The organism is Actinomadura sp. NPDC048394 (assembly GCF_040651755.1).
Lineage (GTDB): Bacteria > Actinomycetota > Actinomycetes > Streptosporangiales > Streptosporangiaceae > Spirillospora > Spirillospora montaniterrae.
Window position 1 is genome coordinate 1 of the sequence record NZ_JBEZJL010000063.1, and the last position, 56,734, is coordinate 56,734.

49 protein-coding genes (1 of these 49 cut by a window edge) are annotated in these 56,734 nt (G+C 74.1%); 30 read left to right on the top strand and 19 right to left on the bottom strand.

Going from position 1 to position 56,734, the window contains the following annotated elements:
• The first annotated feature begins 538 nt into the window (after positions 1-538).
• On the top strand, positions 539-3,097 hold the full coding sequence (locus AB0C78_RS35930) for a glycosyl hydrolase family 18 protein (protein WP_360756929.1): 2,559 nt from the start codon (positions 539-541) through the stop codon (positions 3,095-3,097).
• A gap of 56 nt (positions 3,098-3,153) precedes the next feature.
• Here the strand turns inward: AB0C78_RS35930 and AB0C78_RS35935 are convergent, their stop codons facing one another.
• Positions 3,154-3,783: a TetR/AcrR family transcriptional regulator gene (locus AB0C78_RS35935; RefSeq protein ID WP_360756932.1), complete on the bottom strand. Its 630-nt coding sequence runs from the start codon at positions 3,781-3,783 to the stop codon at positions 3,154-3,156.
• Positions 3,784-3,898: 115 nt separating this feature from the next.
• On the opposite strand from AB0C78_RS35935, the gene AB0C78_RS35940 reads away from it, so the two are divergent.
• From AB0C78_RS35940 to AB0C78_RS35950, 3 genes are all read left to right on the top strand, one after another.
• Positions 3,899-5,302, top strand: a complete 1,404-nt coding sequence (locus AB0C78_RS35940) for an MFS transporter (protein WP_360756934.1) — start codon at positions 3,899-3,901, stop codon at positions 5,300-5,302.
• A 239-nt stretch (positions 5,303-5,541) separates the two neighbouring features.
• A complete protein-coding gene (locus AB0C78_RS35945) occupies positions 5,542-6,606 on the top strand; it encodes a trypsin-like peptidase domain-containing protein (protein WP_360756937.1) in 1,065 nt (354 codons plus the stop codon).
• Between the two features lie 160 nt (positions 6,607-6,766).
• Entirely contained in the window at positions 6,767-7,579 is an 813-nt protein-coding gene (locus AB0C78_RS35950) for a SigB/SigF/SigG family RNA polymerase sigma factor (protein ID WP_360756940.1), read from the top strand.
• Positions 7,580-7,835: 256 nt separating this feature from the next.
• On the opposite strand, the gene hpnH is transcribed toward AB0C78_RS35950, so the two are convergent.
• From hpnH to hpnC, 7 genes are all read right to left on the bottom strand, one after another.
• Positions 7,836-8,834 (bottom strand): adenosyl-hopene transferase HpnH, encoded by a 999-nt coding sequence (hpnH, locus tag AB0C78_RS35955; RefSeq protein WP_360756942.1) that lies wholly within the window; start codon positions 8,832-8,834, stop codon positions 7,836-7,838.
• 5 nt (positions 8,835-8,839) lie between these two features.
• Entirely contained in the window at positions 8,840-10,321 is a 1,482-nt protein-coding gene (gene ispH / locus AB0C78_RS35960) for a 4-hydroxy-3-methylbut-2-enyl diphosphate reductase (protein WP_360756944.1), read from the bottom strand.
• Positions 10,318-12,183 carry a squalene--hopene cyclase gene (gene shc / locus AB0C78_RS35965; protein WP_360756947.1) on the bottom strand — a complete coding sequence of 622 codons (1,866 nt, stop codon included), beginning with the start codon at positions 12,181-12,183 and terminating at the stop codon, positions 10,318-10,320. The genes ispH and shc overlap by 4 nt, the downstream gene beginning before the upstream one ends.
• A gap of 84 nt (positions 12,184-12,267) precedes the next feature.
• Complete coding sequence (locus AB0C78_RS35970) at positions 12,268-13,278, bottom strand: polyprenyl synthetase family protein (protein WP_360756950.1); 1,011 nt, start codon at positions 13,276-13,278, stop codon at positions 12,268-12,270.
• Entirely contained in the window at positions 13,275-14,606 is a 1,332-nt protein-coding gene (hpnE, locus tag AB0C78_RS35975; protein WP_360756953.1) for a hydroxysqualene dehydroxylase HpnE, read from the bottom strand. The genes AB0C78_RS35970 and hpnE overlap by 4 nt, the downstream gene beginning before the upstream one ends.
• A complete protein-coding gene (gene hpnD / locus AB0C78_RS35980) occupies positions 14,603-15,463 on the bottom strand; it encodes a presqualene diphosphate synthase HpnD (RefSeq protein WP_360756955.1) in 861 nt (286 codons plus the stop codon). The genes hpnE and hpnD overlap by 4 nt, the downstream gene beginning before the upstream one ends.
• 1 nt (position 15,464) lies before the next feature.
• On the bottom strand, positions 15,465-16,322 hold the full coding sequence (gene hpnC, locus AB0C78_RS35985) for a squalene synthase HpnC (protein WP_360756957.1): 858 nt from the start codon (positions 16,320-16,322) through the stop codon (positions 15,465-15,467).
• A 141-nt stretch (positions 16,323-16,463) separates the two neighbouring features.
• Between hpnC and AB0C78_RS35990 the strand changes: the two genes are divergently transcribed.
• The 4 genes from AB0C78_RS35990 (at position 16,464) to AB0C78_RS36005 (ending at position 21,351) form a co-directional block, all read left to right on the top strand.
• Positions 16,464-18,512 (top strand): phosphatase PAP2 family protein, encoded by a 2,049-nt coding sequence (locus tag AB0C78_RS35990; protein WP_360756960.1) that lies wholly within the window; start codon positions 16,464-16,466, stop codon positions 18,510-18,512.
• 69 nt (positions 18,513-18,581) lie between these two features.
• Entirely contained in the window at positions 18,582-19,775 is a 1,194-nt protein-coding gene (locus AB0C78_RS35995; protein WP_360756963.1) for a PAS domain-containing sensor histidine kinase, read from the top strand.
• Between the two features lie 146 nt (positions 19,776-19,921).
• Entirely contained in the window at positions 19,922-20,950 is a 1,029-nt protein-coding gene (locus AB0C78_RS36000; protein WP_360756965.1) for an SDR family oxidoreductase, read from the top strand.
• Positions 20,951-20,991: 41 nt separating this feature from the next.
• The gene (locus tag AB0C78_RS36005) at positions 20,992-21,351 is read left to right on the top strand and encodes an STAS domain-containing protein (RefSeq protein WP_151541227.1); all 360 of its coding nucleotides are present in this window, start codon (positions 20,992-20,994) and stop codon (positions 21,349-21,351) included.
• 116 nt (positions 21,352-21,467) lie between these two features.
• Here the strand turns inward: AB0C78_RS36005 and AB0C78_RS36010 are convergent, their stop codons facing one another.
• From AB0C78_RS36010 to AB0C78_RS36020, 3 genes are read right to left on the bottom strand one after another with little or no spacing between them, the layout of a single operon-like run.
• On the bottom strand, positions 21,468-22,787 hold the full coding sequence (locus tag AB0C78_RS36010) for a cytochrome P450 (protein ID WP_360756968.1): 1,320 nt from the start codon (positions 22,785-22,787) through the stop codon (positions 21,468-21,470).
• Positions 22,784-22,990: a ferredoxin gene (locus tag AB0C78_RS36015; protein WP_208252354.1), complete on the bottom strand. Its 207-nt coding sequence runs from the start codon at positions 22,988-22,990 to the stop codon at positions 22,784-22,786. Before AB0C78_RS36015 ends, AB0C78_RS36010 begins: the two co-directional genes overlap by 4 nt.
• Positions 22,987-23,628: a TetR/AcrR family transcriptional regulator gene (locus AB0C78_RS36020; RefSeq protein WP_360756971.1), complete on the bottom strand. Its 642-nt coding sequence runs from the start codon at positions 23,626-23,628 to the stop codon at positions 22,987-22,989. The genes AB0C78_RS36015 and AB0C78_RS36020 overlap by 4 nt, the downstream gene beginning before the upstream one ends.
• A gap of 136 nt (positions 23,629-23,764) precedes the next feature.
• On the opposite strand from AB0C78_RS36020, the gene AB0C78_RS36025 reads away from it, so the two are divergent.
• Positions 23,765-25,234, top strand: coding sequence for an MFS transporter (locus AB0C78_RS36025; RefSeq protein WP_360756974.1), 1,470 nt, complete (start codon positions 23,765-23,767; stop codon positions 25,232-25,234).
• Positions 25,235-25,263: 29 nt separating this feature from the next.
• Here AB0C78_RS36025 and AB0C78_RS36030 read toward each other — a convergent pair whose 3' ends face one another.
• Positions 25,264-26,268: an oxygenase MpaB family protein gene (locus AB0C78_RS36030; RefSeq protein WP_360756976.1), complete on the bottom strand. Its 1,005-nt coding sequence runs from the start codon at positions 26,266-26,268 to the stop codon at positions 25,264-25,266.
• 94 nt (positions 26,269-26,362) lie between these two features.
• On the opposite strand from AB0C78_RS36030, the gene AB0C78_RS36035 reads away from it, so the two are divergent.
• Complete coding sequence (locus tag AB0C78_RS36035) at positions 26,363-26,980, top strand: TetR/AcrR family transcriptional regulator (protein WP_360756979.1); 618 nt, start codon at positions 26,363-26,365, stop codon at positions 26,978-26,980.
• Between the two features lie 74 nt (positions 26,981-27,054).
• Here the strand turns inward: AB0C78_RS36035 and AB0C78_RS36040 are convergent, their stop codons facing one another.
• Both AB0C78_RS36040 and AB0C78_RS36045 read right to left on the bottom strand, forming a co-directional pair.
• Positions 27,055-28,131, bottom strand: coding sequence for a membrane dipeptidase (locus AB0C78_RS36040; RefSeq protein ID WP_360756981.1), 1,077 nt, complete (start codon positions 28,129-28,131; stop codon positions 27,055-27,057).
• On the bottom strand, positions 28,121-29,479 hold the full coding sequence (locus tag AB0C78_RS36045) for an amidohydrolase family protein (protein WP_360756983.1): 1,359 nt from the start codon (positions 29,477-29,479) through the stop codon (positions 28,121-28,123). Before AB0C78_RS36045 ends, AB0C78_RS36040 begins: the two co-directional genes overlap by 11 nt.
• A gap of 154 nt (positions 29,480-29,633) precedes the next feature.
• Here AB0C78_RS36045 and AB0C78_RS36050 point away from each other — a divergent pair, with 154 nt between their 5' ends.
• The 7 genes from AB0C78_RS36050 (at position 29,634) to AB0C78_RS36080 (ending at position 37,025) form a co-directional block, all read left to right on the top strand.
• A complete protein-coding gene (locus tag AB0C78_RS36050) occupies positions 29,634-30,398 on the top strand; it encodes an IclR family transcriptional regulator (RefSeq protein ID WP_360756985.1) in 765 nt (254 codons plus the stop codon).
• Positions 30,391-31,344 carry a hypothetical protein gene (locus tag AB0C78_RS36055; RefSeq protein ID WP_360756987.1) on the top strand — a complete coding sequence of 318 codons (954 nt, stop codon included), beginning with the start codon at positions 30,391-30,393 and terminating at the stop codon, positions 31,342-31,344. Before AB0C78_RS36050 ends, AB0C78_RS36055 begins: the two co-directional genes overlap by 8 nt.
• Positions 31,345-31,606: 262 nt before the next feature.
• Complete coding sequence (locus AB0C78_RS36060) at positions 31,607-33,472, top strand: ABC transporter ATP-binding protein (protein WP_360756990.1); 1,866 nt, start codon at positions 31,607-31,609, stop codon at positions 33,470-33,472.
• A 133-nt stretch (positions 33,473-33,605) separates the two neighbouring features.
• The gene (locus tag AB0C78_RS36065) at positions 33,606-34,343 is read left to right on the top strand and encodes a PIG-L deacetylase family protein (protein WP_360756993.1); all 738 of its coding nucleotides are present in this window, start codon (positions 33,606-33,608) and stop codon (positions 34,341-34,343) included.
• Complete coding sequence (locus AB0C78_RS36070) at positions 34,340-35,038, top strand: 4-carboxy-4-hydroxy-2-oxoadipate aldolase/oxaloacetate decarboxylase (RefSeq protein ID WP_360756995.1); 699 nt, start codon at positions 34,340-34,342, stop codon at positions 35,036-35,038. Before AB0C78_RS36065 ends, AB0C78_RS36070 begins: the two co-directional genes overlap by 4 nt.
• A complete protein-coding gene (locus AB0C78_RS36075; RefSeq protein WP_360756997.1) occupies positions 35,035-36,087 on the top strand; it encodes a 4-oxalomesaconate tautomerase in 1,053 nt (350 codons plus the stop codon). Before AB0C78_RS36070 ends, AB0C78_RS36075 begins: the two co-directional genes overlap by 4 nt.
• Positions 36,084-37,025: a catechol 2,3-dioxygenase gene (locus tag AB0C78_RS36080; RefSeq protein ID WP_360756999.1), complete on the top strand. Its 942-nt coding sequence runs from the start codon at positions 36,084-36,086 to the stop codon at positions 37,023-37,025. Before AB0C78_RS36075 ends, AB0C78_RS36080 begins: the two co-directional genes overlap by 4 nt.
• A gap of 11 nt (positions 37,026-37,036) precedes the next feature.
• Here the strand turns inward: AB0C78_RS36080 and AB0C78_RS36085 are convergent, their stop codons facing one another.
• The gene (locus tag AB0C78_RS36085; protein ID WP_360757002.1) at positions 37,037-37,816 is read right to left on the bottom strand and encodes a DUF1932 domain-containing protein; all 780 of its coding nucleotides are present in this window, start codon (positions 37,814-37,816) and stop codon (positions 37,037-37,039) included.
• A 98-nt stretch (positions 37,817-37,914) separates the two neighbouring features.
• On the opposite strand from AB0C78_RS36085, the gene AB0C78_RS36090 reads away from it, so the two are divergent.
• Both AB0C78_RS36090 and AB0C78_RS36095 read left to right on the top strand, forming a co-directional pair.
• Positions 37,915-38,592 carry a GntR family transcriptional regulator gene (locus AB0C78_RS36090; protein WP_360757004.1) on the top strand — a complete coding sequence of 226 codons (678 nt, stop codon included), beginning with the start codon at positions 37,915-37,917 and terminating at the stop codon, positions 38,590-38,592.
• A gap of 176 nt (positions 38,593-38,768) precedes the next feature.
• Positions 38,769-39,890 carry a 5-methyltetrahydropteroyltriglutamate--homocysteine S-methyltransferase gene (locus AB0C78_RS36095; RefSeq protein ID WP_360757007.1) on the top strand — a complete coding sequence of 374 codons (1,122 nt, stop codon included), beginning with the start codon at positions 38,769-38,771 and terminating at the stop codon, positions 39,888-39,890.
• 39 nt (positions 39,891-39,929) lie between these two features.
• Here the strand turns inward: AB0C78_RS36095 and AB0C78_RS36100 are convergent, their stop codons facing one another.
• Entirely contained in the window at positions 39,930-40,592 is a 663-nt protein-coding gene (locus tag AB0C78_RS36100) for a GntR family transcriptional regulator (protein WP_360757010.1), read from the bottom strand.
• Positions 40,593-40,658: 66 nt separating this feature from the next.
• Between AB0C78_RS36100 and AB0C78_RS36105 the strand changes: the two genes are divergently transcribed.
• The gene (locus tag AB0C78_RS36105) at positions 40,659-41,846 is read left to right on the top strand and encodes an acyl-CoA dehydrogenase family protein (protein ID WP_360757013.1); all 1,188 of its coding nucleotides are present in this window, start codon (positions 40,659-40,661) and stop codon (positions 41,844-41,846) included.
• 22 nt (positions 41,847-41,868) lie between these two features.
• On the opposite strand, the gene polA is transcribed toward AB0C78_RS36105, so the two are convergent.
• Entirely contained in the window at positions 41,869-44,499 is a 2,631-nt protein-coding gene (polA, locus tag AB0C78_RS36110; RefSeq protein WP_360757015.1) for a DNA polymerase I, read from the bottom strand.
• Between the two features lie 176 nt (positions 44,500-44,675).
• Here polA and AB0C78_RS36115 point away from each other — a divergent pair, with 176 nt between their 5' ends.
• The gene (locus AB0C78_RS36115; protein WP_360757017.1) at positions 44,676-45,962 is read left to right on the top strand and encodes a PP2C family protein-serine/threonine phosphatase; all 1,287 of its coding nucleotides are present in this window, start codon (positions 44,676-44,678) and stop codon (positions 45,960-45,962) included.
• Between the two features lie 40 nt (positions 45,963-46,002).
• The gene (locus tag AB0C78_RS36120) at positions 46,003-46,809 is read left to right on the top strand and encodes an SAM-dependent methyltransferase (RefSeq protein WP_360757020.1); all 807 of its coding nucleotides are present in this window, start codon (positions 46,003-46,005) and stop codon (positions 46,807-46,809) included.
• 81 nt (positions 46,810-46,890) lie between these two features.
• Here AB0C78_RS36120 and AB0C78_RS36125 read toward each other — a convergent pair whose 3' ends face one another.
• Positions 46,891-48,402, bottom strand: coding sequence for a M20/M25/M40 family metallo-hydrolase (locus AB0C78_RS36125; protein WP_360757023.1), 1,512 nt, complete (start codon positions 48,400-48,402; stop codon positions 46,891-46,893).
• Positions 48,403-48,684: 282 nt separating this feature from the next.
• Between AB0C78_RS36125 and AB0C78_RS36130 the strand changes: the two genes are divergently transcribed.
• Genes AB0C78_RS36130 through AB0C78_RS36145 form a run of 4 tightly spaced genes read left to right on the top strand, consistent with a single transcriptional unit; the run spans position 48,685 to position 52,588 of the window.
• Complete coding sequence (locus AB0C78_RS36130; protein WP_360757026.1) at positions 48,685-51,189, top strand: nitrate- and nitrite sensing domain-containing protein; 2,505 nt, start codon at positions 48,685-48,687, stop codon at positions 51,187-51,189.
• Complete coding sequence (locus tag AB0C78_RS36135; protein WP_360757028.1) at positions 51,186-51,623, top strand: roadblock/LC7 domain-containing protein; 438 nt, start codon at positions 51,186-51,188, stop codon at positions 51,621-51,623. Before AB0C78_RS36130 ends, AB0C78_RS36135 begins: the two co-directional genes overlap by 4 nt.
• A gap of 7 nt (positions 51,624-51,630) precedes the next feature.
• Positions 51,631-52,017, top strand: a complete 387-nt coding sequence (locus AB0C78_RS36140; RefSeq protein WP_151547213.1) for a DUF742 domain-containing protein — start codon at positions 51,631-51,633, stop codon at positions 52,015-52,017.
• Positions 51,998-52,588, top strand: coding sequence for an ATP/GTP-binding protein (locus AB0C78_RS36145; protein WP_151547214.1), 591 nt, complete (start codon positions 51,998-52,000; stop codon positions 52,586-52,588). The genes AB0C78_RS36140 and AB0C78_RS36145 overlap by 20 nt, the downstream gene beginning before the upstream one ends.
• Before the next feature lie 33 nt (positions 52,589-52,621).
• Here AB0C78_RS36145 and AB0C78_RS36150 read toward each other — a convergent pair whose 3' ends face one another.
• Positions 52,622-53,179, bottom strand: coding sequence for a TetR family transcriptional regulator (locus AB0C78_RS36150; RefSeq protein ID WP_360757032.1), 558 nt, complete (start codon positions 53,177-53,179; stop codon positions 52,622-52,624).
• A gap of 71 nt (positions 53,180-53,250) precedes the next feature.
• On the opposite strand from AB0C78_RS36150, the gene AB0C78_RS36155 reads away from it, so the two are divergent.
• The 4 genes from AB0C78_RS36155 to AB0C78_RS36170 all read left to right on the top strand — a co-directional run.
• The gene (locus AB0C78_RS36155) at positions 53,251-54,393 is read left to right on the top strand and encodes an acyl-CoA dehydrogenase family protein (RefSeq protein WP_360757035.1); all 1,143 of its coding nucleotides are present in this window, start codon (positions 53,251-53,253) and stop codon (positions 54,391-54,393) included.
• Between the two features lie 98 nt (positions 54,394-54,491).
• Entirely contained in the window at positions 54,492-54,875 is a 384-nt protein-coding gene (locus AB0C78_RS36160) for a hypothetical protein (protein WP_151547217.1), read from the top strand.
• Positions 54,862-56,553 carry a cyclic nucleotide-binding domain-containing protein gene (locus AB0C78_RS36165; protein WP_360757038.1) on the top strand — a complete coding sequence of 564 codons (1,692 nt, stop codon included), beginning with the start codon at positions 54,862-54,864 and terminating at the stop codon, positions 56,551-56,553. Before AB0C78_RS36160 ends, AB0C78_RS36165 begins: the two co-directional genes overlap by 14 nt.
• A gap of 74 nt (positions 56,554-56,627) precedes the next feature.
• On the top strand, positions 56,628-56,734 hold the start of the coding sequence (locus tag AB0C78_RS36170) for a hypothetical protein (RefSeq protein WP_360757040.1). Its footprint extends 2,065 nt past the window's final position; only the first 107 of its 2,172 coding nucleotides appear in the window; it begins with the start codon at positions 56,628-56,630; the stop codon falls past the right edge of the window.

Below are 56,734 nucleotides of genomic sequence, written 5' to 3' on the forward strand. Positions count from 1 at the left end.
CCTTGCGCAGCAGGGCGGCCTTCTCGGCGATGCCGGTCTCGATCGGGGTGGTCATCCAGCCGTCGGCGTGGCGGGCGATCCACTTCATGGTCTGGTTGCCCCCCTGTGGTCGGGGTTGGTGATCACGGTTCGGTCCGCGGGGCGTCGGGGGCTTCGCCCCTTGCCCCCTTGTGGTCGGGGTTCGTGATCAGGTTTCGGTCGGTGGGGCGTCGCTTGTTTGGGGCTTCGCCCCTTGCCCCCTTTGGGGCTTCGCGCCTTGGGCCCTGACGATCGGGGTGGCTCTGCTGCGACTTCTCGTTGGCGGGAGTTGACGGGGGTGGGGGCGTTGTTGGGCGGTTTGTGCTGAGATTCTTCGGGTGTTCGGGTGGTTCGGTGCGCTAGCTGGGGTGGTTGGCCGGCGGCCGGGGCGGCGGGGGTTGTCGGCGGGGTGCGGGGCGGTTACCTTGCTCGGTAATTGATAGGAAACCTTCCTATCAATTACCGGTTTCGGGGGGCGGCCGGTCGTTGTGGCACCACCACCCCGAAAGCAGGTGTCGGCATGCGAAGACTTCTCGCGCTCCTGGTGTCGTTCGTGGTCGTCGCGGCGTTGGCGGCGGCTCCCGCGCGGGCGGCGTCGCGGCTCACGGCGACGTTCAGCCTGTCCGGGACGACCGGGAAGTACGTGGTCGCCAATCCCGGGACGTCCGACGTGAGCGGCTGGAAGCTGACGTTCGAGCTGCCGGCGGGCGTCACGGTGAGCAACCCGCAGAACGCCACGGTGTCCCAGAATGGGACGAAGGTGACGCTCACGCCCGCGTTCTACATCACCACCGTGAAGGCGGGCGGGAGCACCGAGCCCTACAGCCCGACGTTCACGCTGAGCTCCGCCGCGCAGCCGGCGAACTGCCTGCTCAACGGGGCGAACTGCGACGGGTCGGGCGAGCCGCCGCCCGTGGTCGCGGCGGTCACCGCCGAGTACTCGGTGAGCGGGACGCAGGCGAAGTTCGTCGTCGCGAACGGCACCGCCACGGCCCTGGACGGCTGGACGATCGTGTTCGACCTGCCGGACGGCGTGACCGCGAGCGGCGCGCAGAACGGGACGATCAGCCAGAACGGCACGACCGTCACCCTGTCCTCGGTCTACTACAACTCCTCGGTCGGGGCCGGGAAGACGACGGAGCCGTACAGCCCGACGTTCACCGTCAGCAGGTCCAGCGCGGAGCCGGTGAGCTGCCGGATCAACGACGCCAACTGCGACGGGTCCGCGGACGTCCCGCCGAGCGCGCCGGGCGGGCTGAAGACGACGGTGAAGACGACGAAGACCGTGTCGTTGAGCTGGGACGCGGCTAAGGCGGGAAGCCTGCCGGTCGCAGGGTATGAGGTGTACAGCGGGTCGGCGGTCGTGGCGACGGTGCCCGGCACCAGTGCGACCGTCACCGGGCTGGTGCCGAACACCGACTACACGTTTACGGTGAAGGCACGTGACCGGAAGGGGAACCTCTCCGCGGCGAGCGCGCCCGTCACCGTGAAGACCAACGATCCGGGCGACGACACGCAGGCGCCGTCCGTTCCGGCGGGGCTGCACAGCACGGGTAAGGACGCGGCGAGCGTTGGGCTTGCGTGGAACGCCGCGTCGGACAACACCGGGATCGCGAACTACGACGTGCTGGTGGACGGGAAGGTCGCGACGACGGTGACCGGGACGTCCGCGACGGTCGCGGGGCTGTCGCCGTCCACCGAGTACTCGTTCACCGTCCGGGCGCGCGACCTGTACGACAACGTGTCGGCGGAGAGCGCGGCGGTGAAGGTCACGACGGACGATGTGGTCAGCGGTTACGCGCGAGTCGGCTACTTCGTCCAGTGGGGCATCTATGGGCGGCAGTACTTCGTGAAGAACCTGGACACGACGGGCAACGCGGCGCGGCTGACGCACCTCAACTACGCGTTCGCCAACATCGACCCGAAGAACCTGACGTGCCTGCAGGGCGTCACGAAGGGCACCACGTCCGACCCCGAGGACCCGAGCCAGGGCGACGGCGCGGGCGACGCCGAGGCGGACTACGGCCGGCCGTTCAGCGCGGCGCAGTCGGTGGACGGCGTCGCCGACACCGGCTGGGAGAAGCTGCGCGGCAACTTCAACCAGCTGAGGAAGCTGAAGGCGAAGTACCCGAAGCTGAAGATCCTCATCTCGATCGGCGGCTGGACGTACTCCAAGTACTTCTCCGACGTCGCCGCGACGGACGCGTCGCGGAAGAAGTTCGTCAGCTCGTGCATCGACACCTACATCAAGGGCGATCTGCCCGAGTACGAGAGCGCGGGCGGGCCCGGCGCGGCCGCCGGGATCTTCGACGGCATCGACCTCGACTGGGAGTGGCCGGGCTCGGACGGGCACCCCGGCAACCACGTCAGCGCGGCCGACAAGCAGAACAACGCGCTGCTGATCGCCGAGTTCCGCCGCCAGCTGGACGCGCTGACAGCGCAGACCGGCGAGCGCTACGAGCTGACCGCGTTCACCCCGGCGGATCCGGCGAAGATCGCTGCCGGGTGGGACCTTCCCCAGGTCGCCAAGTCGCTGGACATCTTCAACGTCCAGGGCTATGACTTCCACGGCTCCGGCAGCGACAACTCGTGGGAGCCGAACCGGACCGGCCACCAGGCCAACCTGTACACCGACACCGACGACCCGTACCCGTTCCACTTCAGCGTCGAGAACGCGGTGAACGCCTACCTCGACGCCGGCGTGAACCCGCGCAAGCTGACGATCGGGCTCGCCTACTACGGCCGCGGCTGGCAGGGCGTCGCCGACGGCGGCAAGGGCGGCCAGTGGCAGGCCGCGAACGGCGCGGCGCCCGGCCAGTTCCAGGAGGAGGCGGGGACGCGCGGCTACGCCAACCTGGTCTCCAGCCTGCCGAACTGCACGGTCGCGCATGACGAGCAGGCCGTCGCGACGTCCTGCTTCACCGGCGACGGCGGCCAGTGGTGGTCGTTCGACGACGCCTGGTCGATCGGGAAGAAGGCCGCCTGGCTGAAGAGCAGGCATCTGCTGGGCGTCATGATCTGGGAGATGTCCGGCGACCCGGGCGTGCTGACCAAGGCGCTCGACGACGGGCTGGGCTGACCGCCCGACTCAGGGCCGGCGCCGTCTCCCCCGCGCGGTGCCGGCCCTGTCCCCCGTCACGGCAGCCGCGGGGCCTCGCCCGGCAGGTCGCCGGAGGCCGGGGCGCGCAGGCCGTCCAGGATGACGTGCAGGTTGCGGTCCCACTGCTCCTCGCCGGCCCGCAGGCCGAGCGTGTGCGGGCCGGTCGCCGCCGACACCAGCAGGAACGCCACGTCGGTCCACCTGACGTCGGCGCGCACGGCGCCCGCGTCCTGCGCCCGCTCGACCAGCCGCCGGATGCGGTCGCGCAGGTCGGCGCGGGAGTGGCCGAGGACGTCGCCGAGCGCCTCGTTGATGTCGCACAGCTCGTTGCGGCGGCGGATGTAGGACGCGGCGAACGTCCGGAAGCCCTCCCACGGGTCGTCGGCGGCCAGGCAGGCGTCGGCGGACGCGATGATCTCGCCGATCAGCTCGTCCACGACGGCCTTCAGCAGCTCCTCCAGCGAGCCGACGCGGCGGTAGAAGGTGCCGATCCCGACGCCGGCGCGGCGCGCGATGTCATGCGCGGTGATCTCCGATCCGGCCTCGCGGGCGGCCTCGTGGGCCGCCGCCACCAGGCGTTCCACGTTGCGGCGGGCATCGGCGCGGGGCCGGTGCCCGGTCCCGTCGTCCAGCAGCCGGTCCACCGCGGGCCAGGTCACGTCCATGGCCCCAATCTACCAGCAAGCGGACGAGCACCCTCCAGTTAAATGGACGAGTGTCGTCCGCTTGTGTTAGCGTCGGCAAGCGGACGGTGCGAGTCCGGTTGACGGAGGGGTGCTCATGGACACGAAGACGCTGGTGAAGCCGCGGCGCGTCGCGGAACGGGAGGCGGGGAGAGGCGACCGGGCCGCGCTGGCGGCGGGCGCGGCGGCGGCGTTCATGGTGTTCATCGGCACCACGATCGTGACGCTCGCGCTGCCGACGATGCTGCGGGCGCTGCACGGCGGGGCGGCGGCCGGGGAATGGATCGTCAACGCCTACACGCTGACGCTGGCGGCCGGCCTGATCAGCGCGGGGGCGCTGGCGGACGTCCTCGGCGCCCGCCGGGTCTTCCTCGCCGGGCTGGCCGTGGTGGCGCCCGCGTCCGCCGTAGCGGCCGCCGCCGGCGCCGTCCCGGTGCTGATCGCCGCGCAGCTCGCGATGGGCGCGGGCGCGGCGCTGCTGCTGCCGAGCTCGCTGGCGCTGGCGACGTCCGGCGCGCGGGACGCCGCCGGGCGGGCCCGGGCGGTGGCGGTGTGGGGCGCGACCGGCGGTGTCGGCCTGGCGGCCGGGCCGCTGGTCGGCGGGGTGCTGATCGCCGCTGCGGGGTGGCGGGCGGTGTTCCTCGTGAACGTGGTGCTCGGGGCGGCGGCGGCCGCGGTGACGCTGGCCCGGGTCGGTGCTGTCCCGGCCCGCCCGCGCCGGTTGGACCTCGGCGGGCAGCTCACCGCGGGCGCGGCGATCGCGGGCCTGGTCTTCGGCATGATCGAGGGCCCGCACCTGGGCTGGGCGCACCCGGCGGTGCTCGCCGCGGGCGGGGTGTTCGCGGCGGGGCTCGCCGCGTTCGCCCTCGTCGAGCGCCGCGCCGCCGACCCGCTGCTGCCGCTCGGGCTCTTCCGGCGGGCGGGCTTCTCCGGCATGTCCGCGCTCGGCGTGCTGTTCAACTTCACCTTCTACGGCGTGATGTTCGCGCTGAGCCTGCTCCTCCAGGAGGTCAAGGGGGAGCCGCCGCTGGTCGCCGGGCTCTCGTTCCTGCCGTTCACCGGGCTGATAGCGCTCGGCAACCTGGTGACGCCGTCGCTGCTCGCGCGCTTCGGCTCCACCGTCGCGCTCCTGGCCGGAGAGCTGCTGTTCGGCGGCGCCATCGCCGCGATCCTGGTCACGGGGCCGCTGCCCCAGGAGTGGCCACTGCTGCTGGCCATGACCCCGGCGGGCCTCGGCGGGGGCATGGTCGTCGCCGCGATGACGACGCGGCTGGTCGAGTCGGTGCCGGCCGCGCTCACCGGCGCCGCGACGGCCGCGTACAACACCGGCCGCCAGGTCGGCTCGTCGGCGGGCGTCGCGGTGTTCGGCCCGCTCCTGGCGGGCGCCGCGTTCACGACGGGCTTCCGGATCGCCCTGGGCCTCGCCGTCGCCGCGGTCGCCGCCACCGTGCCCGTCACGATCGCCCTCCGGCACGACACCGCCTCCGCCCGTCCGCGATGACCCCGAGCCGACCCCCTCGGACGGCCCCCTCGGACGGCCCCCTCGGACGGCCCCCTCGGGCGGCCACCTCGGGCGGCCACCTCGGGCGGCTCGGCAGTCCGCCGCGGCGGTAGAGGTGCGGGTGACTCTGGCCACATGCGGGGAGTGTCTCCGCATGTCAGCCGACCGGCCCCGGCGAGGGCGCCATGGGCTGCGGCTATTTGCCGTCCATTGGGAAGAACCTGCCCGGAGGTGAACCTGTGGATAGGAAGACAGGCGCGAGAGCCGGGGCACTGGCCCTGGCCGGGATGGTGGTGCTCGCGGGATGCAGCGGCACGGGTGACGGCGCGAAGGCGCACGCCGACGCGACGGCGCCGGCCGGCGGGAGCGCGCAGCAGTTGCAGCAGCAGTACGAGAGGGTGGTGGAGAGCGTCCTGCCGTCGGTGGTGAAGATCGCGACGGACCAGGGCGAGGGCTCCGGTGTCGTCTACGACGGCAAGGGCGACATCGTGACGAACGCGCACGTGGTCGCCGGGGCGCACCGGATCGAGGTCACGACGTCCGGCGGCGGCAGCCCGCTGAAGGCGAGCCTGGTCGGCTCGTTCGCGGCCGACGACCTCGCGGTCGTGAAGGCGGACGGCGGCGGCGCGCTGCGCCCGGCGTCCTTCGGCGACTCCGGCAAGGCCCGGGTCGGGCAGATCGTGCTGGCGATGGGCAACCCGCTCGGGCTGGCGGGCAGCGTGACGAACGGGATCGTGTCCGCGCTGAACCGGACCGTGTCCACCAAGCGGGAGGGCGCGTTCCCCGGCGCGACGATCGCCGACGCGATCCAGACCAGCGCGCCCATCAACCCCGGCAACAGCGGCGGCGCCCTGGTCACGCTGGACGGCCGGGTCATCGGGATCCCGACGGCGGCGGCGTCCGACCCGCAGATGGGCGGCGCGGCGGTCGGCATCGGGTTCGCGACGCCGAGCGCCACCGTGCAGAAGATCGTCCCGCAGCTGATCCGGAGCGGGAAGGTGACGCGGTCCGGGCGGGCCGCGCTGGGAGTGACCGTCCGCGCGATCGTCGACCCGGCCACCGGGCGGCCCAGCGGCGTCGCCGTCGTGGGCGTGACGAAGGGCGGCGGCGCCGACAAGGCCGGGATCAAGCCGGGCGACCTGATCCTCGCGGTGAACGGCACGCCCACTCCCGACCCCACCGCACTGGAGAGCCTGCTCGCCGGCCTCAAGCCCGGCGGCGGCGTCAAGGTGCAGGTCCAGCAGCCCGACGGGACGAAGGAGCAGGTCGACGTGACGCTCGGCCAGCTGCCCGGCTCCGGCTGACAGCGCGTCCCCCGCGCCCTCCATGGCGGTGAGATCCCGTCACAGCATGTGACGTCTGAAGGACCATGACCGGCCGGTATCGGAGGCCCGAATGCGGGCATTTATATCGTGAGGCGATGTATTCGGGTCTCCGATGCGCCGGCTCCGGATTCGACAGGAGGTGATCGGCCTGAGCTCCCCAGCCACATCGGCCGCGGCCCCGCCCCGCGCGGGCGCCGATCCGGCGGGCCAGCCCGCCGAGGCGCTGCTGATGGAGATGAACCTGCCCGGGGTGAGCGGCGCGCGCAGGGAGGAACTGCGCGCGGCGCTCGTCCGGATGCACGCGCCGATGGTGCGGCGGATCGCGCACCGCTACGCCCACCGGGGCGAACCGGTGGAGGACCTGGCACAGGTCGCCTACCTCGGCCTCGTCAACGCGATCAACCGGTTCGATCCCGAACGCGGCGACCAGTTCTTCGTCTACGCCTATCCCATGGTCCTCGGGGAGGTCCGCCGCTACTTCCGGGACCGGACCTGGGGGATCCGCGTGTCCCGCCGCATCCAGGAACTGCGCCCGCGGTTGCAGCGCGCCACCCAGCGGTTCCTCCAGGCGCACGGCCGCTCCCCCACGCCCGGTGAGCTGGCCGCGATCCTCGGCGTCAGCCTGGAGGAGGTCACCGACGCCCTCCTGGCGTGGGAGTCCTACCGGCCGCTGTCCCTGGACGGCGCCGGCGACGGCGACCCCGAGGGCGCCCCGCTCGCCGAGCGGCTCGGGGCCGAGGACGCCGCGCTGCAGCACGTCGTCGACGGCGAGACGCTGCACGGCCTGCTGGCCCGGTTGCCGGAGCGGGAGCGCACGATCGTGCTGCTGCGCTTCTTCGGCAACAAGACCCAGTCGCAGATCGCAGAGGAGCTCGGCATCTCCCAGATGCACGTCTCGCGCCTGCTGAGCAAGACGCTGACGCACCTGCGCGAGCAGATGTACGGCCCCTGACAACGCGGTCCCGTCTCGCCCGAACAGCCCCCACGACCCGCGCCGCCCGCACGGCCCGCACGTCCCGCTCGCGGAGTTCTCTCTGGGCAGGAACCGGCTGAGCGCCGACACCATGCAGGCGGAGCACGGGCTTGGGACGCGGAGCGGGCCGTCTCGACAACGGCCAGGCTGTTTCGCCGTACAGCGCAAGCAGAGCGGCGGAACAACCTGCCCGTCGTGACGGGGGCTCCGGGGGTCGCCCCCCGGAACCCGCGGTTCAGTTCTCGCGCAGGGCGCGCAACGACTGCTTGAGGGATCCGAGGGTCTTGAAGACCGCGGTCGGCTCGTAGCCGCAGTGCGCCATGCAGTTCGCGCAGCGCGGGTCGCGGCCCCGGCCGTAGGACTCCCAGTCGGTCTCGTCCAGCAGCTCCCGGTAGGTCTGCGCGTAGCCGTCCGACATCAGGTAGCAGGGGCGCTGCCAGCCGAACAGGGAGTAGGACGGGATCGCCCAGGCGGTGCAGCCGAAGTCGGCCTTGCCTTCGAGGAAGTCCAGGAACAGCGGCGAATGGTTCAGCCGCCACCGCTTGCGGTTGCCGTCCCCGAACGCCTTGCGGAACAGCTCGCGGGTCTCCTGGACGCCGAGGAAGTGCTCCTGGTCGGGCGCCTTGTCGTAGGCGTACCCGGGCGAGAGCATCATCTCGTCCACCTGCAGGTCGTCGTTGAGGTAGTTCAGGACGTCGATGACGGTCTGCGGGGTGTCGGTGTTGAAGAACGTGGTGTTGGTGGTGACCCGGAAACCGCGCTCCTTGATGAGCTTGACCGCGGCGACGGCCTCCTCGAACACGCCCTCCTTGCAGACCGACTCGTCGTGCCGCTCCTGCAGGCCGTCGATGTGCACGGTGAAGGCGAAGTACGGCGACGGCGTGAACTTGTCGAGCTTCTTGGGGACCAGCAGCGCGTTCGTGCACAGGAACACGAACTTCTTCATCTTCACCAGCTCGTCGACCATCTCGCCGATCTGCGGGTGCATGAGGGGCTCGCCGCCGGCGATCGACACCATCGGGGCGCCGCACTCCTTCACGGCGGCGATGGCCTGCTCCACCGGCATGCGCCGCTTGAGCACGTCGGCGGGGTGCTGGATCTTGCCGCAGCCCGCGCATTTGAGGTTGCAGGCGAACAGCGGTTCGAGCTCCATGATGAGCGGGAACTTGTCGTTGCCGCGCACCTTGTTGGTCATGATGTGCGATGCGACGCGGACGCTCTGGCGCAAGGGCATCGGCATTATGGTCGGACCTCCTTCGGCAAGGTGAACTCGGTGGTCTCCACCGTGACCTCGCGTTCCACGAGGTCGGCGGGGCCGAGGCCGCGCAGCGCGGCGACGACCGCGGCGAGCACGGCGGGCGGCGCGGACGCGCCGGCGGTGACGCCGACGGCGCGGGCGCCGCGGAGCCGGTCGAGCGGGACGTCGGCCGGGCCGTCGATCAGCACGGCGGGCGCGCCCGCCTGCTCGGCGACCTCGACGAGCCGGCGCGAGTTGGACGAGTTGGCCGACCCGACGACGAGCACGAGGTCGGCGTCGCGGGCGACGCGGGTCACGGCGCGCTGCCGGTTCGTGGTGGCGTAGCAGATGTCGTCGGTGTGCGGGCCCCGCGCGTCCGGGAACCGCCGGGTGATGGCGGCCGCCACCTCGCCCGCCTCGTCGGCGGACAGGGTGGTCTGCGTGAGGTAGGCGACGGGACGGTCCGCCGGCAGCGCGGCGACGTCGGCGGGGGTCTGAACGAGCACCGTGGACTCGGGCGCCTCGCCGAGCGTGCCCTCGACCTCCTCGTGCCCGGCGTGCCCGATCAGCGCGACGAGGTCGCCCCGCGCGGCGTACCGCCGGGCCTCGGCGTGCACCTTCGCGACCAGCGGGCACGTCGCGTCGATGACGCGCAGCCCGAGCCGTCCGGCCTCGGCGCGGACGGCGGGCGCGATGCCGTGCGCGGAGAACACCGTCACCGCGCCGGGTGGGACCTCGTCCAGCTCGTCGACGAACACGGCGCCGCGCCGGGCGAGGTCGTTCACGACGTGGGTGTTGTGGACGATCTGCTTGCGCACGTACACGGGCGGGCCGTGCATCTCCAGGGCGCGTTCGACGATCTCGATGGCGCGTTCCACGCCGGCGCAGAAGGACCGCGGCGAGGCGAGGAGGATCCGGCGCGGGCCGACGGCCTCCGCCCAGGTGCGCAGGGCGGGCGCGACGGCCCGCAGCCGGCGCAGGGCGGCGGTCCCGCCGGTGAGGGTGGCGGGGCTGAGCAGCGGGCGGTGCGGGGTGTCGACGATCGCGCGGACGACCGCCACCGGGCGGTCCCCGGCCGCGGCGGCGAGCGGCGCCGACTCCATGTCGACGGCCATCGCCCCGGTCGCGGCGAGCGCGGCGCGTTCGCGGCCGGTGACGATGTGGTCGGCGGTGACGAGCGGGCCGCGGTGCACGGTCGCGCCGGTCGTCCGCTCCAGGAGCCCGGCGAGGGGCTCGGCCGTGGGGCACGGGATCGGCGGGCCGGTGCCCCGGATCTCGGTCGCGACGAACAGGTCGCCGGGCCGCAGCCGGTCGTCGAGCGCGCCGCCGAAGCCGGCCACGGCCAGCGCGTCGACGTCGCCCAGCCGCGCGGCGGCCTTCCGCGCCCGTGCGGGGCCGGCGCCGGTCCGGACGACCGGGAGGCCGCCGCGCGCGAGCGCCCGGGCCTCGATCCCGAGCGCCGCGCGCACCGCGAACTCCGTCACCGGTCCCGTCCCAGGTAGCGGCCGAGGGCGCTGATCGGGAACACCAGCCGGTACAGGTGGTAGTTGATGTAGAAGTCGCCGGGGAAGCCGGTGCCGGTGAACTGGTCCTCGTCCCAGGTGCCGTCCGGGCGCTGGTTCTCCACGAGCCAGCGGACGCCGGCCTCGACCGCCGGCGAGCGCTCGCCGGCGGCGAGCAGCGCCAGCAGCGCCCAGGCGGTCTGCGACGGGGTGGACGTGCCGCGCCCGATCCACGCCGGGTCGTCGTAGGAGCGCAGGTCCTCGCCCCAGCCGCCGTCGGGGTTCTGGTGGTGCTCCAGCCAGGCGACGGCGCGGCGGATCGGTGGCTTGTCCGGCCGGACGCCCGCGGCGATCAGCGCGGGCACCACGCCGCCGGTGCCGTACACGTGGTTGGCTCCCCACCGGCCGAACCAGGAGCCGTCCGCCTCCTGTGCCTTGAGCAGCCACACCACCGCGCGCTTGGTGACGGGCGCCTCCGCGTGGCCCTCCTTGGCGAGGGCCTCGACCACGTGCGCGGTGACGTCCGCCGACGGCGGGTCGATGACGGCACCGAAGTCGCAGAACGGCAGCTTTGTGCACAGCTCCTGGGTGTTGTCGGCGTCGAACGCGGCGAACCCGCCGTCCTTCGACACCATCCCGGACATCCAGCGGACGGCCCGGTCGATCGGCTCGCGCGCCTCGGGCAGCCCGGAGCGGCGCAGCGCGAGGATCGCCTCGGCGGTGTCGTCGGTGTCGGGGTACAGGTCGTTGTCGAACTCGAACGCCCACCCGCCCGGCGGCAGGTCCGGCCGCCGCACCGACCAGTCCCCCGGCCCGCGGATCTCCTCGTTCACGACCCAGCGGGCCGCGCGCAGCAGCGCGGGGTCCCCGGCGGGCGCGCCCGCGTCCGACAGCGCGTTCATCGCGAGGACGGTGTCCCACACCGGCGACTGGCACGCCTCCAGGCGGCGGCCCTTCTCGTCCTCGATCGTGAACCGGTCGAGCCCGGCGAGCCCGCGCTTCATCACCGGATGGTCGAGGTCGTAGCCGAGCAGGCTCAGCGCCATCAGCGAGTACACCCACGGCGGCTGGATGCCGCCCCAGCAGCCGTCCGCCTCCTGCCGCGCGACGATCCACTCGGCCGCGCGGCGCAGCGCGGCGTTCCGCAGCGGCGCCACCGGGCGCTTCTCGTAGACGTGCAGGAACCGGTCCAGCGTGTTGAACGCCCTGCCCCAGCCGGTCGCCTTCCGGGCGGGGCGGCGGCCCGCGCGCAGCTCGGCCAGGTCGAACGGCAGCGACCGGACGGGCCGCAGCGACCCGAGGATCGTCAGCGGCACGATCGTCTGCCGCGCCCAGCACGCCCAGCTGTAGACGTTCAGCGGGACGCGGCTCGGCAGGAACATCAGCTCCGGCGGCATCACGGGCAGGTCGTCCCAGGACCACTGGCCGAACAGCGCGAGCCAGATGCGGGTGAACACGCGGCTGCCCTCGATGCCGCCGGCCTCGCGCGCGTAGGCGGCGGCCTTGCGCATGTGCTCGGCGTCCGGGGCGTCGCCGGCCAGCCGCAGCGCGACGTACGCCTCGATGGTGGTGGACGGGTCCGGCGGACCCCCGTAGAAGTTCGCCCACGTCCCGTCGGCGCGCTGCTGCGAGCGGATCCAGCGCGCCGCGGCGGCGGTCTCGGCGTCGGTGCGGATGCCGAGGAACTGGCGCAGCAGCAGGTCCTCGGCGTCCATGGTGACGTTGGTCTCCAGCTCGGCCTTCCACCAGCCCTCGGCCGACTGCAGGCCGAGCAGGTGGTCGCGGGCCGCCTCGACGGCGGCCGCGGCCGCTTCGGTGAGTCCGGGGGCTTCCGTCGTGGTCATTCGGCATCCTGCTTTCTGACGGGTCCCCGCTTCCCGGTGCGGGCCCGTCGCTCAGTGGTCCCGGGCGCTCGGTGCTCCCTGTCGTCAGTGGTCCCGGGCGGTGACGAAGAGCGCGATGTCGCGGAACTCCGCGCGGACCGCGTCGTCCATCTCCACGTCGCCGACGTGCTTGGCGGCCAGCGCGACGCGGCGGTCGGCCTCGGCCTCGGCCCAGGCGCGGCCGCCCGCCGCCTCGACCAGCTCCGCCATCTCCCGCAGGTCGGCCTCGGCGGGGTCGCCGGGCGCGGCGTACAGCTCGGCGAGCCGCGCGGACTCGGCGGTCCCGGCGGTCAGCGCGGCCACCACCGGCAGCGACTTCTTGCGGGCGCGCAGGTCCGACAGCACCGGCTTGCCGGTCGTCTCCGGGCTCCCCCAGATGCCGAGCAGGTCGTCGACGAGCTGGAACGCCAGGCCCATCTCCGTCCCGTACCCGGTGAGGGCGGTGACCAGCTCCGCCGGGGCCTCGCCGAGCATCGCGCCGATGGAGCTGGCGCAGGCCAGCAGCGCGCCCGTCTTGTCGGACGCCATCGTCAGGCACTCGTCGAGCGTGACGTCGGCGCGGGTCTCGAACCCCATGTCGAGGGCCTGACCGGAGATGAGCCGCTGGGTGGCGGCGGTCAGCGCCTCCGCGGCCCAGTGCGCGCCGCGGGTGTGCTGCTCCAGCAGCAGCTCCTCCGACAGCGCGAGCAGCGCGTCGCCGGCGAGGATCGCGGCCGCCGCGCCGAACACCGTCCACGCGGCGGGCCGGTGCCGGCGGGTCCGGTCGCCGTCCATGATGTCGTCGTGCAGCAGCGAGAACGCGTGCACGAACTCCACCGCGACCGCGCCGGGCAGCGCGTTCTCGGGCGGCGCGCCGGCGGCCCGTCCCGACAGCATCGCCAGCGCCGGGCGCAGCGCCTTGCCGCCCGCGTCGGCGGGACGGCCGTCGGCGTCGGTCCAGCCGAGGTGGTAGGCGATGACGCGGCGGTTGGCCGGGTCGAGGCGGTCCACGCAGGCGCGCATCGCCTCCTCGACGAGCGCGCGCCCGTCGGTGATCGAGCCGGGGACGGCGGTCATCGGCCGCTCACCCCGTCCAAGTGCCGCCGGACCAGCCGGGCGGCGGTCAGTCCACTGCGCACTGCCCCCTCCATGGTGTCGGGCCAGCCCGTGTCCGTCCACGCGCCGGCGAGGAACAGCCCGGGCAGGCGGGTCGCGGACGCGGGACGCAGCGCGCCGCTGCCGGGGCTCTGGCGGAACGTCGCGTGACGTTCGCGGGTGACGAAGAAGTCGGTGACGCGGGCCCGCCGGGCGGCCGGGAACAGCCGTTCCAGTTCGGGCAGGAACGCGGCGCGGACGTCGGCGGCGGGCGTGTCGATCCAGCCGTCGGCGGCCGACACCGAGACCGCGAGGTACTGGCCGCGGACGAGGCCGCTGATCTGCGTGCGGTCGAAGACCCACTGCACGGGCGAGCCGACCGCGGCGGCGAACGGCACGTCCATGACCGGCCGGTCGTAGACGACGTGCACGTTGATGATCGGGCTGGAGCCGAGACCGGGCCAGCGGTCCCGGTCCGGGCACGCCTGCGCCGGGACGAGCGGGGCCGCCGCGCGGTGCGGCACCGCGACGACGACGGCGTCCGCGGCGACCGGTTCGCCGTCCACCACGAGCTTCGGCCCGGCGTCGACCGCCGACACCTTCGCCTTCAGGTGGATCCGGCCGCCGAGCCGCTCGATCCGCTTCGCCGCGATCGTGCCGTGCAGTTCGCCGAGCGGGACGGTCGGGACGCCGATGTCGGCGGCGTCGGAACGGCCGAGCAGGCCCTGCTTGCACACCATCGTCGCGGGGCCCATCGCGGCGTCGTCGACGCCGATGTTCAGCGCCGAGATCAGGAACAGTTCCCACAGCGCGGTGCGGGCCCGCTCGCGCTGGCCGTGGGCGGCGAGCCAGCCGCCCATCGCCTGCGCGTCCAGTGCTGGGTCCTGCGGGTCGAGGCCCTGCAGGGCGAGCGACGCGCGCACGGCCCGCAGCCGGTCGCCCGGCGACAGCAGCCGGTACCCCGCGAGCGCGGGCAGCAGGTGCAGCGGGCCCGGCGCCTTCGCCCGGCGCAGCCTCCCGGCCGGGCCGTCCGGGGTGAGGACGCGGATGTCGAGGCGGTCCTGGACGCGGACGAGGTCCCGCGCGTCCAGCCGGTCGAGCAGCCCCCGGTAGGCGGTGCAGCACTTCAGGAAGACGTGCTGGCCGTTGTCGACGGTCAGGCCGTCCCGGTCGAACGAATGGGTCGCGCCTCCGAGCCGGGGCCGCGCCTCGTAGAGGGTGGTCCGCACGCCCGCCTCCAGGAGCGCGAGCGCGGCGCTGATCCCGGCGAGCCCGCCGCCGACCACGGCGACGTTCCCCCGGGGGCTCACCGCCGGATCCCGGTGAGCGCCGTCGCGGCGACGGCCGCCTTCTCCCACGCGGGCAGCGACATGCGACGTTCCAGCGCGCCCACCGGATCGGCGGTGATGCGCCGGAGCAGGCGCCGGTAGATGCCGGCCATCGTCCCCGTGCACGCGGCGCTGCGCCGGTCGAGCATCGGCAGCAGCCGCAACCCCGTCCCGTACCACTCCCCCGCGCGCGCCGCCTGGAAGCGGACCAGGGCCGCGAGCTGCTCGGGCGGGTCGGCGAACCGGCCGGACGCGTCCTGGTCGAGGGTGCAGCCGAACCTCGCGAGGTCCTTGGCCGGCAGGTAGACGCGGCCGCCGAGCCTGTCCTCGCGGACGTCGCGCAGGATGTTCGTCAGCTGCAGCGCGACGCCGAGCGCGTCGGCGCGCGTCCGCGCGACCCGCAGGTCGGCGGCGCCGAACACGCCGAGCGACAGCCGGCCGACCGACCCGGCGACGCACCGGCAGTACCAGAGCAGGTCGTCGAAGGTGTCGTAGGCCGCGCCGCGCACGTCGGCCTCGCAGCCGTCGATCAGCTCGCCGAACGCCTCCAGCGGGATCGGCATCCGCCGCGCCGCGTCCGCCAGCGCGACCATCACCGGGTCGTCCGGGTGGGCGCCGGGGTCGGCGAGCCGGCCGCGCTCGGCGGCCAGCGCGGCCAGCCGCGCATCAGGAGGCGCGTCGACGTCGTCGCCGATGTCGTCGATCCGCCGCGCGAAGGCGTAGACGGCGCTCAGCGCCCGGCGCTTCGGCGGGGGCAGGAGGCGGATCCCGTACGAGAAGTTGCGTGCCTGCGACCGGACGACCTCTTCGCAGTGCCGGTAAGCCCCGGCTGCGTCCATCTCATCTCCTTCCCAACATCCGCGACCACTCGGCGAGCAGCCGCGTCTTCCCCGGGCGTGACGGGCCGGACAGGACGTCGTAGGCGCGGCGGTCCAGCGCGGCGAGGGCGGCGAACCCGCCCGCCGCGTAGCCGGCGACGGCGACGCGCGCGAAACCCGGCAGGCTCCGGACGAGCGGCGCCCCTTCGGCGAGCAGTCGTCCTGCCCTTCCCGCCTGGAGGGCGATGACACCGCGCAGCCGCGTCGGGGTCGCCGCGGCCCGGAAGTCGTCCTCGGTGCAGCCGAACCGGCGCAGGTCGTCCGCCGGCAGGTACACCCGGCCGTTGCGGTGGTCCTCGCCGACGTCCTGGCAGTGCTCGATGACCTGCAGCGCGGAGCAGATCCGGTCGGAGAGCCGGAGCCGCGCCGGGGTGGCGGCGCCGAACACGTGCAGCACGATGTGCCCGACGGGGTCGGCCGACAGCGTGCAGTACTCCAGCAGCTCGTCGAACGTCCCGTAGCGGGTGACGACCTGGTCCTGGCGGTTCGCCCGCACTAGGCGGCGGAAAGGCTCCTCGGGGATCCGGCACTCGTGCACGGTGCGGGCCAGCGCGCGCATGACGGGGATCTCCGGGACGGCGCCCGCGTAGATCCGGTCGAGGTCGCGGTCCACGAGGTCGAGCAGGGCGGGGCGCTCATCCGGCGGCGCCTCGTCGCCGATGTCGTCCACGAGCCGGGCGTAGCCGTAGACGTCGAGCAGGTTCGCCCGGTGCCGGGCGGGAAGGAACCGGGCGGCCACCGGGAAGTTCTCCCGGGCCTGCAGGCGGTTCCTGATCTGGCGTTCGTAGGTCTCGTTCCATAAGCGCTCGCTGATGGACATCGTTTCCTTCGGGGGCGGCGCGCGGGGCGGGGCGGCGCTCTGCCGGTCGCAGTGGTCCCCATAACCCCGTTGATCGCTGGGTAAACGCGAAACCGATCATATATATGTGTATAGGCCAAGTTTTTGGGTTACTAGTGGTTGGTGACCCCAGAAACCGACCCCTCCGCGCTCCCCCCCGCGCCGGGCCGCCGGCCCCCGCTCGCGCGCGAACTCGCGTTCGGGCTGTCGCTCTTCGCCCTCTACGCCGTCGCCGCCGCCGTCCCCGTCGGCGACCGGCACGCGGCCGCCGCCGACCACGGCCGGCGGATCTACGACCTCGAGCGGACGCTGCACATCGCCGCCGAGAAGCCGCTCAACGACTGGCTCGCCGCGCACCGGTCCGTCGCCGTCGTCGCGAACTACGAGTACGCCACCGTCTACCTCGCCACCACGCTGTTCCTGCTGGCCTGGCTGTACCGCAGGCGCCCCGAGCGCTACCGGGTCGCCCGCAACTCCTTCGCTCTGATCAACGTGATCGGCGCGGTCTGCTTCGCGTTATGGCCGGTGGCGCCGCCGCGCCTGGTGCCCGACCTCGGGTTCGTGGACACCGTCATGAAGCACGGCACGTGGGGGTCGTGGGGCAGCCCGGTCGTCGACCACGCCGACCGGCTCGCGGCCATGCCGTCGCTGCACGTCGCGTGGGCACTGTGGGTGAGCGTCGAGCTGGCCCGGCTGTCGGTCCGGCGCCGGCTGCAGGCGGCGAGCCTGCTGCACGTCTTCGTGACGCTCTACGTCATCATGGCGACCGCGAACCACTACGTGCTGGACGCGGCGGGCGCGCTCGCCGTGGTCGTGCTCGCGTACCTCGTGACCGACCGTGACCCCGGCCGCCCGCGCGCCCCGATCGTCCCGCCCGAGGACGCGTTCTTCCTGGCCGTCGAGTCGGACCGGACGCCGCAGCACGTCGGCGGGCTGATCTTCCTCGACGCGCCGGACGGGTCGCCGAGCCGCGCGGACATGATCGCGACGCTGCGCGGGAAGCTGGACGAGCTGCCCCGGCTGGGCCAGCGGATGACCCCCGCGTCGCGGCTGCGCCGGCGCCGCTGGGTCCGCCACCCGGTGATCGACTGGGACTGGCACGTGCACGAGGAGGTCCTGGCGGAGGGCGGCGACGCCGGGCTCAACGCGCTCGTCGGCGCGCTGCAGAGCGAGCCGCTGCCGCGCGACCGGCCGATGTGGCGGATGATCCTCGTGCGCGGGTACGCCCCCGACCGGTCGGCGGTGATCTTCCTGATGCACCATGTCGTCGCGGACGGCATGGGGGTGATCACGCACGTGCTGCGGATGCTGACGCCCCCGGACGCGCTGCCCGCCGCGGGCGCCGGGCCGTCGGCGACGCGCCGCGCGCTCGGCACGGTCGCCGGGATCGCGCAGCTCGCGACGGAGTCGCGGCAGAGGACGCGGCTGCCGTCGAGCGGCACCGCGCAGCGGGCGTTCGGCACGTTCCGGCTACCGATGCCGGTGGTCCGCGACCTCGCCCGCAAGCACCGCGTGCGGGTGACGGACGTGGTGCTGTGCGCGCTGGCCGGGGGGCTGCGGCGGGTCGGCCTGCCCGCGGGCGGACCGGAGGCCGGGTCCACCCTGCGGGTCGCGGTGCCGCTGATGACGGGCGGGCCGGTGGTGCCGCCCGAGGGCAACCACACGTCGGCGGTCATGGTGGACCTGCCGTACGGGCCGATGCCCGAGGTCGAGCGGCTGCGCACGCTGGCCGCGGCGACGCGCCGGCTGCGGTCCGGCACCCGGGCGCTGGCCTCGGCGTTCGTGATGCAGCGGGCGTCGCGGGCGCTGCCGCCGGTGCTGCACGACGCGTTCGCGCGGGCCGTGTACGGCGGCCGGACGTTCCAGGCGATCGCCACGAACCTCCCCGGCTCGAACACCCCGACGCGGCTCGCCGGCGCCCCGCTGATCGTGGCGCACCCGATCGTCCCGACCGGGCCGGGCGCGCCGCTCGCGGTCGGCGCCCTCGGCTGGACCGGGATGCTGAACATGGGGATCAGCGCGGAGGCGACGCTGGTGGCCGACATGGACGCGCTGTGCGGCGCCATGCGCGACGTGATCGAGGAGCTCGGCGCCGCGGAGGCGCCGGAGCCGCCGGGGACGGCCGCCGCGCGGGCGGCGCGGCGCGGCCGCGGGCCGTCCGTGCCCGGCTGAGGTCGGGGTTTTGCGGCCGGGATGCCCGGGGCTTCCCGGCCTTTTGCCCTGACCGGATAGATATGGAGGGTGGCCGAGATCGACCTGTCTGCGGTCTTCGACGCGATGCCCGTCGGTTGCGCGGTGCTGACGAACGACCTGCGGTACGTGACGGTCAACCGCGCCTACGAGCGCCTCGCGGGACAGCCGCGGGAGCGGCTCCTCGGGCGCCACTTCTACGAGATGTTCCCCGGCGGCCCCGGCGGGCACCGCATCTCCGACGTCCGGGCGTCGCTGGAGCGGGTGGCGGCGGAGGGCGAGACCGAGGTCATGCCGCTGCTGCGTTACGACGTGGAGAGGGCCGACCGGCCCGGGGACTACGAGGAGCGGTACTGGAGCGTCCGCAACGCTCCGCTCTTCGACTCCGCCGGCAGGGTCATCGCCCTCATCCACCGGGCGGAGGAGGTGACCGCGTACATCAAGCAGCTGCATCAGGGCCACCCGTCCGGGGAGCCGGCCGCGGCCCGGGTGGAGGCGGTCGAGGCCGAGCTGTTCGCCCGCGCGCGCGAGCTTCAGGACGTCAACCAGCGGCTCCACCAGGCGCAGGAGGAGGAGCGGCGGGCGAACGCCGCGATGCGCGACGCCCTGCGGCGGCAGCAGCAGGCCGTCGCCGACACCTCGCACGACCTGCGCGGGCCGCTCACCGGCCTGCAGACCCGCCTGCAGCTCGCCCTGACCGATCCCGAGGCCGACTCCCAGGAGGTCCTGCACGCGGCGCTGCACGACGCCGACCGGCTCGGCGAGATCGTCACGGACCTGCTGGAGCTGGCACGGCTGGAGGCCGGCGCGCCCGTCCAGACCGAGACCGTGGACCTGGCGCGCCTCGTGGAGGACGAGCTGGCCGGCCGCGAGCCCGACGTGGCGGTCGCGACCCGGCTGGAGCGCGGGCTGCTGGTGCGGGGCTCGGCGATCCGGCTGGCGCGGCTGCTGGACAACCTCGTGTCCAACGCCGAGCGGCACGCGGGCAGCCGGGTGGAGGTGCGGCTCAGCTGCACCGACGGGCACGCCGTCCTGGAGGTCCTCGACGACGGTCCGGGCATCCCGCCGGGCGAGCGGGAGGCGGTCTTCCGCCGGTTCTACCGCCGTCCCGACGCGCGCAGCCGCGAGCCGGAGGGGACCGGCCTCGGGCTCGCGATCGCCCGGCAGATCGCCGGCGCCCTGCACATCGCCGACCGGACGTCCGGCACCTGCATGGTCGTGCGGCTCCCCCTCAGCCCCGGATAGCCGCCGCCCCGGAGCGACCGCTCCCCCGGCGGGCGAACGCGCCCGGAGCACCGCGGATCCGGGCGGACGCGGCGCCGCGCCGCGTTACGGACGCGTCTGTGCGGGCAATGCTGCCGTGTGCCGACGGATCCGGTTGGAGGGCCGCGATGAAGTACGGGATCGACAGGGACAGCGTCGTGGTGATCACCGGCGCCAGCGGCGGCATCGGCCGTGCCACCGCGCGCGTGTTCGGCGAGCGCGGCGCCAGGGTCGCGCTGCTGGCGCGCGGCGAGGAGGGCCTGGACGGCGCCGCCGCGGACGTCGAGAAGGCGGGCGGGCGCGCGCTGCCGATCAGCGTGGACGTCGCGGACCACGTCGCGGTCGAGAAGGCCGCGCAGCGCGTCGAGGACGGGTTCGGCTCCATCGACGTGTGGGTGAACGTCGCGTTCTCGTCGGTGTTCGCGCCGTTCTGGGAGATCGAGCCGGACGAGTTCAAGCGCATCACCGAGGTCACCTACCTCGGCTACGTCAACGGCACCCGGGCGGCGCTGAAGCGGATGATGCCGCGCGAGCGCGGCGTGATCGTCCAGTGCGGGTCGGCGCTGGCCTACCGGGGGATCCCGCTGCAGAGCGGGTACTGCGGCGCCAAGCACGCCGTCCAGGGCCTGCACGACTCGCTGCGGGCCGAGCTGCTGCACGCGTGCCCCGGCGTGAAGGTGACGATGGTGGAGATGCCGGGCGTCAACACCCCGCAGTTCAGCTGGGTGCTGTCGCGGCTGCCGCGCCGCGCGCAGCCGGTCCCGCCCATCTACCAGCCGGAGATCGCGGCGGACGCGCTGCTGTACGCGGCGGAGCATCCGCGGCGCCGCGAGTACTGGGTCGGCGGGAGCACGGTCGGCACGCTCATCGCGAACAAGTTCGCCGCCGGGCTCCTCGACCGCTACCTGGCGCGGACCGCGTTCTCGTCGCAGCAGACCGAGCAGAAGCGCCCGCCGGACCAGGCCGCGAACCTGTGGGAGCCCGCCGACGGCACCGGCGGCCGCGACTACGGCGCGCACGGCCGGTTCGACGAGGAGGCCCACCCGCACAGCCCGCAGCTGTGGGCGGCGAAGCACAAGTACCTGGTCGGCGCGGCGACCGCGGGGGCGGCCGCCACGGGGGCGGCGGTGGGCGCCGCCAGGCTGCTGCGCCGATGATCCCCTAGGGTGCCCGAGGGGAACGATCGGAGGGTGAGCGCATGGGGGCCGCTGATGGGGCGCCGGGCGACGGCGCGAGTTTCGGGGTCGCCGAGCACGCGGGCTGGACGGTGGTGACGGTCGCGGGAGAGCTGGACCTCGCCACGGCCGGGACGCTGGACGAGCATCTGTCGAAGGCGATCGGCGCGGAGGGGCGGCCGCGGGTCGTCGTCGACGTCACCCGCATGACGTTCTGCGACTCGTCGGGGCTGAACGTCCTGATCCGGGCGAGCAAGCGGATCGCCGCGATGCGCGGCCGGTTCGTGCTGGTGCGGCCGACCGAGCGCGTCCGCAACGTGCTGCGGGTCACCGGGCTGGAACGCGTCTTCGACATCCGCGACGAGCTGCCCGAGGCCGGCTGAACGGAACCCGGTTCGGCGAGCCGCCCGGGCCGGAGCGAGCGGTCCGGGCGCGGCGAGCCGCCCGGCCGGGGTGAGCGGGTCCGGGCGCGGCGGGTGGCCGCGCCCGGACGGGCGGGTCAGCCGATGCGAAGGGGCAGCGTGCGGGGGCCGCGGACCTGCCCGGCGGCCCACGTCACCGCCGACGGGTCGTCGAGGGTGAAGCGCGGGAACCGTTCGAGCCAGACCTCCAGGGCGACGCGCAGCTCCATGCGCGCCAGGTGCGAGCCGACGCAGCGGTGGATGCCGAGCCCGAACGCGGCGTGCCGGTTCACCTCCCGGTCGATGACGACCTCGTCGGCGCGGTCGAACTGCTCGGGGTCGCGGTTGGCGGCCGGGAACGACAGCAGGATCCAGTCCTCGGCCTTCATGTCGGCGCCGCGCCAGTGCATGTCCTGCTTCACCAGCCGCGCCATCGTCACCGGGGCGTAGGCGCGCAGGAACTCCTCCATCGCCGTCGGCAGCAGCTCCGGCTCGGCGACCAGCCGCTCCAGGTCGGCCGGCGTCTTCGCCAGATGCCACAGCGACGCGCCGATCGCGCTCCACGTCGTGTCGATGCCCGCGATCAGCAGCAGCGCCATCGTCCCGGACACGTGCGACGGGTCGAGCTTGCGGCCGTACAGCTCGGCGTTGATCAGGTAGGTCGTGAGGTCGTCACGCGGGCGGTCGACGTGGTCGCGGATCTGGTCGAGGAGGTAGTCGAACAGCTTCTCCATCCGCGCGATGCGCTCGTCCGGCGGCCGGTTGACGCCCTCCAGCGCGTTCTCGACGAACTCGCGGAACTTCGGGCCGTCCTCCGGCGGGAACCCGAGCATGTCGGCGATGACCCGCATCGGGATGTGCTGGGCGTAGTCGCGGGCCGCGTCGACGACGTCCCCGTCCCGCTCCAGGCCGTCGATGAGGGCGTGGCAGAACGCGCGGGTCGCCGGCTCCAGCCGCGAGACGGCCGTCTTGGTGAAGGCCGGCAGCAGCAGCTTGCGCGCGTCGTGGTGGAACGGCGGGTCGGACGAGATCGGCGGCACCCCGCCGACCGGCGCCGCCTCCAGCGGCGGGCGGAAGTTGCTCATGACGATCGACCGGGACGAGAACCGCTCGGTGTCGTAGGCGATCGCGCTGACGTCCTCGTAGCGGGTCGGCAGCCAGCCGCCGCCGAACCGGCCGGTGTGCGCGATCGGGCAGCGCCGCCGCAGGTCGTCCTGGATCGGGTAGGGGTCGGCGGCCCATTCGGGTTCCATGTGGGAGAAGTCGGTCGCCCAGTCCGCCACGGGGCCGGTGACGACCTCGTTGCGGGTGCCGAGCGGGCGGCTCTCGCGCATCTCCTCGAAGCCCTGGGTGAACCGGTCGTCGCCGGTGCTCGCCCCGGTGGCCGCCCCGGTTGTCGTCTCGCCGTCGGTGGTCATGCCTCCGCCTCCTTCACGACGGTGATCGCGCGCTCGGGGCAGTTGGCCGCCGCGCGGCGCGCGTCCTGCTCCCCGTCCGCCGGGACGGTCCCGTCGCCGAGGACGGTGCCGTAGCCCTCGTCGTCCTCGCCGAACAGGCCGGGGGCCAGGTCGTAGCAGCGGCCGTGCCCCTGGCAGCGCCCGGGATCGATCCGCACCTTCATCGCGTTCCTCCTGTCTCCGCTTCGGGACCCGCCGCTTCCCCCGGCGCGGGGCGGGCCGGTGCGAAGGCCGCGACGACGCGGGTCAGCAGCGCGGACCACTCCTCGTCGCCGACCCCGTGCATCTCCGGGGGGACCAGCACGCTGCCCATCGCCAGCAGCAGGCAGAAGTGCGCGATCGCGTTCGGCGACAGCGCCCCGTCCATCTCCCCGCCGGCCTGCGCCGCGCGCACCAGCTCTTCCAGCACGGCGGCGCGCTCGTCCATGTAGTCGTGCATCGGCCGGGCCACGTCGGCGTCCCGGCGGGCCGCGACGAGCGCCTCCACGACGAGGTGGCCGCGCGCGTCCCGGCGCTTCGGCAGCCACCGCCCGATGATCAGCAGCGACTCGGTGATCGAGCGTTCCGGGTCGGCGGCGACGAGCTCGGCGAGCATCTGCCGGCCGTGCGTGCGCAGCGCCGCCACGAGCAGCTCGCCCTTCGAGCCGAAGTGCGCGTAGAGCGCGCCGTTGCTGACTCCGGCGGCATTGGCGATGTCGGCGACGCGCGTGCCGTCGTATCCGCGCTCGGCGAAGACGTCGGCCGCCGCGCGCAGCAGCCGCTCCCGCGTCTCTGCCGCCGTGACGCCAGCGATCCGGCCCATGGACGGAATTAAAAGACCGTTCATTCAGTACCGTCAAGGGCTAGATTCTCGAATCGAGTTCTAGTATCAAGATCTAGAAAGAGGTTCGTTCGCTCGTCGGTCGGGAGGCCCGCATGGGCGTTGCCGGCGCACCCGCGTGACCGGGACGACGCCCGCCGTCCGCCGCCCGGAGCCCGCCGCCGGACGGCCCGGCGACCCGTGGTGGACGCTGTCCGCGGTGAGCATGGCGAGCGTGCTGACCGGCCTCGGCGGCAACACCCTCAACGTCGCACTGCCGTCGGTGGTGCGGCACTTCCACGCCGGGCCGCTCGCCGCGAACTGGATGCTGCTGGCGTTCATGCTGGCCAGCACCGTCCTCATCGTGGTGTTCGGGCGGTTCGCCGACATGTTCGGCCGCCGGGCGATGTACCTGTCCGGGCTCGGCGCCTACACCCTGGCGAGCCTGCTGCTCGGCTTCGCGCCGACCGCCTGGACGGTCGTGGGCCTGCGCGTGCTGCAGGCCGCGGGCGGCGCGATGCTGCTGGCCAACAGCGCCGCCATCGTCACCGACGCGTTCCCCCGCGAGCGGCTCGGCCGCGCCATGGGCGTCTACACCGCCTCGTTCTCCATCGCGCAGCTCGCCGGGCCCACCCTCGGCGGCTACCTCACCGACGCCTTCGGCTGGCGCTGGGTGTTCTGGTACAACGTGCCGTTCGGCGTGCTGTGCCTGCTCTGGGGCGCCGTCGCGCTGCGGCCCGTGGAGGCGGCGTCCCGCGAGCGCGGCGTCGACCTGCCCGGCAACCTGCTCGTCCTCGCCGGGCTCGGCGGGCTGCTGTTCGGGCTCTCGCAGGTCAACGACCGGGGATGGGGCAGCCCGGTCGTGCTCGGCGGCATCGCCGTTTTCGCGGTGCTGCTGCCGGTCTTCCTCGCGGTCGAGCGCCGCTCCGCGCGTCCCGTCGTCGACATCGCCCTGTTCCGGGACGGCCCGTTCGCGCTCGGGCTGCTCGCCACGTTCCTCAACGCGACCGCGCGGATGGGCGCCGTCGTGCTGCTCGCGCTGTTCTTCCAGTCCGTGCAGGGCGACGACCCCGTCACGGCCGGGCTCAAGGTGCTGCCGATGTCGGCGGTCGCGGTGCTGGCGTCCACCGGCGCCGGCTTCCTGGAGAACCGCGTCGGCGCCCGGACCATGACGGTCCTCGCCACCGCGCTCACGACGCTCGGGCTGCTCGAACTGCTGGCCGTGCTCGGACGCGGCGTCCCGTACGCGCCGGTCGCGGCGGGCCTGATGCTGCTGGGCGCCGGGTCGGGGACGTTCCTGCCCTCCAACGCGACGGCGCTGCTGAGCGGCCTGCCGTCGCACCGGCTCGGCGTCGTCAACGCGATGCGGCTGATGGTGCAGAACACCGGCATCGTGGTGAGCACCGCCCTGGCCTTCTCGATCATCGCGGGGCCGGTGCCGGCCGCGCTGCGCGCGCACGTCTTCGCAGGGGACCTGTCGCGGGTGTCGGGGCAGGGCGTCCAGCAGCTCGTCGTCGGCTACCGGTACGCGCTGGCCTGCATGGCGGCGCTGTCCGCGCTCGCCGTGCTGGCCTGCCTCGGCACCCGCCGCGCGGAACGCTCCCGCTAGACGCGGGCGCGCCGGCGAGGCGCCGCCCGCTACGCGATGGCCTCCACTTCCTCGCGGGTCAGCGCGGGGTCGGGCGCGGACGGCGCGGTCACCGCGACGGGGGCCGACGTGCCGCCCGCCACCCGGGCCTGCGCCTGCCGGAACTCCGGCAGCGGGCCGGTCGCGTCGTACAGCCCGTTGAGCGCGAGCCACAGGGCGCTGCGGCGCATGCGCAGCACCAGCGGGTTCGGCCGCTGGTAGAGCGCCAGCTTCTGCGCCCATTCGGGGAGCATGTCGCGGGCCGCCCAGTCCATGAACGGGCTGCCGGGCTCCCACGGCTTGGTGCCGTTGCCGCGCAGGTTCGGGCCGGTCCCGAACGCCTTGATCGGCGTGACGGCCAGGCGCGGCAGGTAGGACTCCAGGCACTCGGCGACCTCCGCCTTCGTGGCGGGCAGGTCCGTGCCGCCGAGCGCCTCCCCGACCCGGACGAACTCGCCGTAGTAGCGCTCCAGGTCGGCGCCGCGCAGCGGCTTGCGGTGGTAGCGCTCGTGGGCCCTGGCGAGCCCCCACACGACTGTGGCGTAGTTCCAGCGCAGCCAGTCGGGGTCGTCGGCGTCGTACGGCAGGCCGTCCGGACGGGTGCCCTTCACGGTGTGGTGCATCGCGCGGACGGTGCGGGCGAGCCGCTCGGCGGTCGCCGTGGAGCCGTAGGCGGTGCCGATGAAGAACGACAGCGAGTGGCCGAGCCGGACGGCGGCGCCCTCCGGGTCGATGCCGCCGGTCGGGACGCCGTCCACCCGCTCGGGGATGCGGGAGTGGTCGTAGGCCATCCAGCTGATGCTGGGGTCGAGGCCCTCGATGTAGGCGGCGCCGACCAGGCCGAGGACCAGGGTCGGCAGGTGCGAATGGACGTACCAGACCGCGCTGTCCGGGCCGAACCAGCCCGGGTCGCCCTCGGGTCCGGCGAAGTCCAGGCCCCGGAAGAACCGGGACCGGATCTCGGCGTCGAAGGCCCGCTCGAAGCGTGCCGCGAGGATGTTCGTCCTGGGTGCCATCCCGGCGCTCCCGTCAGAGTCTGGATACGACTGTGTCCAGACTCAGCGTAAGTGTTTGGGTACATGCGTGTCCAGACTTGGTATCGTGGCCGCCATGGCGAACGCCCGGACGGCCGCGAACACCCGGTGGGCCGGGGTCCCCGCCGCCCGGCGCCGGGACGAGCGGCGCGACATGCTCGTCCGGGCCGCGTACCGGCTGTTCGCCGCGGGCGGCGAGGCGGCGCTGGCCGTCCGCGCGGTGTGCCGCGAGGCCGAGCTGCACACGCGCTACTTCTACGAGAACTTCGCCGACACCGCCGAGCTGCTCGCGGCCGTGTACGACCAGCAGGCCACCGCGCTCGGCGCGGTCCTCGCCCGCGCGGTCGAGGACGCCGGCCCGCGCCCCGATGCGCGCACCCGCGCGGGCATCCGCGCCGTCCTGCGGTTCATCAGCGACGACCCGGGCCGCGGGCGCGTGCTGTTCGCCGAGGCGCGCGGCAACGAGATCCTCGCCGCCCGCCGCCGCGCCGCGCAGACCGCGCTGCTGGAGGGCGTCCTCGCGATGACCCGCGACCAGGACCCGCCGCTCCCGGTCGTCATCGCCGCCACCATGTTCACCGGCGCCATGACCGAGCTGGCCCAGCAGTGGGCCGACGGCCGTCTCGGCACCGACCTCGACGCCGTCGTCGACGGCGCCGTGAACCTCTCCCTCGCCCTGCACCGCGCCGTCTAGCCGGGCCGCGGTCCAGCCGGGCCGCGGTCCAGCCGGGCCGCGGTCCAGCCGCGTCGTGCGCGGCCCGGCGGGCGTCAGGCTCCCCAGACTTCCTTCGCGTAGTTCAGGAAGTTCAGGCCGAGGATCTTCTCGATCCGGGTCGAGGAGAAGCCGCGCTCGTCCAGCAGCCGCGCCAGCTCCCGGAACTGGCCGGCGCCGCGCAGGTCGACGACGAACGGGAAGGTGTCGGCGCGCTCGCCCGCCGCGGACGCGCCCGCCGCCTGCCGCTGGGCCACCTGCTCGGCGAGCCGTTCCCGGTAGGCGTCCAGATCGTCGATCGCGGTGATCGCGCCGTCGGTGCCGATGCCGACGTGGTCCTCGCCGCAGACGTCGACCGCGTGCGCGATGTGCTCCACCACGTCCGCGGCCGTCGCGTGGCCGGTGGCGTTGACGAACGGCATGAAATAGATGCCGACGAACCCGCCCTTGGAGGCGACCAGGCGGAGTTCCTCGTCGGTCTTGTTGCGCGGCAGGTCGACCAGCGCGCGGCAGCCGGTGTGGTTGATCGAGACGGGCTGCGCGGACACCCGCGCGGCCTCCAGGCACGTGCGCTCGCCGCTGTGCGAGAGGTCCACCATGACGCGCTGCTCGTTGAGGGCCTCGACGACCTCGCGTCCGAGCGGCGTCAGGCCCCGGTTGCCGGGCGCCATCGAGCCGTCGCCGATCCGGTTCGCCTGGTTGTAGGTGAGCTGGACGATCCGCACGCCGAGGCCCGCGAACTCGGCGACCCGCTCGGGGCGGTCCTCCACGGCGGCGGCGTTCTGGAAGCCGTAGATGATGCCGATCTTCCCCTGCCGCTTGGCCTCGGCGATGCCGGCGGCGCTGTCGATCCGCATCAGGTCGCGCGGGTGGGCGGCGATGATCGCGTCCCAGGTCCGGATCTCGTCCAGGGTGTGCCGGTAGGGCGGGAAGTCGCCGAGCGTGTAGCCGAGCGTCACGTTGATGGCGGTCACGCCGGACGCGTGCGCGTCCGCCAGTGCGCGCTCGTTGATCGACAGCTGGGCGCTGGTCGGGGCGAGGGAGCCGGAGGCGGCGGCCGACGCGGGCGCGTTCGGGTCGTCCAGCTCGCCGAGCGCGTTGATGACGATGAAGTCCTCGATGTCAACGCCCATCGGGCGCTCCCTTCCGGTCGCCGGCCGCCGGCCGGTCGTAGTCGGCCCGGTCGTGGCGCCGGCCGCGCTTGACGGTGGTGACGATGCGACGCAGGTGGTCGATGTCCTCGTACGGGTCCGCCTCGACGATCATGAGGTCGGCCTGCTTGCCCGCTTCGACGGTGCCGACTGTGTCTTGGAGCCCGATGGCGGCCGCACCGGCGGCGGTGGCCGCGCGGATCGCCTCGTGCGGCGGCATCCCCATCGAGCGGACGAGGTGGCGGAGCTCGTCGTGGAGCGCCGGGTACGGATCGCTGGGCGCCGTCTCGTAGTCGGTGCCGGCGCAGATCGTGACGCCGGCGTGCCGCGCCCGGTCGATGAGCCGTCTCAGCACGCGCGGAGCGAGCTCGGCCGCGCCCGGCGCGCTCGACGGCATCCGCGCGACGAGGCTGGTGGTCGCGTCGAGGATCGTCCCGCGCCGGCGCATGTCGTCGAGGAGGGGGTCGAGGGCGTCGGCCGGTGCGTCGAGGAACCGCCGGTAGGCGTCCGCGAGGTGCTCGCGCTGCCGCCGGTACGACGGGGGCCGGTCGCCGGACAGCTCGTGGACGAGCATGTGGACGTGGGACACCACGTCGACGCCCGCCGCGACGACCTCGCCGGGCATGGCGGGGAACACGGCCGCGTGCGCCCACACGAGCATGCCCTGGCGGTGCGCCTCCGCGGTGATGCGGGCGACCAGCGCGGCGTCGAGGTCGGCGTAGATCTTGATCGCTACGGCGCCCGTGCCGCGCGCCGCCGCCACGGCCAGCGGCAGGTCGGTGTCCTCGCCGACCGCCTGCATCCAGGGCACGGCACCGGGCGCCGCCCCCTGCGTCACCTGGTGGGTGCGGGGGTCCTCGAAGAACCCCGGGCCCGCCATCAGCGCCGCGCAGTGGACGGCCGGGCCGGGGATCTCGCCGACCAGCGACGCCCGCGCGAGGTCGGCCATCTGCCGCAGGTCGCCCGCCATCTCGCGGATCGCGGTGACGCCGCCGTAGACCTGCCGCCGCATCATCGCCTCGGCCTGCGCGCGGTTCGGCGGGGTCGACAGGTGCTGGTGGGCGTCGATCAGGCCGGGGAGCAGGAACGCGCCCCGCACGTCGACGGTCTCGGCGCCGGGCGGCCCTGACGGACCGAGGTCGGCGTCGGGGACCACCGCCTTGATCACCGGGCCGTCCGTCACGACCGCCATGCCGTGCCGGACGGGGCCGCCGGTCCCGTCGATCAGCGAGACACCGCGGTAGGCGGTGACCTGGCCCGGCTCGGGGGCGGCGAAGGGGGCGGGGGCCGGGTCGTTCTCCGCGACCGGGGGCGCGTCCTCGTCCGTCATGGCGATCGCGGGGTCTCCGTTCTCGATCCTGCGCGGCCGGATACAGGGGCCGCGACCAGGAATGTTACCTACAATGAAACAACTGTTGTGATACTGACAACGTCTGTTAGGGTGCCCCAAGATCGGTCATCCGTCCAGCGACCGGGGAGGGACGTTGCCCAGACCGGCCGGCTCCGCCGTCGACAAGGCCCTGGACCTCATCGAGTCCACCGCCCGGGCCGACCGCCCGCTCCGCCTGACCGAGCTGGCGAACGAGACGGGCATGCACCGCGCCACCGCGTACCGCATCCTGGTCGACCTGGTGCGGCGCGGCTGGATCATGCGCAGCGAGGACCGCTACCTGCCGGGGCCGGTCGTCCTGCGCTTCTCCCAGGCCGCCGCCGCGGGCTCGCTGGCCGTGCTCGGCCGGCCCGTGCTGCAGTCGCTCGCCGACCGGACGGGGATGATGGTGAACCTGCAGGTGCTCGAGCCGGAGGGCGGCCGGGTGATCGACGCCGTCCGCCCGCCGCGGCTGGCGATGTTCACCGACCTGCTCGGCGAGCTGCTGCCGGTCCACACGTTCGCCGGTCCCCTCGCCCTCGTCTCCGCGCTCGACGAGCCCGCCCGCGTCCCGTACCTGCGCGCCGCCGAGCGGCAGGGGCATCCGCCGTCCGGCCGGGCCGGGCTGCTGGCGGACATCGAACGGACCCGGCGCACCGGCTTCGCGCTGCAGCGCGGGCGGAACGACGAGGTGATCGCGTCGCTGAGCCGCGCCGTCCTCGCCGGCGGCGGCCGTCCGCTGTGCGCCATCACCGTCGTGGGGCTGGACAGCGAGTTCGACGACCCCGCGCAGGCCGAACTCCAGGAGCACCTCGCCGCCGCCGCGGCGGAGCTGGAGCGCGCGCTGGCCGGACCGGGCGCGGGAGCCGGCCATGACTGACCCGGCGGACGGCGTCCTCGTCCTCGACCGGACACAGACCAGAGCGGCCGCGCGGCCGGAGGCGGTGCTGGAGGCGGTGCGCACCGCCCTCGCCGCCGTCGCCGCCGGCGAGGTCTCCGCGCCGCCGCGCGTCGCGGCACGCTCGGGGCGCGGCCTGCTGGGCGCGATGCCGGGCCACGTGCCGGGGCTCGGGCTGTCGGCGAAGCTCGTCGCGGTCTTCCCCGGCGCCGCGCCGGGCGGCCACGGCTCGCACCGCGGCATCGTCGCCCACTTCGACCCCGCCACCGGACGGCCGCTGGCGATCATGGACGCCGAGGCGGTCACCGCGGTGCGGACGGCCGCCGCCGCGACCGTCGCGATGCGCGCGCTCGCCCGGCCCGGCGCGTCCCGGATCGCCGTGATCGGCACCGGGACGCAGGCGCGCGCCCAGATCGAGCTCCTCGCGCCGCTGGACGGGGTGGACCTCGTGGTCGGCGCGCGCGACCTGGGCAAGGCGGAACGGCTGGTCGCGGGCCTGCCCGGCGCGTCGGCGGCCGGGATCGAGGCGGCGGTCAGGTCGGCGGACGCCGTCTTCTGCTGCACGTCCAGCCGGGAGCCGGTCCTGCGGCGCTCGTGGCTGCGCGACGGCGCCCACCTCAGCTCGGTCGGCGGGTCCGACGGCCCGGAGTTCGACGCCGAGACCCTCGGGGCCTCGTCGCTGTTCGTCGAATGGCCCGGTGCCGTGACCGAGCCGCCCCCGGCCGGCGCGTGGGAGCTGCAGGGGACCGACCCGGCCGCCGCGCGGCTCATCGGCGACGTGCTCGCCGGGAGGCGTCCGGGCCGCCGCTCGGACGCGGAGCTGACGCTCTTCAAGTCCACCGGCCACGCCGCGCTCGACGTCGCGGCGGCCTCGGTGGTCTACCGCGCCGCCCGCGAGCGCGGGCTCGGGATCGCCGTCGACCTCTAGCCGGGGCGGCGGCGCCGCGGCCCGTCCCGCCACATTCGGATGGACGGCCGGCGCATAAGAGTCGTCCCGTTTCGGGGTGTCATCCTCCGCGGCCGGTACCGCGCGGAAGGGCGGCGGGCGCCCCTCTCCCCCGCTTTCGACGTGCGCCCGGCGGTGCTCCTCCTCGTTTTCGGAACGCAGCCGGCGCCGTCCGGAGAAAAGCGTTCGCCCGTCCCGGAGGGTTCGGGGCAGCATGAGGGCCGCGGCGGCGTGGGAGGGGCGCGTGGTTCTGCCAGGAGCACGGAACGGTTCGCAGGACGGCCCGGCGCCTCGCAGGAGAGCGGTCCTGCTGGCGTTGCGGTACTACGGCGCCGCCCTGCGCCGGCACTGGCGGGTCTCGGTCCCGGCGGTGACCTTCCCGGCCCTCGGCAACACGTGCCTCTACTACCTGACGCCGCTGGTGGTGGCCGCCCTCATCGGGCACCTCGCCGGGAGCGGAGGCGGCGGCCTCGGCGTGCTCCTGCCCTTCCTGCTCGGTTTCGCCGGCCTGATGCTGGCGGGCGAGGGGTTCTGGCGAGTAGGCCTGCACTGCATCAACCGGACGGAGGGCCGGGGGATCGAATGGCTCGGCATCGTCGGCATGGACGAGCTGCTCGCCAAGGAGACCGCGTTCTTCCACGACAACTTCGCCGGCGCGCTCACCAAGCGGATCCTGAACTTCTCCAGCGGGTTCGAGGACTTCACCGACACCCTCGCCTTCTCGATCATGGCCAACGTGATCCCGCTGTCGTTCGCCTCGGTGGTGCTCTGGCGGTTCCACCCGGTCCTCGTGCTGGTGCTCGTCGGGATGATCGTCCTGACCGGCCTGCTGGTCGTCCCGCTCATCCGCCGCCGGCAGGCGCTGGTGGACGCGCGCGAGGCCGCGAAGGTGCGGGTGTCGGGGCACGTCGCCGACGTGGTGAGCAACATGGAGACGGTCCGCGCGTTCGCCGCCGAGGAGCGGGAGGCCGCGGAGTACCGGGCCCGGGTGGTGGAGCAGCGGCGGCTGTCGCTGCGCTCCTGGGACTACGCCAACCTGCGCGTCGACATGATCGTCGCGCCGATGTCGGTCCTGACGAGCGTCCTCGGCCTGCTGGCCGCGGTGGCGCTGCGCGGCGGCCTCGGGGTGGAGGCCGTCGTGGTGACGTTCACCTACTACACCAACGCCACCCGGATCATGTTCGAGTTCAACCAGGTCTACCGGCGGATCGAGAGCACGCTCACCGAGGCCGCGCAGTTCACCGAGCTGCTCCTCGCGCCGCCGGCCGTCGTGGACCCGCCCGACCCGGAGCCGCTGCGCCCGGACGGCGCGTCGGTCCGCTTCGAGCGGGTGCGCTTCGCGCACGGCGGCGGCCCGCCGCTGTTCGACGGGCTGGACCTGGAGATCCCCGGCGGCGCCAAGATCGGGCTGGTGGGCCGGTCCGGCGGCGGCAAGACCACCCTCACCCGGCTGCTGCTGCGGCTCATGGACGTCGACGGGGGACGCATCCTGGTCGGCGGCCAGGACATCGCGCGGCTGCGCCAGACCGACCTGCGCGGCCTGATCGCGTACGTGCCGCAGGAGCCCGCGATGTTCCACCGGTCGGTGCGCGACAACATCGCCTTCGCCCGGCCGGGCGCCACCGAGGAGGAGGTCCTGCGGGCCGCGCGGGCGGCGCACGTCACCGAGTTCACCGACGGCCTCCCGGACGGGCTCGGCACGCTGGTCGGCGAGCGCGGCGTCAAGCTCTCCGGCGGCCAGCGGCAGCGCGTCGCGCTCGCCCGCGCCATCCTGCGGGACGCGCCGATCCTGCTGCTGGACGAGGCGACCAGCGCCCTCGACTCCGAGAGCGAGATCCTCGTCCAGGAGGCGCTGTGGCGGCTGATGCGCGACCGCACCGCGCTGGTCGTCGCGCACCGCCTGAGCACGGTCGTGCGGATGGACCGGCTGGTCGTCCTCGACCGCGGGCGGGTCGTCGAGCAGGGCTCGCACCGGGAGCTGCTCCAGGCGGACGGCGCGTACGCGCGGCTGTGGCACCACCAGTCCGGCGGCTTCCTCACCGAGGACGAGGCCGACCCCGAGACCGATCGCGAGCCCGGCGACGAGACCTTGGACCGCCGTCCGGCGTGAGCGCGGCGGCGCGCGGCGCCCTCACCCCGGCACGATAAGCGCCAGAATTGTTGACAATTTGGGCGACAGGTTTCAGGATCGTGGTGGTCGACCCTGCTTCGGGGGTGTTCCGCGTGTCGATGGAGGAATCTGGATGAGCACCGATGCCGTCGGTCCGCTGCTCGTGGTGAGCGCGCACGCCGGTGATTTCGTGTGGCGGGCGGCGGGGGCGATCGCGCTGGCCGCCGAGCGCGGGGACCGGGCGAAGGTGGTGTGCCTGAGCTACGGCGAGCGCGGGGAGTCCGCGCGGGCCTGGCGCGAGGGCAAGGGCCTGGACGAGATCAAGGCGCTGCGCCGCGGCGAGGCGGAGGCCGCGGCGGCCGAGCTGGGCGCCGAGATCGAGTTCCTGGACGCCGGCGACTACCCGCTGCGGGAGACGCCCGAGCTGGTGGACCGCCTCGTCCGGATCTACCGGGAGGTCGAGCCGTCGGTGGTGCTGACGCACACGCTCGCCGACCCGTACAACGGCGACCACCCGGCGGCGGCGCGCATGGCGATGCAGGCGCGGGTGCTGGCGCAGGCCATCGGGTACGAGGCGCCGGGTGAGCCGCTGGGCGCGCCGCCGGTGTTCTTCTTCGAGCCCCACCAGCCGGAGCAGTGCGAGTTCAAGCCGGACGTGCTGCTGGACATCACGCCGGTCTTCGAGCGCAAGCGCAAGGCGATGGAGTGCTTGCCCGCACAGGTGCACATGTGGGAGTACTACACCGACCTGGCGAAGCGGCGGGGCGTCCAGCTGAAGCGGAACGCGGGCCCGAACCTGGGCCTCCCCCACGAGACGATGGCCGAGGCGTACGTCCGCGTGTACCCGCAGACGACGGGGGTGCTGGCGTGAGGACGGTCGTGGTGACCGACCCGCCGCGCGCGGACGCCGCGCTGGTCGACGAGCTGGGCGGCTTCGGGGTCGCGACCGTCCACGAGGCGATGGGACGGACCGGCTACCTCGGCCCCGGCATCCGGCCCGTCCACCTGGGCGCGCGGATCGCGGGGACGGCGGTGACGGTGCTGTCGTGGCCGGGCGACAACCTGATGATCCATGTCGCGGTCGAGCAGTGCCGTCCGGGCGACGTGCTGGTGGTCGCGACGACGTCGCCGTCCACCGACGGGATGTTCGGGGAGCTGTTCGCGACCGCGCTGCAGTACCGGGGCGTGCGCGGGCTGGTGATCGACGCCGGGGTCCGCGACGTCGCCGACCTGCACGCGATGGGCTTCCCGGTGTGGTCGGCGGCCGTCAGCGCGCAGGGGACGGTGAAGGCGACGCCGGGCGCGGTCAACATGCCGGTGACCATCGGCGGGCAGGTCGTCAGGGCGGGCGACGCGATCCTCGCCGACGACGACGGCGTGGTCCGCGTGGCGCGCGAGAAGGTCGCGGACGCGGTGGAAGCGGCGCGCGCGCGAGAGGAGAAGGAGCGCGCGACCCGTGCGGCGTTCCAGAAGGGCGAACTCGGGCTCGACCGCTATGGCCTGCGCGAGCGGCTGCCCGGCATGGGCATCGAGTACGTCCCCTACGGCGAGTACGGCGAGTCATGAGCACCGGGATCCGCTGCATGATGATGCGGGGCGGGACGTCCAAGGGCGCCTACTTCCTCGCCGCCGACCTGCCCGCCGACCCCGCCGAGCGGGACGACCTGCTGCTGCGGGTCATGGGCACGCCGGACCCCCGGCAGATCGACGGGATCGGCGGCGCGCACCCGCTGACCAGCAAGGTCGCGGTCGTGTCGCCCTCGCAGCGACCGGATGTCGACGTCGAGTACCTGTTCCTGCAGCTCGGCGTCGAGGAGCCGACCGTCTCCGACAAGCAGAACTGCGGGAACCTGCTCGCCGGGATCGGCCCGTTCGCGGTCGAGCGCGGCCTCGTCGCTGCCGGTCCGCGGCGCACCGCCGTGCGGATCCGGATGGTCAACTCCGACAGCATCGCGACCGCCGAGTTCGCGACGCCGGGCGGCGCCGTCGACTACGAGGGCGACACCGCGATCTCGGGGGTGCCCGGGACCGCCGCCCCGATCGTCCTGAGCTTCGAGGACACCGAGGGGTCGGCCTGCGGCGCGCTGCTGCCGACCGGGAACGTCCGGGACGTCGTCGACGGCGTCGAGGTGACGTGCGTCGACAACGGGATGCCGGTCGTGGTCGCCGCCGCGTCCGATCTCGGCGTCACCGGCTACGAGGACCCCGCCGACCTGGCGCGCCTCGGCGACCGGATCCAGTCGCTGCGGCTCGCCGCCGGGAAGCTGATGGGCCTCGGCGACGTCGCGGAGGCGTCCGTTCCGAAGACCACGCTGGTGGCGCCCCCGCGCGACGGCGGCGCCATCTGCACCCGCACGTTCATCCCGCTGCGCGTGCACGCCTCGATCGGCGTGCTCGGCGCCGTCACGGTCGCGACCGCGCTGCTCATGGACGGCGCGGTCGGCCACGACCTCGCCCGCCTCCCGGCGCGCGGCGCGCCGATGGGCATCGAGCACCCCACCGGCCGGCTGGACGTGGAGGTCGAGCTCGACGGCGCGTCCGTGCGGCGGGCCGGCGTCGTCCGCACCGCCCGCAAGCTCTTCGACGGAACCGTCTTCCCCCGGAGGTCCCTTTGATCACGCATGAGATCGCGCACGTCGGGAGCGTCGAGCTGCTGACGCCCGTCCCGGACGAGAGCCTGCGGTTCTTCACCCGCGTCATGGGCCTGACCGAGGTGGGCGCCGAGGGCGACTCGGTGTACCTGCGGACGTGGGACGACTACGAGCACCACACGCTCAAGCTCACCGCGCACAGCACGTCGGGCATCCGCCGCACCGCGCTGCGGACGTGGTCGCAGGAGGCACTCGACCGGCGGGTGAAGGCGATCGAGGAGGCGGGCCTCGGTGTCGGCTGGCGCGACGGCGACCCCGGCATCGGCCCGACCTACGTGTTCCGCGACCCGGACGGCCACGAGCTGGAGCTGTACTGGGAGAGCGAGTGGTTCGACGCGCCGGCGGAGCTGAAGCCGGCGCTGAAGAACCAGGCGCAGGCGTACCCGGCGCGCGGCGTGTGCGTCCGCCGCCTGGACCACGTGAACTTCCTGTCCGCCGAGGTCGAGCCGAGCACAGAGTTCCTGATCGACGCCCTGGGCGGCCGCACGACCGAGCAGATCCAGCTCGACAGCGGCGACATCGCCGGACGCTGGCTGCACTTCACCAACAAGTCCTACGACATCGTCTACACCCGCGACCGGACCGGCGCCAACGGCCGGCTGCATCACATCGCGTTCGCCACCGACACCCGTGAAGACATCCTGCGCGCCGCCGACATCTTCCTCGACAACGGCGTGTTCATCGAGACCGGCCCGCACAAGCACGCCATCCAGCAGACGTTCTTCCTGTACGTCTACGAGCCGGGCGGCAACCGCATCGAGCTGTGCAACCCCTGCGCACGGCTCGTCCTGGCACCCGACTGGAAACCGATCACCTGGACGGAGGCGGAGCGCGCCAAGGGCCAGGCGTGGGGCCTGAAGACCATCGAGTCCTTCCACACCCACGGCACCCCGCCCCTCTGACCCGCGGCCGGTCAGGGCGACAGGCGGCGGAGCAGGTCGCGGGACGCGGCGGCCATCGTCGGCGGGACGTCGAGTTCGGTCAGCATGTCGGCCGCCGCGGCCATCTCGGCGGCGCGGCGGACGGCGTGCCGGTGCGTCCCGGCGACGAGGCGGTCCACGGTCGGCCCGCCCGCCGCGGCGAGTTCCTCGACGATGTTGCCGCGCAGCCAGTCCTCGCAGCCGGCCGCGCGCGCCGCCTCCAGCGCCTCCACGACCGACGCGGCGAGGCCCTTGAAGAAGACGCTGCGCAGCAGCTTGCGGGTCGCGGCGGCGCCCGCCTCGGCGTCCATCACCTCGACGGACGCGCCGAGCCCGGTGAGGATCGACGCGGCGTCCGCCGCCGCGTCGCCGCTGGCCAGCATCGGGGTGAACAGCCCGCGGCCGGGCACCGGCGCCATGATCGCGATGTCCGCGAACCGCACGCCGGCCGCCGCCGCGGTCGCCGCCAGCTCCCGCTTGAGGCCGGGCGAGGCGGTGTTCATATCGGCCCAGACGGCGGTGCCCGCGCCCGGGATCCCGGCGCGCAGCGCGGCCGCGGCGTCGTGCGCGCTGTTCACGCTGAGCACCAGGTCGGCGCCGGCGGCCGCGTCCGCCTCGCCGGTGGCGGCGGCCGTCCCGTCCGGGGCCGCGACGGCCGGGTCGTAGGCGCGGACGGCGGCGCCGGCGGCGACCAGGTCGCGCGCGATCGCCCCGCCGGCCTCGCCCAGCCCGAGCACGGCGACGACCGGCGTCCGCCCGGTACCCTGCGACATTCCGCCTCCTCGACCGCGGTGGCGCGGCCCCGCCGCTAGACTGAGGGTCGCACCAAAATTGGCGACAATATCTTCGCACGGGTTCCACGGGAGGAACAGTGCCGACAGCCGACGACCAGGACACCGGCCGCCCGGTGGCGACCGGCATCCGGGAGGCGATCCTCTCCGGCGAGTTCGTGCCCAACCAGCGGCTGGTCGAGGCGGACCTCGCCGAGCGGTTCGGCGCGAGCCGCGCCGCGGTCCGCGCCGCGCTGCTGGAGCTGGCCAACGAGGGGCTGATCGAGCGGGTGCAGAACCGCGGCGCCCGGGTCCGCGCGATCTCCCTGGAGGAGGCCATCGAGATCAGCGAGCTGCGCATGGTGATCGAGGGGCTGTGCGCGGCCAAGGCCGCCGAGCGGGTCACCGAGGACGGCGCCCGGCTGCTGACCGAGATCGCCGACGACATGCGCGCCGCCGTCGCGTCCGGCGACGTGTTCGGCTACTCCCGGCTGAACGAGCGGCTGCACCGCGAGATCCGCGAGATCAGCGGCCAGCGCACCGCCGCCGAGGTGCTGGAGCGGCTGCGCGCGCAGAGCGTCCGGCACCAGTTCAAGCTGGCGATGCACCCCGGCCGCCCGGCGGTGTCGCTGCCCGAGCACCTGGCGATCATCGACGCGATCCGCGCCCGCGACCCCGAGGCCGCCGAGCGGGCCGCCCGCGAGCACCTGCGCAGCGTCATCCGCACCCTCCCCGAGGCGGACCGCAGCCGGCCGCACGGCAACGGCCTCGCCCCCTGACCCCGACCGGCCGGCCCCTTGCCCGGCAGACCCCCTGCCCCGGCCGACCGCCGCGCGGCGTGTGATCGCGGCCGGTCAGAACCGATCCTGGGCGCCCGATTGATCGCCGTCGCGGGAGTGCCTAGATTTGGCGGTGGAGCCCGTTCCGGCAGCACCGTCTCGGTCAGGGAGCCGCCATGTCCCCGCGAACCCGCCCGCCCTTCCGCGCCGACCACGTCGGGAGCCTGCTGCGCCCGGCCGACCTGCTGGCCGCGCGCGACGACCACGCCAAGGGCCGCATCGACGGCCGGCACCTCGCCGAGGTGGAGGACGCCGCGATCCGCGACGCGGTCGCGATGCAGCGCCAGGCCGGCCTGCGGACCGCCACCGACGGCGAGTTCCGCCGCACGTCCTGGCACATGGACTTCATCTACCGGCTCGGCGGGATCAGCCCCGCGGACGAGCAGATCAAGGTCAGGTTCCGCAACGAGTCCGGCGACCTGGAGTTCAGCACCGCCGCGCTGCGCGTGCACGACCGGGTCCGCCTCGACGAGACGATCTTCGCCGACCACTTCCGCTTCCTGCGCGACGCGGCGGGCGACGGCGTCACGCCGAAGCTGACGATCCCGTCGCCGAACATGGTCCACTACCGCGGCGGGCCCGCGGCGATCGACCCGGAGGTGTACCCGGACATCGAGGAGTTCTGGTCCGACCTGGCCGCCGCGTACGCCGAGCAGGTGCGGCGGATCGCCGGTCTCGGCTGCCGGTACCTGCAGCTCGACGACACGAGCCTCGCCTACCTCAACGACCCGAAGCAGCGCGCGATGATCGCCGAGCGCGGCGACGACCCCGACCACCTCCACCTGCGCTACATCCGGCAGATCAACGCGGCGCTGGCGGGCCGTCCCGCGGACCTCGCCGTCACCACGCACATGTGCCGGGGCAACTTCCGCTCGTCGTGGACGGCCGAGGGCGGCTACGACTTCGTCGCCGAGGCGCTGTTCTCCGAGCTGGACGTGGACGGGTTCTTCCTGGAGTACGACGACCCGCGCTCCGGCGGGTTCGAGCCGCTGCGGTTCGTCCCGCCCGGCAAGACGGTCGTGCTGGGGCTGGTCACGACCAAGCGCGGCGAGCTGGAGTCGAAGGACGAGCTGAAGCGCCGCATCGACGAGGCGGCCCGGTTCGTCCCGCTGGAGCAGATCTGCCTGTCGCCGCAGTGTGGGTTCTCCTCGACCGTCGAGGGGAACGTGCTCACCGCGGACCAGCAGTTCGCCAAGCTGCGGCTGATCGCGGAGACCGCCGAGGAGGTCTGGGGCTGAGGCCCCGGCCGGGCGGGGGCTGAGGCCCCGGCCGGGCGGCTAGGCGGGCTCGGGCATGAGGTGTTCGAGGGCGGTGACGGCGTGCGCGCGGTGCACGTCGAGGACGCGGACGGCCTCGTCGGCGTCCCCGGCGCGCAGCGCGGCGAGGGCCGCGCGGTGCTCGCCTATGACGCGTTCGCGGTTGACGCCCTCGCCGTAGTAGATGGAGCGGTAGGCGTCGGTGGCGTCCCACAGCGTGCGGATGAGCCGGACGAGGCGCGGCATGCCGGCGCATTCGTAGAGCGCCATGTGGAACGCCCGGTTGGCCGCGGCCATCGCGAGGACGTCGCCGGCCTGCGCGGCGCGTTCCACCTCGTCCTCGGCGCGGTCGAGTGCGGCGAGGTCGGCGGCGGTGACCCGGGCGGCGGCGCGGCGGACGGCCTCCTCTTCCAGGAGGGTGCGGATCCGGTACACCTCGCGCAGGTCGTCCAGGGACAGCTCCTCGACGTAGTAGCCGCGGTGCGCGCGGTAGGTGACCAGGCCCTCGCCCTGCAGGGTCTTGAGCGCCTCGCGCAGCGGGACGCGGCTGACGCCGAACTCCTCGGCCACCACGTCCTGCCGGATCGGCGCGCCCGGGCGGAGCCGGCCGGTGGTGATGGCGCGGCGCAGCTCGTCGAGGACGAACTGCTGGGCCGTCGGCGGCCGCCGGTGCTGCACGGTCATCGGGTCACCATCTCACGCGGAGGGCACTGGATCACGGATATTGGATCCAATACTAGACTTCCGCGCATGACGACCTCACCGCGCGACCGGACCGTCCACCCCACCGCCCTGTTCGGCATCGACGGGCTCCTCAGCGACGAGGAGCGCGAGATCCGCGCCACCGTCCGCAGGCTCTGCGACAAGGAACTGCGCCCCCACCTGCCCGAGTGGTTCGACAAGGGCGGCATCCCGGCGCGGGAGCTGGCCAGGCAGTTCGGGTCGATCGGCGTGCTGGGCATGCACCTGGAGGGGTACGGCTGCGCGGGGATGGGCGCGGTCTCCTACGGCCTGGCCTGCCTGGAATTGGAGGCCGCCGACTCCGGGCTGCGCAGCCTGGTGTCGGTGCAGGGCTCCCTGGCGATGTTCGCGATCTGGAAGCACGGCAGCGAGGAGCAGAAGCAGCGGTGGCTGCCCGCGATGGCGCGCGGCGAGGCGATCGGCTGCTTCGGCCTCACCGAGCCCGACTTCGGCTCCGACCCGGCCGGGATGCGGACCCGCGCCCGCCGCGACGGCGCGGACTGGATCCTGTCCGGCACCAAGATGTGGATCACCAACGGGTCGGTCGCGGACGTCGCGGTCGTGTGGGCCCGCACCGACGACGGGATCCGCGGCTTCCTCGTCCCCGCCGGCACCCCCGGCTTCCAGGCCCGCGACATCGAGCGCAAGCTGTCGCTGCGCGCCAGCGTGACCAGCGAGCTGGTGCTGGACGAGGTGCGGCTGCCCGCCGACGCGATGCTGCCCGGGGCGCGCGGCCTGTCCGGGCCGCTGAGCTGCCTGAACGAGGCGCGCTTCGGGATCGTGTTCGGCGCGATCGGCGCCGCCCTGGACTGCCTGGAGACCACCATCGACTACGTCGGCGAGCGGCGGGTGTTCGACCGCCCCCTCGCCTCGTACCAGCTCACCCAGCAGAAGCTCGCCGACATGACGCTGGAGGCGGGCAAGGGCCTGCTGCTGGCCATCCACCTCGGCCGCCTCAAGGAAGCCGGGACGATCACGCCCGAGCAGGTCAGCGTCGGCAAGCTCAACAACGTCCGCGAGGCCATCAACATCGCCCGCACCTGCCGCACCCTCCTCGGCGCCAACGGCATCACGCTCGAATACCCCGTCATCCGGCACGCCGCCAACCTGGAGTCGGTGCTGACCTACGAGGGCACCTCCGAGGTCCACTCGCTGGTCATCGGCCGCGCCCTCACCGGCGAGTCCGCCTTCCAGTAGGCGCGGGCCGGGAGGCCGGGCGTCAGTGGGCGGCGGCGGCCCAGTCGGGGCCGGCGCCGATCGCCACGTCCAGGCCGACCATGAGCGGGTACGCGGTGGTCATCCGCTCGCGCACGAGGTCGCGGACGGCCTCGTGCTCGCCCGGCGCGACCTCCAGGACGATCTCGTCGTGCACCTGCAGCAGCAGCCGGCTGCGCGCGCCGGCGGCGGTGAGCGCCGCGTCCACCCGCAGCATCGCGATCTTGACGATGTCGGCGGCCGAGCCCTGCACCGGGGCGTTCAGCGCCATCCGCTCGGCCGTCTCGCGCCGCTGCCTGTTGTCGCTGGTCAGGTGCGGCAGGTAGCGGCGGCGGCCGAGGAGCGTGCTGGTGTGGCCGGTGACGCGGGCCTCGGCGACGACCTCGTCGAGGTAGTCGCGGACGCCGCCGAGCCGCTCGAAGTAGGCGTCCATCAGCGGGCGCGCCTCCGCCATCGGGATGCCGAGCTGCTTGGCGAGCCCGAACGCCGACAGCCCGTACGCCAGCCCGTACGACATCGCCTTGATCTTGCGGCGCATGTCCGGGGTCACCGCGTCCGGGGCGACCTGGAAGACCCGCGCCGCCATCGTGCTGTGCAGGTCCTCGCCGGACGCGAACGCGGCCAGCAGCGTGGGGTCCTGCGACAGGTGCGCCATGACGCGCAGTTCGAGCTGCCCGTAGTCGGCGGTCAGCAGCGCGTCGTAGCCCTCGCCGGGCCGGAACGCGCGGCGGATCCGCAGCCCCTCCTCGGTGCGGACGGGGATGACCTGCAGGTTCGGCTCGGTTGAGGTGAGCCGCCCGGTCGCCGCGACGGTCTGCTGGAAGGTGGTGTGGACGCGGCCGTCCGCGCCGATCTCCCGGACGAGCCCGGCGACCGTCGCGCGCAGCCGGGCGAGGTCGCGGTGGCGCAGCAGGATCTGCGGGAGGCCGTTGTCGGTCTGCGTCGCCAGCCAGGTCAGCGCGTCCAGGTCGGTGGAGTACCCGGACTTGATCTTCTTGGTCTTCGGCAGCCCGAGCTCGCCGAACAGCACTTCCTGGAGCTGCTTGGTGGAGCCGGGGTTGAAGCGGCGCCCGGCGATCTCGGCGGCGTCGTCGGCGGCGCGCTCCATGCCGTCGGCGAAGTGCCGCTCCAGCTCGTGCAGCAGGCCGGCGTCCACGGCGACGCCGGTGCGCTCGGCGCGGGCGAGCAGGCCGGACAGCGGCAGCTCGACGTCCCTGAGCAGCGCGTCCATCCCGGTGGACGCGAGGTCGGGGGCGAGCCGCCCGGCCAAATCGAGGACGGCGCCGGCCTGCAGCATCAGCCCGTCCGGGCCGTCCTCGGGCGGGCGGCGGCCGAGATAGCGGGCCGCGACGTCGGCGACCCCGTAGGCGGCGAGGCCGGGCAGCAGCAGGTAGGCGGCCATGGCCGTGTCCGTGGTGACGCCGGCGAGCCGCCAGCCGCGCTCGGGCAGCACGCGCAGCAGCGCCTTGACGTCGTGCACCGCCTTGGGACGGTCCGGGTCGGCGAGCCACCCCGCGAACGCGGCCTCGTCGTCGGCGGTGAGGGCGGACGGCTCGAACGCGGCGGCGAACCCGTCGGGCGTGGCGAGCGCGATCCGCGCGATGTCGCCGGACCCGCGCGCCCACGCGCAGTCGGCGGCGAGCCCGACCGGCCCGGTCGCCCGGGCGGCCAGCCACGGCGCCAGCTCGTCCGGGCCGAGCTCGTGGCCGCGCAGCACGGGCCCGGCGGGCTCCGCCGGGCGGCCGCCGCCGGGGTCGGCGGCGAACAGGCGCTGCCGCAGGCTCGCGTTGCGGAACTCCAGGTCGTCCAGGAGCGAGGTGAAGGCGGCGATGTCGTAGGGGCGGCGCCGCAGGCCGGCGACGTCCACGGGAAGGTCGACGTCGCGGACCAGCTCGGTCAGCCGCCGGTTCAGCCGCACCGTGTCCAGCGCGGCGCGCAGCCGCTCCCCCGCCTTCCCCTTCACCTCGTCCGCGTGCTCCAGCAGCGCGGCGAGCGACCCGTACTCGCGGATCCATTTCGCGGCGGTCTTCTCGCCGATGCCGGGGATGCTCGGCAGGTTGTCGGACGGGTCGCCGCGCAGCGCCGCGAAGTCGGGGTACTGCGCGGGTGTCAGCCCGTACTTCGCCTCGACCGCCTCCGGCGTGTACCGGATCATCTCCGACGCCGTCCGGTAGAAGTACAGGACGGTCACGTCGCCGGAGACGAGCTGCAGCGCGTCGCGGTCGCCGGTGACCACCAGGACCTCGAGGCCGTCCGCGACGGCCCTCGTGGCGAGGGTCGCGATGACGTCGTCCGCCTCGTAGCCGGGCGCCCGCAGCACGGGCACGTTCATCGCGCCGAGCAGGTCGTCGAGGATCTCCATCTGGCCGCCGAACTCCCCGGGCGAGCGCGACCGGGTCGCCTTGTACTCGGGGAACGCCTCGGTGCGGAACGTGCGGCGCGAGACGTCGAACGCGACCGCGAGATGCGTCGGCTGCTCGTCGCGCAGCGCGTTGGCCAGCATGTTCGCGAACCCGTAGACCGCGTTCGTGGGCTGGCCCGACGTCGTGCTGAAGTTCTCGACCGGCAGGGCGTAGAACGCCCGGTAGGCCAGGGAGTGGCCGTCCAGGAGCAGCAGGCGGGGCCGGTCGGTCATGGCCCCATCCTCGCAGCCGCGCGGACGGCGGCGCCGCGCCCGGGCCGGGCCCCGGAAAGCGGAGGCCGCTTCCGCGAATCCCTTGCGGCGACCGCCGCGGGCGCGGAATGATCATGTCTGCACGATTCAGCGCCCCTCGTCACGATTCACCCGAGCGCCCGCAGGAGGCGTAGGACGTGAACGCCGACTCCGAGGCCGCCGGGCTCCGGCTGCTGAGCGCCGCGAGCATCCGGATGGCCGGCGTGCTGGACATGGAGCGGGTCGCGCGGCACCTGGTCGCGGTCGCGCTCGGCGGGTTCGCCGACACGGCCGGGGTGTACGTCGCCGAGCAGCTGATCGTCGGCGACGAGCCGCCCCGCCCGCCCGGTGGCCGGGCCGTGGAGGCGCGCCGGATCGCGGTCGGCGCGACCGGCGCCGACCTGGAGCCGCTGTTCCCGGCCGGGGAGATGGTGGTGTTCGCGGCGGGCAGCGCCTATGCCGCCTGCCTCGCCGACGGGACGCCGCAGCGGTTCGGGGAGCTGGACCGGCACTTCGTCCTGAAGCCGCGGGTGCCGCCGCCGCGCCCGGCCCGCGAGCGGCTCGCCGACTTGTCGGACTTCCTGCTCGTCCCGCTGCGGACCGGGGAGGCCGTGCTCGGGCTCGTGGCGTTCGCGCGCGGGTCCGCGGCGGGCCCGTTCAGCGACGCCGACGCCGCGCTGGCCGGCGAGCTGGCCGCCCTCACCGCCCGCTGCCTGGACGGCGCGCGCCGCTACCAGCGCGAGCACGCGGCGGCGCGGGCGCTGCAGGCGGGACTGCTGCCGCTGCCGCCGGGCGCCGTCCCGGGCGTGCGGGTGGCGCACCGGTCCGTGCCCGCCGGGCGGGCCAACCTCGTCGGCGGCGACTGGTGCGACATCATCCCGCTGCCCGCCGGGCGGATCGCGCTCGTCATCGGCGACGCGATGGGGCACGGGTCGGCCGCCGCCGCGGCCATGGTGCAGCTGCGCGCCGCCGCGCGCACACTGGCGATGCTCGGCAAGGACCCGGCGCAGATCCTCGCCTGGCTGGACCGCATCGCCCCTGACATCGGGCCCGTCCAGTTCGCGACCTGCGCGTGCGCCGTCCTGGACCCCGCCGCCGGCACCGCCGACATCTCCCGCGCCGGGCATCCCCCGCCGATCCTGGTGCACCCGGACGGCGGCTGCGACGTCCTCGACCTTCCGCCCGGGCTCCCGCTCGGCCTGGACGGCGCCGACTACGAGAACATCCGGGTGGCCGTCCCGGACGGCTCCACCCTCGCGCTGTACACCGACGGGCTGATCGAGACCCGCGCCCGCGACCTGGAGGCCGGGATCGCCGCGCTGCGGTCCGCGCTCGCGGGCGGCGCGGCCCGGCTGGAGGACGCCTGCGCCGACGTCGTGGCGAAGCTGGCCGCCCCGCCCAACGACGACGACGTCACCGTGATGCTCGTCCGCACCGGCACCTGACCGGCGCGGGCGCGCCGACCGCACAACGAGAGGGGACCCGTTGAACGACCCGGACTGGGCGAGCGGCATCGACCCGAACCAGGCGAGCGTCGCGCGCGTCTACGACTACCTGCTCGGCGGCGCGCACAACTTCTCCGCCGACCGCGACATCGCCCGGACGCTGGAGGCGATCGAGCCGCGGGCCCGCGCGATCGCGGCGGCGAACCGGGCGTTCCTCGTGCGGGCGGTCCGGTACCTCGCCGCGGAGGCGGGGATCCGGCAGTTCCTCGACATCGGCTCCGGCATCCCGACGCAGGGCAACGTGCACGAGATCGTCCACCGGGTGGACCCGGCGGCGCGCGTCGTCTACGTCGACCGCGACCCGGTCGCGGTCGCGCACAGCACCGCGCTGCTCGGCGGCGAGCCGAACGCCGCCGTCGTCCAGGCGGACCTGACGCGCCCGGCGGACATCCTCGGCCACCCGACCGTCCGCAAGATGATCGACTTCGACGAGCCGGTGGGGCTGCTGCTGGTCGCCGTCCTGCACTTCATCACCGACGAGCAGGACCCGGCCGGCATCCTGGCCGAGCTGACCGCGCCGCTGGTGTCCGGCAGCCACCTAGCCGTCAGCCACGGCACGCACAAGCGGGAGACCGGCGAGGCGGTCGCGAAGGTGTACCGGCGGGCCGTCGCGCAGGGCGAGCCGACGCTGCGCACCGCCGAGGAGATCGGCGCCTTCTTCACCGGCTTCGACCTGGTCGACCCCGGCCTGGTGCACGGGCCGCTGTGGCGTCCCGGCTCGCCGGCAGAGGTGCCCGACGACCCGTCGGCCTTCTGGTTCCTGGCCGGCGTCGCCCGCAGGCCCTGACCGCCGGCTGTTCCCCGACTCGCGGCGAGTCGTCGTTATGAGGCGTTCCATGACGACGACTCGCCGCAGCTCAACGTGGGGTCAGCGGGTGAGGTAGGAGCCGACGCGGGTCGGCGGGACCTTCTTCGCGAGCGCGTTCTTGCGCGCCAGGGCGTTGCCGTTGACCGTGAGCGTGCTGTGCGCGAACAGCTCGGTGACCGCGGCGGTGGCGTCGATCATCTGGTCGAAGCCCTGCAGGTTCACGTTGTCGTAGCGGTCGCAGGCGGAGTGGTAGCAGGGGTCGTACGCGACGCCGGCGGTGCCGCCGTACACCTTCGCCTGCTCCTCCGTCTTGATCTTCTCGGCGCCGGTGAAGATGCCGCCGGCCGGGATGCCGGCGGTGATGAAGGCGTTGTAGTCCGAGCGGCCGTCGAACGCGGTCGGGTCGGTGGCGAGGCCGCGTCCGCCGAAGTAGTCGGTGAACGCCTTCTCGATCGCGCCGGTGCCGGGCGGGGTGTCGACGTTGTTGCCGCCGTCGCTGTTGTCCCCGTCGTAGACGAACCGGACGTAGTTCGGCGAGGCGAGCATGTCGAAGTCGAGCATCAGCGCGACCTTGTCGCGCTCCGCCTGCGGCAGGTTGTCGACGTAGTACTGGGAGCCGAGCAGGCCCTCCTCCTCGGCGCCCCAGAAGGCGAACCGCACCTGGTTGCGGACCTTCTTGCCGAGCTTGTGGATCTGCTTGGCCATCTCCAGCAGCGTCGCGGTGCCGGAGCCGTCGTCGTTGATGCCGGGCCCGGCGACGACGCTGTCGTTGTGCGCGCCGACCACGACGACGTTGTCGGCGCGGCCGCGCGGGGTGTCGGCGATGACGTTGGCCGCCTCGCGCTTCTGGTTCGTGGTGTCCGTCTTGACGTGCAGCGTCACACCGCCGTTCTGCGCCTGCTCGACGAGGTCGGTGCCGACCGCGTTCGTCGGGCCGACGACGGGGACCGAGTGCGGCGTGGTGAGCGTGCCCGCGACCGGGCCCGGCTGGCCGGGCAGCTGGTAGATGACGACGGCGCTCGCGCCCGCGGCGATGGCGTTGCCGGCCTTGACGGAGAAGAAGCAGCCGCCGCGCTGGATCAGCGCGATGTTCCCCTTCGGGAAGCCGGTGAAGTCGCCGGCCTCGCAGCCGCTGCCGGTCCCGGTCGCGCCGGGGTCGACGGCCGTCGCGGCGGCGGTGACGTCGCCGGACCCGGAGTACTGGAGCGTCGCGAAGTCGGTCTCGGGGGTGTAGGTCTTCGGCGTGGGAGCGGTCTCGGCGAACGTCGCGGGCGCGTTCTCCTGCCAGAAGTCGAAGGTGAAGTTCTGGACCGTCGGCTTGTACCCGTACCGCTTCAGCTGGTCGGCGACGTACTTGATGGTGATCTTGTTGCCGTCGAGTCCGGCGGCCCGGTTCCCGCCGTTCGCGTCCGCGATCCTCTGCAGGTCGAGCTGGTGCTGGCGGACGGCCTTGAGCGTGACGAGCGAGGCGAGCCGTGACCGGTCCGGTCCGGCGGCCTGGGCGTCGGTCGCCGCAACCGCGGTGGCGGCGAGCGACAGTCCCAGGAGGGAGGCGAGCGCGGCTCTGCGCATGACCGTGTCTCCGTTGCGTGGGGGACAAATTCCACGAAGCGTGACATGTGGGCTTACCGCCAACAAGATCTAGAGTTGCCAATCCGCGGCGGTAGCCGGATGCGGCCAGCGCCACCCGGACGTCCCCGTTTCCGCCCTGATGTCGAGGTCACCGCGCGTGCGCGTCCGATAAATAGCAGTTGATACCCCTGGTCAGCGATAAATCCGACTCAGTATGCTGCGGGCCTTTGCAGCTCGGCGACGGCGCCGGCTCCGCAACGCACACACACAGGGAGTGAACCGGTGACGCGACCCGACCAGGCGCCCGCGCCGCCGCGGCGTCCGCGCATCCGGACCGGCCGGGCGCGCACCCGCAGCATCAGGCGCCGGATCGCGCTGCTGCTGGCGGTCCCGCTGGCCTCGCTGCTGGTCCTGTGGCTCGTCCCGACCGGCGTCACGCTGTCGAACGCGCTCGAGCGGTACGACTTCGCGACCGTCTACGACAAGGTCGGCCTGCCCGCCACGACCGTCATCGAGGCGATGCAGCAGGAGCGCTCCGCCGCCGTCGCGTCCCTGACCCACCCGAAGGCCGCGAACGAGACGCGGTTCAAGGAGCAGGCCGGCCGGACGGACGCGATGGTGTCCGCGTTCCGCAAGTCGGCCTTCTCCTCCGACGCGACGGGCGCGATGGACGACGCCGTCGAGCGGCGCGTCCACACCCTCAGCGGCGCGTTCGACGGGCTGGAGTCGCTGCGCGCGCAGATCCGCATCGACGGCACCACCCCGCTCGGCGCGATCGGCGGCTACAGCAAGATCATCGACGGCACGATCCGGGTGCTCACCACGCTGGTCAGCGTCAACGCCGTCCCGGTCTACCAGCAGACCAACGCGCTGCTGGACAACTACTGGGCGCGCGAGTTCATGCTGCGCGAGGCCGACCTCGTGTCCGGGCTGCGGAGCGGCACGCTGGGCTCGGACGAGCGGACCACGTTCGCCGGGTGGGCCAGCACCCGCAACCAGTTCTTCGAGCTCGGCCGCGCCGCCGGGAACGGCAAGATCTCCGCGATCATGGACGACCTGGCGAACTCGTCGCAGTACACCGCCTACACGGCGCTGGAGAACGCGGTGGTGAACAACGGGTTCGCGCCGTCCCAGCGCGAGTGGCGCACCACGATCGCGGCGCTGTCGCCGGTGTGGCTGCAGGCCGCCGCGAAGGCCGGCGACCAGGTGAGCAACAAGGACGTCAAGCCCGCCGGCCGCCGCATCATGCTCGGCTTCTACCTGATCGGCGGGCTCGGGCTGCTGGCCGTCGCCGCGTCGGTGGTGCTGTCGCTGCTGTTCGCCCGCCGCATCACCGAGGAGCTGCGGCACCTGCAGCGGACCGCGCAGGAGCTGGCGCACGAGCGGCTGCCGCGGGTCGTGGCGCGGCTGCGCCGCGGCGAGACCGTCGACGTCGAGGCGGAGGCGCCGCCGCCGGTCATCGGCGGCACCCGGGAGATCGCGCTCGTCGGCGAGGCGTTCGACGCCGTCCAGCGGACCGCGGTGAGCACCGCGGTCGGCGAGGCCGACCTGCGCGCGAGCATCAACCGGGTGTTCGTGAACCTGTCGTGGCGGAGCCAGTCGCTGCTGCACCGCCAGCTGCGGCTGCTGGACCAGATGGAGCGCCGCGCCGCCAGCCCCGAGGAGCTGGACGACCTGTTCCGGCTGGACCACCTCACCACCCGCATGCGCCGGCACGCCGAGGGCCTGGTCATCCTGTCCGGGTCGCCGACCGTCCGCGCCTGGGACCACCCCGTGTCCGCCGAGGACGTCATCCGCGCGGCGATCGCCGAGGTCGAGGACTACACCCGGGTCGAGGTGACCGGCGCGTCGTCGGCCGCGGTGACCGGCACCGTCGTCGCCGACGTGATCCACCTGCTCGCCGAGCTGATCGAGAACGCCGCGTCGTTCTCCCCGCCGACCACCGAGGTCACCGTCAAGCTCGACACGGTCGCCAACGGGCTGGCCGTCGAGATCGTCGACCGCGGCGTCGGGCTCGACCCGGACGAGCGCGACGAGCTGAACCGGCGGCTGTCCAGCACCGTGGAGTTCGACCTGGTCGACACCGAGCGGCTCGGGCTGTTCGTCGTCGCGCGGCTCGCCGACCGGCACGGCATCAGCGTGTCGCTGCAGCCGTCCCCGTACGGCGGGACGAGCGCGATCGTGCTGGTCCCGCACTCGCTGGTGGTGCTGGACGAGCCGCGCGAGCTGCTGAGCGGCGCCGAGCCGCCGCTGGTCGCGCACCCGGTCGGGTCCGCCACGGGGGCGCCGCGCGGGCTGGCCCGCCCGGCGCGTCCCGCGCTGGCGGGCCCGGCGTACGCGGCGCCCGGAGGTCCGCCCGCCGAGCCGCCCGCCGAACCGTCCGGCGGTCCGTCCGGTGGGTCGTCCGGTGGGCTGTCCGGCGGGCCGTTCGGCCAGGTTCCGGCCGAGCCGGGGCCGCAGGCGCCGATGGGCGGGCGGCCCGGGCCGTCCGCCGGGGACCCGGGCGGGGTCCCCGCCGAGTCGAGCGAGGTGACGGGCCGGCTCCCCCGCCGGGTGCGGCAGCGCAACATGGCGCCGCAGCTGCGCGCGCGGCCCGCGCCGGGACCCGCGCCGGGGGCGGTCGGCCCCAACGGGGCGTGGGGCCCCGGGCCCGCCGAGGAGTACGACGAGCCGAGCCCGGAGGTCAACCGGGACCTGATGTCATCGCTACAGTCGGGATGGCTTCGGGGCAGGGACGACGACGATCCGGACGATCGCGATCCACGCGATGAATGGGGGCAGGGATGACGCAGCAGGGCCACGCCACCGGAGAGCTGGACTGGCTGCTGGACGATCTGGTCGAGCGGGTCGGGGAGGTGCACCAGGCCGTGCTGCTGTCGCGGGACGGCCTGGTGATGGGCGCCTCCGGCGGGGTGACCCGCAAGGACGCCGAGTTCCTCGCCGCGCTGTCGTCGGGCTTCCACAGCCTGGCCAACGGCGCCCGCGAGCACTTCCAGGCCAAGCAGGTCCGGCAGACGGTCGTCGAGCTGGACGGGCTGCTGTTCTTCGTGATGCCGGCCGGCAACGGCAGCTGCCTCGCGGTGCTCAGCGACGCGGGCGGCAACGCCGGGCTGGTCGCCTACGAGACGACCATGCTGATCAAACGGGTGCGGCGCCAGCTCGGCACGGCGCCGCGGGCGCAGGACGCGCCCGACCCGTCGCAGGCCGGCGCCCCGGGCTGAGCCGGCCGTGGAGACTCCGAGAGAGCGCTGGGTCGGCGCGGACGCCGGCCCGATCGTGCGGCCGTACGCGGTGACCCGCGGGCGCACCCGTCCCCGCGGGATGGACGTCGACCTGGTCACGCTGCTCGTCGCGACGGGCCGCACGCCCGGCGAGCGGGTGTGGCTGTCGCGCGAGCAGCGGCGGCTGCTGGAGCTGTGCCGCCACCCCTCCACCCCCGCCGACCTGGCCTCCGACACCGACCTGCCGCTGCGGGTCGTGCAGATCCTGCTGGCGGACCTGCACCAGTACGGCCTCGTCGAAGAAGTCCCCCAGGCCGAGCCGGCCGGGCGGAGCACCGGCCGTCCCGACCCGAAGATCCTGATGAGAGTGCTCGATGAACTCCGCCGCCTATGACCCCACCGCGCCCGCCGAGGACCTCCCCGCGCACACGCTGAAGATCCTCGTCGCCGGCGGGTTCGGGGTCGGCAAGACGACCCTGGTCGGCGCGGTCAGCGAGATCCGCCCGCTGCGCACCGAGGAGGTCCTGACCGACGCGTCCGTCGGGGTGGACGACCTCGGCGGCGTCGAGCGCAAGACCACCACGACCGTCGCCATGGACTTCGGCCGGCTCACCTTCTCCGGCGGCGTCCGGCTGTACCTGTTCGGGACGCCGGGGCAGGAGCGGTTCTGGTTCATGTGGGACCAGATCGCCTACGGCGCCGTCGGCGCGATCGTGCTGGTCGACACGCGGCGGCTGCCGACGAGCTTCGCCTCCATCGACTTCTTCGAGAACCGGGGCATCCCGTTCGTCGTCGCGGCGAACGTCTTCGACGGCGCGCGCCGCTACACCACCGAGGAGATCGCCGACGCGCTCGACCTGGACCCGGACGTCCCGGTCGTGCTGTGCGACGTCCGGCACTACGACTCGGCCAAGAACGTGCTGATCCGGCTGGTCGAGCACGCCCTGCAGTCGGCCACGGCGTGACGGAGCCGTCCGTGCGGGGCGGCGGCGGGGTGATCAGGCGGTCGTGCGGGCGACGATGAGGGCCGCGAGCGCGGCGTAGGCGGCGGAGTCGTCCAGGCCGGTCTGCGCCTTGATCTCGCCGCGGTGGATCGACTCCATCACCTGGCCCGCGACGGCGCCGACGAACGCGGCGTCGGCGCCCGGGGCGGCCTCGCGGACGAGCGCCTGCACGCGCCGCGCCGCGATCAGGATGTTGCGCTTGTAGATCTCGCGGGTCGGGGGGAACGCGTCCAGGTCGGCGAAGAAGGCGGGCGAGGCGGCCGCGAACTCGGCGGAGATCGCGCGCAGGTAGGCGCCGACCCGCTCGCGGGGCTCGGCGCTCGCGTCCACGGCCGCCTCGACCCGTTCGGTGGCGCGGCGGAAGAACGCGCGGACGACGGTCGCGATGATCTGCTCGCGGCTGGCCGCGACGGCGTACAGGGTGCTCTTGGAGCAGCGCAGGGCGGCGGCCAGCTCGGCGACGCCGACGCCCGCGAAGCCCCGGTCGAGGAACACCTCGATGAGCCGGTCGACCAGTTCCGCGCGGCGGCGTTCGGCCCGGGTCTCCGTCATCCCGTGACAGTACCAAAAGCGGTTCTCTGGTACTTGTTCTGGTACCGTTCAGGTGGCGAAAGGAGTCGCGCATGCCCGCCACCCGGCACCTGCCCACGTCCGAGTCCGAGGACCTCCTCGCGCTCACCCGCGAGATCGCCGCCAAGGAGCTGGCGCCGCGCGTCGCGGACGCCGAGCGCACGGGCACCTTCCCCCGCGACGTGTTCACCACGCTCGGCCGGGCGGGCCTGCTCACGCTGCCCTTCCCCGAGGAGTTCGGCGGTGGCGGCCAGCCGTACGAGATCTACCTGCAGGTCCTGGAGGAGATCGGCTCGGTGTGGGCCAGCGTCGGCGTGGGCGTCAGCGTGCAGGCGCTGTCCTGCTTCCCGCTGTTCGCGTTCGGCACCGACGAGCAGCGCGCGCGCTGGCTGCCCGGCATGCTGTCGGGCGAGCAGCTCGGCGCGTACTGCCTGTCGGAGGCGCACGCCGGATCCGACCCCGCCGCGATGCGCGCCAAGGCCGTCCGGGACGGCGACTCCTACGTCCTCAACGGCGCCAAGGCGTGGACGACCCACGGCGGCAAGGCCGACTTCTACACCGTCATGGCCCGAACGTCCGACGAGAAGTCCCGCGGCATCTCCTGCTTCTACGTCCCGGCGGACACGCCCGGCCTGGAGTTCGACCAGCCCGAGGACAAGATGGGCCTGATGGGCTCCACCACCGCGACCGTCCGGCTGGAGAACGCGCGGATCCCGGCGGAGCACCTGATCGGCGCCGAGGGGCAAGGCCTGTCCATCGCGCTCGCCGGGCTGGACGCGGGCCGGCTCGGCATCGCCGCCGTCGCCACCGGCCTCGCCCAGGGCGCCCTCGACCACGCCGTCGCCTACGCCAAGGAGCGCGAGGCGTTCGGCAAGCCGATCATCGACCACCAGGGGCTGGCGTTCGTCCTCGCCGACATGGCCGCCGCGATCGAGTCGGCCCGGGCCACCTACCTGTCGGCGGCCCGGCTGAAGGACGCCGGCCGCCCCTACGGCCGGGAGGCGTCCATCGCGAAGCTCGTCGCCACCGACAACGCGATGAAGGCGACCACCGACGCCGTCCAGGTGCTCGGCGGCGCCGGCTACACCCGCGACTTCCCGGTGGAGCGCTTCATGCGCGAGGCGAAGGTCATGCAGATCTTCGAGGGCACCAACCAGATCCAGCGCCTGGTGATCTCCCGCCACCTCGCCCGCTGACCCGGTCCCGGCGCGCCCCGATCCGCGCGCTCCGATCCGCACGGCGTTCTGTACGACGCGTCACAGACCGTCCCCGCGCGGCCGCCTAGCGTCGAAGCATGTGGCAGTTCGTCCTGTGGGGACTCATGGGAGCCGTGGCGAACCGCACGCTGGCCTTCCTCGAGGCGAACCGGCGCGTCGCCCGGCCGCCGTGGAGGTATCCGCGCGGGCCGGGCGGCGGGTACTACCTGTTCGCCTGCGCGCTGCACTGCATGCTCGCCGCGATGGTGACGTCCGCCGCGGCCGCCAGCGACATGATCACCGCGCCCTGGGCGGCGTTCGCGCTCGGCGCGGGCGCCCCGGCGGTGCTGGCCAAGCTCGGCCGGTACGCGCTGCTGGCCTTCCCGCCCGGGCACGTCGACGGGGACGACGACCACGAGGACGAGGACGACGACGGGCCTGACCGGGCCGGACTGACTGGGGGACGCAATGCCGAGTCCTGATCGCGCCTGGCGGCGGCTGCTGGAGGCCTTCTCCGACGCGCCGGCCGGCACCACCGCCCGCCCGGCCGCCGCCGCACCCGCCACCGCACCCGCCGTCGCGCCCGCCGGTGGGCGGGGGCCCGCCCGGCGGCTGCTGGAGGCGTTCTCCGACGCGTCCCCGGCCTTCGCCGCGGCGGGCGCGCGGCCGGTCCCCGCGGGGGTGGGCGGACCGGCCGCCGGCCGCGCCCTCGTGTGGGGGCTGGTGGTCGTCGGCGTCCTCGGCGCGGCGTGCACGGCGTGGGCCGCGGCGGCGACCGGAACGCTCGCCGCCGGGGTCGTCGCCGTGCTCACGTTCGCGGTGCTGGCCCTGCTCGCCGCGCCGCTGGTGGAGTTCGCGCGCGCACGGGCCGCGTCGGCCGCCCGGACGCGCGACCGCGACGCCGGCGCCGCCGACCAGCGCGAGAGCTTCTGGCACGCCCTCGCCCCCGACGACCGGCGCGCCGTCCGCGCCGCCGCGCGCCCCCGCGTCTACGGCCCGGGCACGCCGATCCTGCGGCAGGGCCACACGGCCGACTACGTCGTCGTCATCCGGTCGGGCTGGACGAAGATCCGCGTCGACCGGGCCGGTGAGGAGCGGATCGTCGCGGTCCGCGGGCCCGGCGACCTCGTCGGCGAGCGGGCGCTGTTCGCGGACGACACCTGGTCCGCGACGGTCATCGCGCTGGACACGGTGCGGGCCCTCGTCGTCGCGGCGGAGGACTTCCGGCCGCTGGTGGAGAGCCGTCCCGGCGTCCAGTCGGTCCTGGAGAAGCAGGCGCACGACCGCGCCGTCGAGGAGGCCGGCCGCACGACGAGCACGGAGCTGGCCGACACCCAGCGGCGGCTGGCCGCGCTGTTCACCACGCTGTCGCGGGCGCGGGGCCGCACGCTCCCCGTGACGGGCGGGGAACTGGCCGGCTGGACGTCGTCGTCGCCGGCGGCCGTCGACAGCGTGCTCGCCCGGTGGGACGGCGAGGGCCTGGTCCGGGCCGGGACCGCGACGATCGACGTCCTCGCCCCGGACCGGCTGGAACGCCTCACCGCCGCCGGCACGCCCCCGGGCCCGTCCTCCGGCGCCCCCTTCCTGACCGGCCAGGACTGCACGGTGATGTTCGCCGACGTGGTCGGGTTCGGCTCGCCGGAGCGGACGGAGTCGGACCGCGCGGCCATCCGCAGGGTCCTATTCCGGTCGCTGGAGGACGCGTTCGACGCGGCCGGGATCCCGTGGGCGGCGTGCCACCACGAGGACCGCGGGGACGGCGCGCTGCTCGTCATCCCGCCGGGCGTCCCCGCCGCCGCGCCCGCGGGCCCGCTGGCCAGGGCGCTCGCCGACCGCATCGCCCGGCACGACGGCGGGGCGGACGCGCCCCTGCGGTTCCAGGTGCGCGTCGCGGTGGACACCGGCCCGGTGCACGCGGGCCCGGGCGGGATCACCGGGGCGGTGCTGGGCCGCGCCGCCCGGCTGCTGGACGCGGACGTGCTGCGGCGGCGGCTGGCGCCGGGCGCGGCGGTGCTCGGGCTGATCGTCTCGCCGCTCGTGCACCGCGCGGCGGGCGGCACCGCGCCGGACTTCGAGCCCGTCGAGGTGCGCGGCCCGAAGGACGCCGGCGCCGGCACCGCCTGGCTGCGCCTCTTCCCGCCCCCCACGACAGCGGCCTGACGCGCGGGCGCCGCTCGTCGCGGCCGCGGAGAATTGGGGTGCGGAGGCGGAAATCGCCCTGGGAGCATGGCGGGGTGAACGGCATCCTCGAACGGCTCGTCATCTCGCACACGCTCCGCGTCCCCGCCCCGGAGGGCGGGCCGGGCGCGGGCGCGGTCGCCGCGCGGCAGTTCGACGCCGC

What these genes read in the sequence shown, in the direction of transcription:
- hpnD (WP_360756955.1), bottom strand. Translation starts at nt 15,463, where the DNA reads ATGGACGCAGCCGGGGCTTACCGGCACTGCGAAGAGGTCGTCCGGTCG.
- AB0C78_RS36055 (WP_360756987.1), top strand. Translation starts at nt 30,391, where the DNA reads ATGACTGACCCGGCGGACGGCGTCCTCGTCCTCGACCGGACACAGACC.
- AB0C78_RS36100 (WP_360757010.1), bottom strand. Translation starts at nt 40,592, where the DNA reads ATGACCGTGCAGCACCGGCGGCCGCCGACGGCCCAGCAGTTCGTCCTC.
- AB0C78_RS36125 (WP_360757023.1), bottom strand. Translation starts at nt 48,402, where the DNA reads ATGCGCAGAGCCGCGCTCGCCTCCCTCCTGGGACTGTCGCTCGCCGCC.
- AB0C78_RS36045 (WP_360756983.1), bottom strand. Translation starts at nt 29,479, where the DNA reads ATGACGGACGAGGACGCGCCCCCGGTCGCGGAGAACGACCCGGCCCCC.
- AB0C78_RS36155 (WP_360757035.1), top strand. Translation starts at nt 53,251, where the DNA reads ATGCCCGCCACCCGGCACCTGCCCACGTCCGAGTCCGAGGACCTCCTC.
- AB0C78_RS36000 (WP_360756965.1), top strand. Translation starts at nt 19,922, where the DNA reads ATGAAGTACGGGATCGACAGGGACAGCGTCGTGGTGATCACCGGCGCC.
- hpnC (WP_360756957.1), bottom strand. Translation starts at nt 16,322, where the DNA reads ATGTCCATCAGCGAGCGCTTATGGAACGAGACCTACGAACGCCAGATC.
- AB0C78_RS35970 (WP_360756950.1), bottom strand. Translation starts at nt 13,278, where the DNA reads ATGACCGCCGTCCCCGGCTCGATCACCGACGGGCGCGCGCTCGTCGAG.
- AB0C78_RS36150 (WP_360757032.1), bottom strand. Translation starts at nt 53,179, where the DNA reads ATGACGGAGACCCGGGCCGAACGCCGCCGCGCGGAACTGGTCGACCGG.
- AB0C78_RS36005 (WP_151541227.1), top strand. Translation starts at nt 20,992, where the DNA reads ATGGGGGCCGCTGATGGGGCGCCGGGCGACGGCGCGAGTTTCGGGGTC.
- AB0C78_RS36085 (WP_360757002.1), bottom strand. Translation starts at nt 37,816, where the DNA reads ATGTCGCAGGGTACCGGGCGGACGCCGGTCGTCGCCGTGCTCGGGCTG.
- AB0C78_RS36105 (WP_360757013.1), top strand. Translation starts at nt 40,659, where the DNA reads ATGACGACCTCACCGCGCGACCGGACCGTCCACCCCACCGCCCTGTTC.
- AB0C78_RS36145 (WP_151547214.1), top strand. Translation starts at nt 51,998, where the DNA reads ATGAACTCCGCCGCCTATGACCCCACCGCGCCCGCCGAGGACCTCCCC.
- AB0C78_RS36135 (WP_360757028.1), top strand. Translation starts at nt 51,186, where the DNA reads ATGACGCAGCAGGGCCACGCCACCGGAGAGCTGGACTGGCTGCTGGAC.
- AB0C78_RS36165 (WP_360757038.1), top strand. Translation starts at nt 54,862, where the DNA reads ATGCCGAGTCCTGATCGCGCCTGGCGGCGGCTGCTGGAGGCCTTCTCC.
- AB0C78_RS36010 (WP_360756968.1), bottom strand. Translation starts at nt 22,787, where the DNA reads ATGACCACCGACGGCGAGACGACAACCGGGGCGGCCACCGGGGCGAGC.
- AB0C78_RS36160 (WP_151547217.1), top strand. Translation starts at nt 54,492, where the DNA reads ATGTGGCAGTTCGTCCTGTGGGGACTCATGGGAGCCGTGGCGAACCGC.
- AB0C78_RS36040 (WP_360756981.1), bottom strand. Translation starts at nt 28,131, where the DNA reads ATGGGCGTTGACATCGAGGACTTCATCGTCATCAACGCGCTCGGCGAG.
- AB0C78_RS36015 (WP_208252354.1), bottom strand. Translation starts at nt 22,990, where the DNA reads ATGAAGGTGCGGATCGATCCCGGGCGCTGCCAGGGGCACGGCCGCTGC.
- AB0C78_RS35940 (WP_360756934.1), top strand. Translation starts at nt 3,899, where the DNA reads ATGGACACGAAGACGCTGGTGAAGCCGCGGCGCGTCGCGGAACGGGAG.
- polA (WP_360757015.1), bottom strand. Translation starts at nt 44,499, where the DNA reads ATGACCGACCGGCCCCGCCTGCTGCTCCTGGACGGCCACTCCCTGGCC.
- AB0C78_RS36020 (WP_360756971.1), bottom strand. Translation starts at nt 23,628, where the DNA reads ATGGGCCGGATCGCTGGCGTCACGGCGGCAGAGACGCGGGAGCGGCTG.
- hpnH (WP_360756942.1), bottom strand. Translation starts at nt 8,834, where the DNA reads ATGCCCTTGCGCCAGAGCGTCCGCGTCGCATCGCACATCATGACCAAC.
- AB0C78_RS36065 (WP_360756993.1), top strand. Translation starts at nt 33,606, where the DNA reads ATGAGCACCGATGCCGTCGGTCCGCTGCTCGTGGTGAGCGCGCACGCC.
- AB0C78_RS36075 (WP_360756997.1), top strand. Translation starts at nt 35,035, where the DNA reads ATGAGCACCGGGATCCGCTGCATGATGATGCGGGGCGGGACGTCCAAG.
- AB0C78_RS36095 (WP_360757007.1), top strand. Translation starts at nt 38,769, where the DNA reads ATGTCCCCGCGAACCCGCCCGCCCTTCCGCGCCGACCACGTCGGGAGC.
- shc (WP_360756947.1), bottom strand. Translation starts at nt 12,183, where the DNA reads ATGACCACGACGGAAGCCCCCGGACTCACCGAAGCGGCCGCGGCCGCC.
- AB0C78_RS35930 (WP_360756929.1), top strand. Translation starts at nt 539, where the DNA reads ATGCGAAGACTTCTCGCGCTCCTGGTGTCGTTCGTGGTCGTCGCGGCG.
- AB0C78_RS36030 (WP_360756976.1), bottom strand. Translation starts at nt 26,268, where the DNA reads ATGGCACCCAGGACGAACATCCTCGCGGCACGCTTCGAGCGGGCCTTC.
- AB0C78_RS35935 (WP_360756932.1), bottom strand. Translation starts at nt 3,783, where the DNA reads ATGGACGTGACCTGGCCCGCGGTGGACCGGCTGCTGGACGACGGGACC.
- AB0C78_RS36035 (WP_360756979.1), top strand. Translation starts at nt 26,363, where the DNA reads ATGGCGAACGCCCGGACGGCCGCGAACACCCGGTGGGCCGGGGTCCCC.